The organism is Marinobacter sp. (genome assembly GCF_041686475.1).
Classification (GTDB): domain Bacteria; phylum Pseudomonadota; class Gammaproteobacteria; order Pseudomonadales; family Oleiphilaceae; genus Marinobacter.
This window is the reverse complement of the sequence record NZ_JAWLDU010000015.1, coordinates 1-57,120: the sequence shown is the minus strand read 5'-3', so window position 1 is coordinate 57,120 and position 57,120 is coordinate 1. Positions and strand designations below refer to the sequence as shown.

At 57.1% G+C, this 57,120-nt stretch carries 50 protein-coding genes and 2 tRNA genes (1 of these 52 only partly in view); 35 read left to right on the top strand and 17 right to left on the bottom strand.

Features of this window, described 5'->3' with window-relative positions; genetic code table 11:
* Positions 1–436 carry the 3' portion of an S-methyl-5'-thioinosine phosphorylase gene (locus tag ACESMB_RS05600; protein ID WP_372925122.1) on the top strand. Its footprint begins 347 nt before the window's first position, so 436 of the gene's 783 nt are visible here — the last part of the coding sequence; the start codon falls outside the window, past its left edge; its stop codon occupies positions 434–436.
* Here the strand turns inward: ACESMB_RS05600 and ACESMB_RS05595 are convergent.
* Together ACESMB_RS05595 and mfd are read right to left on the bottom strand one after the other, a co-directional pair.
* Positions 417–1,256 (bottom strand): CsiV family protein, encoded by an 840-nt coding sequence (locus ACESMB_RS05595; protein WP_372925123.1) that lies wholly within the window; start codon positions 1,254–1,256, stop codon positions 417–419. The two genes, ACESMB_RS05600 and ACESMB_RS05595, sit on opposite strands and share 20 nt — an antisense overlap.
* Before the next feature lie 23 nt (positions 1,257–1,279).
* On the bottom strand, positions 1,280–4,789 hold the full coding sequence (mfd, locus tag ACESMB_RS05590; RefSeq protein ID WP_372971083.1) for a transcription-repair coupling factor: 3,510 nt from the start codon (positions 4,787–4,789) through the stop codon (positions 1,280–1,282).
* 208 nt (positions 4,790–4,997) lie between these two features.
* Here mfd and ACESMB_RS05585 point away from each other — a divergent pair, with 208 nt between their 5' ends.
* The 10 genes from ACESMB_RS05585 to sthA all read left to right on the top strand — a co-directional run bounded on the left by ACESMB_RS05585 (position 4,998) and on the right by sthA (position 15,524).
* Positions 4,998–6,452, top strand: a complete 1,455-nt coding sequence (locus ACESMB_RS05585; protein ID WP_372926870.1) for a glyceraldehyde-3-phosphate dehydrogenase — start codon at positions 4,998–5,000, stop codon at positions 6,450–6,452.
* 343 nt (positions 6,453–6,795) lie between these two features.
* Entirely contained in the window at positions 6,796–8,142 is a 1,347-nt protein-coding gene (locus ACESMB_RS05580) for a Na(+)-translocating NADH-quinone reductase subunit A (RefSeq protein WP_372971082.1), read from the top strand.
* A gap of 3 nt (positions 8,143–8,145) precedes the next feature.
* On the top strand, positions 8,146–9,351 hold the full coding sequence (locus tag ACESMB_RS05575; protein WP_372926854.1) for an NADH:ubiquinone reductase (Na(+)-transporting) subunit B: 1,206 nt from the start codon (positions 8,146–8,148) through the stop codon (positions 9,349–9,351).
* On the top strand, positions 9,344–10,147 hold the full coding sequence (locus ACESMB_RS05570) for a Na(+)-translocating NADH-quinone reductase subunit C (RefSeq protein WP_372926855.1): 804 nt from the start codon (positions 9,344–9,346) through the stop codon (positions 10,145–10,147). The genes ACESMB_RS05575 and ACESMB_RS05570 overlap by 8 nt, the downstream gene beginning before the upstream one ends.
* 2 nt (positions 10,148–10,149) lie before the next feature.
* The gene (locus ACESMB_RS05565) at positions 10,150–10,815 is read left to right on the top strand and encodes an NADH:ubiquinone reductase (Na(+)-transporting) subunit D (RefSeq protein WP_372926856.1); all 666 of its coding nucleotides are present in this window, start codon (positions 10,150–10,152) and stop codon (positions 10,813–10,815) included.
* A complete protein-coding gene (nqrE, locus tag ACESMB_RS05560; RefSeq protein ID WP_372926857.1) occupies positions 10,815–11,423 on the top strand; it encodes an NADH:ubiquinone reductase (Na(+)-transporting) subunit E in 609 nt (202 codons plus the stop codon). Before ACESMB_RS05565 ends, nqrE begins: the two co-directional genes overlap by 1 nt.
* Before the next feature lie 37 nt (positions 11,424–11,460).
* Positions 11,461–12,687, top strand: a complete 1,227-nt coding sequence (gene nqrF / locus ACESMB_RS05555; RefSeq protein ID WP_372971081.1) for an NADH:ubiquinone reductase (Na(+)-transporting) subunit F — start codon at positions 11,461–11,463, stop codon at positions 12,685–12,687.
* A gap of 9 nt (positions 12,688–12,696) precedes the next feature.
* The gene (locus ACESMB_RS05550; protein WP_372971080.1) at positions 12,697–13,746 is read left to right on the top strand and encodes an FAD:protein FMN transferase; all 1,050 of its coding nucleotides are present in this window, start codon (positions 12,697–12,699) and stop codon (positions 13,744–13,746) included.
* 14 nt (positions 13,747–13,760) lie between these two features.
* A complete protein-coding gene (gene nqrM / locus ACESMB_RS05545; protein ID WP_372926860.1) occupies positions 13,761–14,009 on the top strand; it encodes a (Na+)-NQR maturation NqrM in 249 nt (82 codons plus the stop codon).
* Between the two features lie 123 nt (positions 14,010–14,132).
* Positions 14,133–15,524 (top strand): Si-specific NAD(P)(+) transhydrogenase, encoded by a 1,392-nt coding sequence (gene sthA / locus ACESMB_RS05540; protein WP_372926861.1) that lies wholly within the window; start codon positions 14,133–14,135, stop codon positions 15,522–15,524.
* On the opposite strand, the gene ACESMB_RS05535 is transcribed toward sthA, so the two are convergent.
* From ACESMB_RS05535 to dusA, 5 genes are all read right to left on the bottom strand, one after another.
* On the bottom strand, positions 15,498–16,298 hold the full coding sequence (locus ACESMB_RS05535; RefSeq protein ID WP_372926862.1) for a glycerophosphodiester phosphodiesterase: 801 nt from the start codon (positions 16,296–16,298) through the stop codon (positions 15,498–15,500). The two genes, sthA and ACESMB_RS05535, sit on opposite strands and share 27 nt — an antisense overlap.
* Positions 16,295–17,422, bottom strand: coding sequence for a 3-deoxy-7-phosphoheptulonate synthase (locus ACESMB_RS05530; RefSeq protein ID WP_372971079.1), 1,128 nt, complete (start codon positions 17,420–17,422; stop codon positions 16,295–16,297). The genes ACESMB_RS05535 and ACESMB_RS05530 overlap by 4 nt, the downstream gene beginning before the upstream one ends.
* 16 nt (positions 17,423–17,438) lie before the next feature.
* Entirely contained in the window at positions 17,439–17,885 is a 447-nt protein-coding gene (locus ACESMB_RS05525; protein ID WP_372926864.1) for a TerB family tellurite resistance protein, read from the bottom strand.
* A 35-nt stretch (positions 17,886–17,920) separates the two neighbouring features.
* Complete coding sequence (tal, locus tag ACESMB_RS05520; protein ID WP_372926865.1) at positions 17,921–18,886, bottom strand: transaldolase; 966 nt, start codon at positions 18,884–18,886, stop codon at positions 17,921–17,923.
* A gap of 118 nt (positions 18,887–19,004) precedes the next feature.
* Positions 19,005–20,021 carry a tRNA dihydrouridine(20/20a) synthase DusA gene (gene dusA, locus ACESMB_RS05515; RefSeq protein WP_372971078.1) on the bottom strand — a complete coding sequence of 339 codons (1,017 nt, stop codon included), beginning with the start codon at positions 20,019–20,021 and terminating at the stop codon, positions 19,005–19,007.
* A 199-nt stretch (positions 20,022–20,220) separates the two neighbouring features.
* Here dusA and ACESMB_RS05510 point away from each other — a divergent pair, with 199 nt between their 5' ends.
* On the top strand, positions 20,221–21,135 hold the full coding sequence (locus tag ACESMB_RS05510) for an AEC family transporter (protein ID WP_372971077.1): 915 nt from the start codon (positions 20,221–20,223) through the stop codon (positions 21,133–21,135).
* Here ACESMB_RS05510 and ACESMB_RS05505 read toward each other — a convergent pair.
* Complete coding sequence (locus tag ACESMB_RS05505) at positions 21,115–22,074, bottom strand: zinc ABC transporter substrate-binding protein (RefSeq protein WP_372971076.1); 960 nt, start codon at positions 22,072–22,074, stop codon at positions 21,115–21,117. The two genes, ACESMB_RS05510 and ACESMB_RS05505, sit on opposite strands and share 21 nt — an antisense overlap.
* Positions 22,075–22,236: 162 nt before the next feature.
* Between ACESMB_RS05505 and gltX the strand changes: the two genes are divergently transcribed.
* The 3 genes from gltX to ACESMB_RS05490 all read left to right on the top strand — a co-directional run bounded on the left by gltX (position 22,237) and on the right by ACESMB_RS05490 (position 23,992).
* Positions 22,237–23,721 carry a glutamate--tRNA ligase gene (gene gltX, locus ACESMB_RS05500; protein ID WP_372971075.1) on the top strand — a complete coding sequence of 495 codons (1,485 nt, stop codon included), beginning with the start codon at positions 22,237–22,239 and terminating at the stop codon, positions 23,719–23,721.
* A gap of 112 nt (positions 23,722–23,833) precedes the next feature.
* Positions 23,834–23,909 (top strand) — tRNA-Ala (locus ACESMB_RS05495).
* Positions 23,910–23,916: 7 nt separating this feature from the next.
* Positions 23,917–23,992, top strand: a tRNA-Glu gene (locus tag ACESMB_RS05490).
* Positions 23,993–24,242: 250 nt separating this feature from the next.
* On the opposite strand, the gene ACESMB_RS05485 is transcribed toward ACESMB_RS05490, so the two are convergent.
* Together ACESMB_RS05485 and ACESMB_RS05480 are read right to left on the bottom strand one after the other, a co-directional pair.
* Positions 24,243–25,112: a 6-pyruvoyl trahydropterin synthase family protein gene (locus ACESMB_RS05485; RefSeq protein ID WP_372971074.1), complete on the bottom strand. Its 870-nt coding sequence runs from the start codon at positions 25,110–25,112 to the stop codon at positions 24,243–24,245.
* A 183-nt stretch (positions 25,113–25,295) separates the two neighbouring features.
* Positions 25,296–25,817, bottom strand: coding sequence for a hypothetical protein (locus ACESMB_RS05480; protein ID WP_372971073.1), 522 nt, complete (start codon positions 25,815–25,817; stop codon positions 25,296–25,298).
* A 97-nt stretch (positions 25,818–25,914) separates the two neighbouring features.
* Between ACESMB_RS05480 and ACESMB_RS05475 the strand changes: the two genes are divergently transcribed.
* Positions 25,915–28,839, top strand: coding sequence for an insulinase family protein (locus tag ACESMB_RS05475; RefSeq protein ID WP_372927302.1), 2,925 nt, complete (start codon positions 25,915–25,917; stop codon positions 28,837–28,839).
* 76 nt (positions 28,840–28,915) lie between these two features.
* On the opposite strand, the gene ACESMB_RS05470 is transcribed toward ACESMB_RS05475, so the two are convergent.
* Positions 28,916–29,731: a pyruvate, water dikinase regulatory protein gene (locus ACESMB_RS05470; RefSeq protein ID WP_372927303.1), complete on the bottom strand. Its 816-nt coding sequence runs from the start codon at positions 29,729–29,731 to the stop codon at positions 28,916–28,918.
* 185 nt (positions 29,732–29,916) lie between these two features.
* Here ACESMB_RS05470 and ppsA point away from each other — a divergent pair, with 185 nt between their 5' ends.
* Both ppsA and rraA read left to right on the top strand, forming a co-directional pair.
* A complete protein-coding gene (gene ppsA / locus ACESMB_RS05465; RefSeq protein ID WP_372927304.1) occupies positions 29,917–32,289 on the top strand; it encodes a phosphoenolpyruvate synthase in 2,373 nt (790 codons plus the stop codon).
* Between the two features lie 27 nt (positions 32,290–32,316).
* A complete protein-coding gene (gene rraA / locus ACESMB_RS05460) occupies positions 32,317–32,799 on the top strand; it encodes a ribonuclease E activity regulator RraA (RefSeq protein ID WP_372971072.1) in 483 nt (160 codons plus the stop codon).
* Between the two features lie 65 nt (positions 32,800–32,864).
* On the opposite strand, the gene ACESMB_RS05455 is transcribed toward rraA, so the two are convergent.
* The 3 genes from ACESMB_RS05455 to ACESMB_RS05445 form a co-directional block, all read right to left on the bottom strand.
* Positions 32,865–33,155 carry a PilZ domain-containing protein gene (locus ACESMB_RS05455; protein ID WP_372971071.1) on the bottom strand — a complete coding sequence of 97 codons (291 nt, stop codon included), beginning with the start codon at positions 33,153–33,155 and terminating at the stop codon, positions 32,865–32,867.
* Positions 33,156–33,253: 98 nt separating this feature from the next.
* A complete protein-coding gene (locus tag ACESMB_RS05450) occupies positions 33,254–33,925 on the bottom strand; it encodes a TIGR04211 family SH3 domain-containing protein (RefSeq protein WP_372927307.1) in 672 nt (223 codons plus the stop codon).
* A 118-nt stretch (positions 33,926–34,043) separates the two neighbouring features.
* On the bottom strand, positions 34,044–34,343 hold the full coding sequence (locus ACESMB_RS05445; RefSeq protein ID WP_372971070.1) for a YciI family protein: 300 nt from the start codon (positions 34,341–34,343) through the stop codon (positions 34,044–34,046).
* A gap of 85 nt (positions 34,344–34,428) precedes the next feature.
* Between ACESMB_RS05445 and ACESMB_RS05440 the strand changes: the two genes are divergently transcribed.
* On the top strand, positions 34,429–35,307 hold the full coding sequence (locus ACESMB_RS05440; protein WP_372971069.1) for a PHP domain-containing protein: 879 nt from the start codon (positions 34,429–34,431) through the stop codon (positions 35,305–35,307).
* Here the strand turns inward: ACESMB_RS05440 and ACESMB_RS05435 are convergent.
* Together ACESMB_RS05435 and rne are read right to left on the bottom strand one after the other, a co-directional pair.
* The gene (locus ACESMB_RS05435) at positions 35,304–35,843 is read right to left on the bottom strand and encodes a YecA family protein (protein WP_372926909.1); all 540 of its coding nucleotides are present in this window, start codon (positions 35,841–35,843) and stop codon (positions 35,304–35,306) included. The genes ACESMB_RS05440 and ACESMB_RS05435 overlap by 4 nt on opposite strands.
* 3 nt (positions 35,844–35,846) lie before the next feature.
* Complete coding sequence (rne, locus tag ACESMB_RS05430; protein ID WP_372971068.1) at positions 35,847–39,011, bottom strand: ribonuclease E; 3,165 nt, start codon at positions 39,009–39,011, stop codon at positions 35,847–35,849.
* 595 nt (positions 39,012–39,606) lie between these two features.
* On the opposite strand from rne, the gene rluC reads away from it, so the two are divergent.
* From rluC to ACESMB_RS05415, 3 genes are read left to right on the top strand one after another with little or no spacing between them, the layout of a single operon-like run.
* Entirely contained in the window at positions 39,607–40,656 is a 1,050-nt protein-coding gene (rluC, locus tag ACESMB_RS05425) for a 23S rRNA pseudouridine(955/2504/2580) synthase RluC (protein WP_372926907.1), read from the top strand.
* A gap of 50 nt (positions 40,657–40,706) precedes the next feature.
* Positions 40,707–41,354 (top strand): HAD family hydrolase, encoded by a 648-nt coding sequence (locus ACESMB_RS05420; RefSeq protein WP_372926906.1) that lies wholly within the window; start codon positions 40,707–40,709, stop codon positions 41,352–41,354.
* 25 nt (positions 41,355–41,379) lie between these two features.
* Positions 41,380–42,420: a S49 family peptidase gene (locus ACESMB_RS05415; RefSeq protein ID WP_372971067.1), complete on the top strand. Its 1,041-nt coding sequence runs from the start codon at positions 41,380–41,382 to the stop codon at positions 42,418–42,420.
* Here ACESMB_RS05415 and ACESMB_RS05410 read toward each other — a convergent pair.
* A complete protein-coding gene (locus ACESMB_RS05410; RefSeq protein ID WP_372971066.1) occupies positions 42,400–43,023 on the bottom strand; it encodes a Maf family protein in 624 nt (207 codons plus the stop codon). The genes ACESMB_RS05415 and ACESMB_RS05410 overlap by 21 nt on opposite strands.
* A gap of 150 nt (positions 43,024–43,173) precedes the next feature.
* On the opposite strand from ACESMB_RS05410, the gene ACESMB_RS05405 reads away from it, so the two are divergent.
* The 13 genes from ACESMB_RS05405 (at position 43,174) to putP (ending at position 57,048) form a co-directional block, all read left to right on the top strand.
* A complete protein-coding gene (locus ACESMB_RS05405) occupies positions 43,174–43,728 on the top strand; it encodes a YceD family protein (RefSeq protein WP_372926903.1) in 555 nt (184 codons plus the stop codon).
* 71 nt (positions 43,729–43,799) lie between these two features.
* The gene (gene rpmF / locus ACESMB_RS05400) at positions 43,800–43,979 is read left to right on the top strand and encodes a 50S ribosomal protein L32 (RefSeq protein ID WP_041333767.1); all 180 of its coding nucleotides are present in this window, start codon (positions 43,800–43,802) and stop codon (positions 43,977–43,979) included.
* A 43-nt stretch (positions 43,980–44,022) separates the two neighbouring features.
* Entirely contained in the window at positions 44,023–45,024 is a 1,002-nt protein-coding gene (gene plsX, locus ACESMB_RS05395; protein ID WP_372926902.1) for a phosphate acyltransferase PlsX, read from the top strand.
* Between the two features lie 130 nt (positions 45,025–45,154).
* Positions 45,155–46,096, top strand: a complete 942-nt coding sequence (gene fabD, locus ACESMB_RS05390; protein ID WP_372971065.1) for an ACP S-malonyltransferase — start codon at positions 45,155–45,157, stop codon at positions 46,094–46,096.
* Between the two features lie 9 nt (positions 46,097–46,105).
* Positions 46,106–46,849 (top strand): 3-oxoacyl-ACP reductase FabG, encoded by a 744-nt coding sequence (gene fabG, locus ACESMB_RS05385; protein ID WP_372926900.1) that lies wholly within the window; start codon positions 46,106–46,108, stop codon positions 46,847–46,849.
* 133 nt (positions 46,850–46,982) lie between these two features.
* A complete protein-coding gene (gene acpP / locus ACESMB_RS05380; RefSeq protein WP_007154069.1) occupies positions 46,983–47,216 on the top strand; it encodes an acyl carrier protein in 234 nt (77 codons plus the stop codon).
* Between the two features lie 120 nt (positions 47,217–47,336).
* On the top strand, positions 47,337–48,584 hold the full coding sequence (gene fabF / locus ACESMB_RS05375) for a beta-ketoacyl-ACP synthase II (protein ID WP_372971064.1): 1,248 nt from the start codon (positions 47,337–47,339) through the stop codon (positions 48,582–48,584).
* An 8-nt stretch (positions 48,585–48,592) separates the two neighbouring features.
* Complete coding sequence (pabC, locus tag ACESMB_RS05370) at positions 48,593–49,411, top strand: aminodeoxychorismate lyase (protein WP_372926897.1); 819 nt, start codon at positions 48,593–48,595, stop codon at positions 49,409–49,411.
* Positions 49,412–49,416: 5 nt separating this feature from the next.
* On the top strand, positions 49,417–50,484 hold the full coding sequence (gene mltG, locus ACESMB_RS05365) for an endolytic transglycosylase MltG (protein WP_372926896.1): 1,068 nt from the start codon (positions 49,417–49,419) through the stop codon (positions 50,482–50,484).
* The gene (gene tmk / locus ACESMB_RS05360; RefSeq protein WP_372926895.1) at positions 50,481–51,113 is read left to right on the top strand and encodes a dTMP kinase; all 633 of its coding nucleotides are present in this window, start codon (positions 50,481–50,483) and stop codon (positions 51,111–51,113) included. The genes mltG and tmk overlap by 4 nt, the downstream gene beginning before the upstream one ends.
* A gap of 67 nt (positions 51,114–51,180) precedes the next feature.
* Positions 51,181–51,960 carry an AraC family transcriptional regulator gene (locus ACESMB_RS05355; protein ID WP_372926894.1) on the top strand — a complete coding sequence of 260 codons (780 nt, stop codon included), beginning with the start codon at positions 51,181–51,183 and terminating at the stop codon, positions 51,958–51,960.
* 203 nt (positions 51,961–52,163) lie between these two features.
* Positions 52,164–55,343, top strand: coding sequence for a bifunctional proline dehydrogenase/L-glutamate gamma-semialdehyde dehydrogenase PutA (gene putA, locus ACESMB_RS05350; protein ID WP_372971063.1), 3,180 nt, complete (start codon positions 52,164–52,166; stop codon positions 55,341–55,343).
* Between the two features lie 214 nt (positions 55,344–55,557).
* Positions 55,558–57,048, top strand: a complete 1,491-nt coding sequence (gene putP / locus ACESMB_RS05345) for a sodium/proline symporter PutP (protein ID WP_372926092.1) — start codon at positions 55,558–55,560, stop codon at positions 57,046–57,048.
* The last annotated feature ends 72 nt before the right edge of the window (positions 57,049–57,120 follow it).

Here is a 57,120-nt window from a genome sequence, read left to right as displayed (position 1 = left end):
GGGCAGGGCGAGTACTTTTTTCGAGGGCGAGTTGGATGAAACCACCCATATCGACTTCACCTGGCCCTACACTGAAAAAGCCCGTGAGCTGCTGATCTCAGCTGCGCGTGAGCAGGCCCTGCCGTTTTCCGATTTCGGTGTGTACGCGGCTACTCAGGGGCCAAGGCTGGAAACAGCGGCTGAAGTACGGCGCCTGGAACGTGATGGCTGTGACCTGGTGGGCATGACGGGAATGCCAGAGGCTGCGCTGGCAGCAGAACTGCAGATGAACTACGTCTGCCTGGCGCTGGTGGTGAACCGGGCTGCCGGCAAGTCGGACCACATCATCACCATGGAAGAAATCGAAGCCGCTATCGACCAGGGGATGTCTGGCGTCAAGCGGATCCTGGAAGTTTCAATGAGTGATCTGGGCGCGCTTACTCCTCAATTTTCTTGAAGAAAATCATCACGCCAATGGTGGGTGAGTCGAGGAAGTGAACTTCCTCGCTGCGCATCCTGCGTGTTTCACGAATCCAGGTCACCAGCTCCGCCCGCGGCCAGTTCACACCGGAGATCAGAGCCTGATCGGGTTGCTCGAGGGTTTCGGGCGCCGGATCCGTGGTCAGTCCGCCTATCAACTGCCCCGGTCTCTCTCCCTCCGGCAAGGGCTGCCAGTGATTCAGGCGCACGCCGACATGGAGGTAACGTTGCCGGTCAATGGTGATTTGGCCATCAACTTCCCGGTGTCCGGCATCGGCCAGCCAGTCTCCAATGGCAACGCGCAGTGGTTCACCTTCGAAATCCGGTGGGAAGGACTGGTACCAGCCTGTAGCGAGAAGTACCCGATACTTGCCGCTGTTTTCCAGCCGGTTGGCGGCCGAGTTAAGGTGGAGTTCACTGCGGGGAACCAGTTCCAGTGTTGTTTCCGCTGCGCCACTCCTGTCCATTGCCCGGAGGATTTCGGTGACATCGGGATTGGGCGGCTCCGGTATGCGGCTCGCCATCCGTTCATTGATATCATCTGCTTCGACCCTGCGTTCCAGAATAACGAACTCGGCACGGTAATAGTCTTCCCGGGGGGCATCCCGCTCAGTCTCTTCACCGTTGCCGGGCTGTTGTTCCAGAGCGGGAATCTGTTCCGGTGGCTGCTCTGAAGACTCCTGCGCCGACACCAGCGGTGACAGGGTCAACGTGACCACAAAAATGAAAATGGACTTTCCAAGCAATAACTTACCGGGCGTTCGCAAGGGCTTTGCTCCAATGTTCCTGTTGTTCATCAGTGGCCTCTGGGCCGGGCGCATCATGAAACCAGCTGGCCCAGCATGTCGGAAATGCCGTCGAGTTTACCACTGGTTGAGGCGTCGTTCAGCCGGAAACGGAAACTGTTGGCTCCTTCCAGACGATACTGATCCGGGGAGGATTGCACTTTTTTAACCAGTACCAGCGGATCCACCGGCGTTGAGCTGCCAAACTCCAGTCTTGCCCATTCCTTGCCGGCGTCTACTTTCACGATGCCCAGGGCTTCGGCACGGATTCTGAGTTCCGACTGGCGGATCAGGTTCTTCGCCGGCTCCGGTAATAATCCGAATCGGTCGATCATCTCAACCTGAAGTTCTTTTAATCCCTCGTTGTCGCTCACGCTGGCAATCCGCTTGTACAGCATCAGCCGGTTGTGGACGTCCGGCAGGTAGTCGTCGGGGATCAGGGCCGGTATTCGCAGGTTCATTTCGGTGCCGTGGCTCAGGGGCAGTTCCGCGTTCGGGGTTCTGCCTTCGCGAATGGCCTGTACGGCTTCATCCAGAAGCTGCATGTACAGGGTAAAGCCGATGCTCTCTATCTGGCCACTCTGTTCTTCGCCCAGCAATTCGCCGGCACCGCGGATCTCAAGGTCATGGGTTGCCAGCATGAACCCGGCGCCGAGATCCTGTGCTTCCGATATGGCCTCGAGGCGCTTTTTGGCATCTGCGGTGATGGATCTGGGCGGTGGCGTCAGCAGGTAGGCATAGGCCTGATGGTGGGAGCGTCCCACGCGGCCCCGAAGCTGGTGCAGCTGGGCCAGGCCGAATTTGTCGGCACGCTCGATAACGATGGTGTTGGCGCTGGGGATGTCGATACCGGTTTCAATGATGGTGGTGCACACCAGGACGTTGAACCGCTTGTGGTAAAAATCCGACATGATCTGTTCCAGTTCCCGCTCGCGCATCTGGCCGTGGGCGACTCCCACGCGGGCTTCGGGAATCAGGCGCCGCAGGTCTTCGGCCGTCTTCTCTATGGTGGCGACATCGTTGTGCAGGAAATATACCTGGCCGCCACGAAGCACCTCCCGCAGGATGGCTTCCTTGACCATGGCCTCATCCCGCTGGCGGACAAAGGTTTTTACCGACAGTCGCCGGGCCGGCGGGGTGGCAATGATGGACAGGTCCCGCAGGTGTCCCATGGCCATGTTCAGTGTTCTCGGGATCGGTGTGGCGGTCAGGTTGAGCATGTCGACTTCGGCTCGCAGTGCTTTCAGGCGCTCTTTCTGCTGCACGCCGAAGCGGTGCTCCTCATCGATGATCACCAGCCCCAGGTTTTTGAACCTGATATCACCCTGCAACAGTTTATGGGTGCCAATCACAATATCCGCCTTGCCCGCTTCTATGGCGGCCATTGCCTTGGTGGTCTGGCTGCCGCTGCGGAACCGGCTCAGCAGTTCCACGTTGACTGCCGTTTCCGAGAACCGGTCCCGGAAAGATTCGTAATGCTGCTGCGCCAGCAGTGTGGTGGGTACCAGCACCGCTACCTGCTTGCCGGAGTAGGTGGCCATGAATGCCGCACGCATCGCCACCTCGGTCTTGCCGAAGCCGACATCGCCACAGACCAGCCGGTCCATTGGTTTTTCACTGATCATGTCTTCGAAAACCGCTTCGATGGCTGCCTGCTGATCCGGCGTTTCCTCAAACGGAAAGCCGGCAGCAAAGGCCCGGTAGGCTTCCTTCGGGTCTTCGAAGGAGAAGCCCTTGCGGGCTTCCCGGCGGGCGTAGACGTCCAGCAGCTCGGCGGCCGTGTCGCGGATTTTCTCCAGCGCTTTCTGTTTTGCATTGCTCCAGCGATCGGTGCCCAGCTTGTGCAGCGGCGCGTGATCGGTGTCAGAGCCGGTGTAGCGGGAAATCAGATGCAGGCTGGACACAGGCACGTAGAGTTTCGAGCCGCCGGCGTATTCCAGCATCAGGAATTCGCTGGCTTCCCCTTCTACGGTGATGGTTTCCAGGCCCTGGTAGCGGCCAACCCCGTGGTCAATATGCACAACCGGGGCACCGATACGAAGTTCCGAAAGGTCCCGATAGCCGGCGTCGTCAGCCTCGGTGGTTTTCTCCCGCCGCCGACGCTGCAGAACCCGTTCACCGAACAGGGCTGTTTCCGTGATCAGGGCAATGTGCTGCTCTGGCAGAACCAGGCCGTACTCCAGAGGCGCCACGGTAATGCCGAGGGTGCAGGCAGGGTCATCTATGAATGCGTACCAGCTATCGAGGGCGGTCACCCCGAGCCCATGGTCGGCCAGGCTCTCGATCAGCGCCTCTCGGCGCCCTGATGACTCGGCGCAGATCAGTATCCGGCCCTGGAAGTCTTTGATAAACCGCTTCAGTCGGGCAGCCGGGTCGGCAGCGCGGCCGTCCATTGCAACGTCAGGCAATATTTCGGTAGGGCAATTGCGGCCACCGGCGGAGTCGGTGGGTTCGGCGGTGAGCGTGACCCTCGGGAACTGTTTGAGCTGGCCGAACAGTTCGTCTTTCTGGAGGAACAGCTGTGCCGGAGGCAGAATCGGCCGCATCCGGTCATGACGGCGCTCCTCGTAGCGGGCACGGGTGTCAGCGTCGAAGTGTTCTGCGGCCTCGTGGAGGCCGGACGCGGTAAACACCAGGGTTTCCCCGGGCAGATAATCAAACAGCGTTGCCGTCTGCTCGAAAAACAGCGGCAGATAGTACTCAATCCCTGGCGGGGTGATTCCCTGGGTTACGTCCTGGTATATCGGTGAGTCCTTGTCAGCATGGGGGAACTGTTCGAACCAGCGATTGCGGAATCCGGATCGGGCTTCCTTGTGCCAGGGAAACTCGTTGGCCGGTAGCAGTTCGATTTTTTCTATCCGGTCTACAGAGCGCTGGGTTTCCGGATCAAAGGTACGCAGTGTTTCGATTTCATCGTCGAACAGGTCAATCCGGAAAGGCCGGGTGGCGCCCATGGGAAAGATGTCCAGAATGGCGCCGCGTACCGCGTATTCGCCATGCTCGTAGACGTTTTCGGCGTGCCGGTAACCGGCAGCTTCCAGTTGCAGCCGCCAGGTGTCGATATCCAGCGACTGCCCCACCTTCAGCAGCAGGGTATTGCCTTGCAGGTAGCTCACGGGGGGCAGGCGGTGCATCAGCGTCCGGGCCGGCACAACCAGAACGCCATGGCTGGTTGACGGCAGCCGGTGCAGGGCCCGGATTCGCCGGGATGTAATGTCCTGATGCGGTGAGAACAGATCGTAGGGCAGGGTTTCCCAGTCCGGCAGGGACAGTACTTCAAGCCCGTCAGCTGTAATGGCAGCCTGGTCCTCATCGGCTGGCAGGCCGAGGTAGAATCGCATGGCCTGTTCCAGCCGGATGGCTTCATCCGTGCTGCGGGTAATGACCAGAGTCAGCCCGGTGTGGGCCCGAGCGCTCTCGCAGATCGCCAGAGCGTCACTGCTGCCGTGTAACTGGCCCCAGGTTCGATGATCCGCTGCCTTGTGGGGAGCGGGGGGCGCCACCAGTACGGCGTGTCTGTCGGAATGGGAGGCACCTTGGCTCATGATGATTGTGGTTCTCCTGAAAGTGACGGGCCGGAAAATGGCGAGGCGCGTATTCTACCGGGCAGGGGTGGCGCTGTCATGACACCAGCGGCATACTGGCACAAGCGTCACGGTGGCCTGTATTTGCTGTCGGGGCCATAACATTGGATAATGTGCGCCCAATTTTCCAGGTTCCAACTGCAGAGGTTCAAGCGTGAGTCACGAACAGATCAACCAGCACCTGTCCAACTGGACGGAAAGAGAATCCACTGCGGAAGCCATGATTCCGCTGATTGGCCGCCTCTACCGCAAAAACAATGTGGTCACGTCCGTGTATGGCCGGTCCATCATCAATCAGTCGGTCATCGACATCATTCGTGCCCACCGTTTTGTGCGCCAGGTTGAAGACAGCGAACTGTCGGTTCACAACACCTTTCCCATTCTGCAGGCAATGGACAAGCTCGATCTGGGGCGCGGGCACGTTGATATCGGCAAGCTCGCCGTAAAGTTCAAGGAAGAGGGCGGCTCCCTCGAAGACTTCCTCAAGCGCGAAATCAGCCCGATTGTAGGCCAGTACCAGACGCAGTCGGAAGAAGACGCCGAAAACGACACCAAGGACGTTGTTCTCTATGGTTTCGGCCGTATCGGTCGCCTGCTGGCCCGTATCCTGATCGAAAAGGCCGGTGGCGGAAACAACCTTCGCCTGCGCGCCATCGTTGTTCGACAGGGCGGTGCGGACAACGATCTGGAAAAGCGGGCAAGCCTGTTGCGTCGGGATTCGGTTCACGGTCCCTTCAACGGTACCATTACCGTGGATGAAGAAAACTCCGCACTGATTGCCAATGGCAACTTTATCAAAGTGATCTATTCCCCGGGCCCCGATCAGGTGGATTACACCCAGTACGGCATCAACAATGCGATTGTGATTGATAATACCGGTATCTGGCGTGACGAGGCCGGCCTCGGCCTGCATCTGAAATCAAAGGGCGTCAGCCGGGTGTTGCTGACTGCGCCGGGCAAGGGCGATATCAAGAATATCGTTCATGGTATCAATAACGACTGGATAACCGATGAGGACCGCGTCCTTTCGGCAGCGTCCTGCACCACCAATGCCATCACGCCGGTGCTGAAGGCGATTGTGGACGAATATGGCATCGACGATGGCCACGTTGAGACGGTTCACTCCTATACCAACGACCAGAACCTGATCGATAACTACCACAAGGGCAGTCGCCGTGGCCGCAGCGCGCCCCTGAACATGGTAATTACCGAAACAGGTGCCGCCAAGGCTGTTGCCAAGGCGCTGCCAGAGCTCAAGGGCAAGTTGTCCGGAAACGCTATTCGTGTGCCGACACCGAACGTTTCCATGGCCATTCTCAACCTGAACCTTAATAAAGAGGTAACGGTTGACGGAGTGAATGAATATCTCCGCGATATGGCGCTGCACTCCGAGTTGCAGAAGCAGATCGATTTCGTCAACTCACCGGAAGTGGTTTCCACGGACTTTGTGGGCTCCCGTCATGCTGGCATCGTTGATGCCCAGGCGACCATTGCCAATGGTAAGCGCCTGATTCTCTACGTATGGTACGACAACGAAGCAGGCTACAGCGCCCAGGTCATCCGTGTGGTAAACCAGATGGCGGGCGTTACCTACCCGATCTTCCCGAAGCGCGCCAGAGACTGACCGGCGCCCGTTAGTCTCGTTGTTATAGGAAAACCCCGGCCATTTTTGTGGTCGGGGTTTCTTTTTGGGAGGCTATAAACCATTCTATGTTTACGTTCAGGCACAAACTCCGCAGGGTTTCTGGTGGAAATAGTATTCCTTAATCTCTATAATTGGCGCGATTTTGGGTACGTCTGACACCCGCTTTCCATTGCTTTCTGTAGCCGGATGCCTGGCCCGTAACTGACGCTGGTGTATCCGTCACTCTGGCACAGCCGTTCGGCATGGCCGGATTGCATGCCTGGGCCGCAGGCGTCGGGCGTTACAAATCCATCGAACAGTTTCTGATGATTGGATGAGGCTAATGATCAAGATCAAAAAAGGCCTGGATCTTCCCATCAGCGGCGGCCCTGAACAGACCATTACTGACGGCAAACCCGTTCGCCATGTGGCATTGATCGGTTTTGACTACATCGGCATGAAGCCGACGATGGTTGTGAAAGAAGGGGACCGTGTAAAGCGCGGCACGCTGCTGTTTACGGACAAGAAGACCGAGGGCGTTCGTTATACCTCACCGGCAGCCGGTGTGGTCAAGGAAATTAACCGCGGTGAGCGCCGTGTGTTCCAGTCCATTGTCATCGAAATTGATGGTGACGATGCTGAAACGTTTGCGCGCTATAACGCATCCGATATTGCCGGCCTTGAGCGTCAGCAGGTGGTTGATAACCTGGTTGAGTCAGGGTTGTGGGCGACCTTCAAGACCCGTCCCTACAGCAAAGTGCCCGCCATTGACTCGGCACCGCACTCGATCTTCGTGTCGGTGATGGATACCAACCCTCTGGCGGCAGACCCCACGGTAATCATCCGTGAAAACGGTGCTGCTTTTGAACAGGGCCTGAAGATTCTCGGCAAGCTGACAAACGGCAAGGTGTTCGTTACCGGAAAACCCGGTTCGGATGTGCCGGTGCCTTCTGACGACAAAGTGGAAGTGCAACAGTTTGACGGTGTGCACCCGGCGGGTAACGTCGGCACTCACATCCACTATCTTGATCCGATCGCCGGCGACAAGGTGGTCTGGACCATCGGCTACCAGGACGTTATCGATATCGCCAAGTTGTTCGAGAGCGGAGAGCTCCCGGTTGAGCGGATCGTTGCCGTAGGTGGCCCGAAGGCACTGAAGCCGCGCCTGCTTCGGACCCGTATTGGTGCCAGTCTCAAGGAACTTCTGGACGGTGAAACTGCCACAGACTGCGAGGTTCGCACGATTTCCGGCTCCGTGTTTGGTGGCCGTCGCGGCGAAGGGCCCTGTGCCTATCTCGGTCGCTTCGCCAATCAAATCTCGGTTCTGGAAGAAGGCTTCAAGCGGGAGTTCATGGGCTGGCTGTCTCCGGGGCCGAACAAATTCTCGGTTCTGAACATCTACCTGTCAAAACTGGCGGGCAGCAAACTGTTCAACTTCACCACCACAACCAACGGCAGTGAGCGAGCCATGGTGCCGGTGGGTGCGTACGAGCAGATAATGCCCCTGGATATTCTGCCAACGCAACTGCTGCGTTCGCTGATCGTCGGTGACACCGAGATGGCACAGAAACTGGGTGCGTTGGAACTGGATGAAGAAGATCTGGCACTGTGCACGTTCGTGTGCCCGGGTAAATACGAATACGGTCCGATTCTCCGTGAGAACCTGACCCGAATCGAGATCGAGGGCTAACAGATGGCAATTCGACAGTTTCTCGATGGCATAGAACACCACTTTGAAAAAGGTGGCAAGTACGAGCGCTGGTATGCGCTGTACGAGGCCGTCGATACCATTTTCTATACTCCCGGCTCGGTAACCTCCACTACCTCCCATGTGCGCGACGGTATCGACCTAAAACGCATCATGATTACGGTGTGGCTGTGTACCTTTCCGGCGATGTTCTTCGGTATGTGGAACATTGGCTTCCAGGCCAACAGCTATCTGGCTGAAAACCCTGATGCCCTGATGGGTGACGGTGGTCTGCGTACCGCTTTCATCAGTGCACTGGCAGGGAATAACGCTGCCAGTATCTGGGATAACTTCGTTTACGGTCTGGCGTATTTCGTGCCCATCTACTTCGTCACCTTCGTTGTTGGCGGGTTCTGGGAAGTGCTCTTTGCCACGGTTCGTCGTCACGAAGTGAACGAAGGGTTCTTTGTGACCTCCGTTCTGTTCGCGCTGATCTGCCCGCCCACCATTCCCCTTTGGCAGGTGGCCCTGGGTATTACCTTCGGTGTGGTTATCGGTAAGGAAATTTTCGGTGGTACCGGCAAGAACTTCCTGAACCCGGCCCTGACCGGTCGAGCCTTCCTGTACTTCGCCTACCCGGCCCAGATCTCCGGTGACACGGTCTGGACGGCAGTTGACGGATTCAGTGGCGCAACGGCGCTTAGCTGGGCAGCCAGCGGTGGCATGGAAGCACTGGAAACCCAGATTGGCTGGATGTCAGCGTTCATGGGCTCTATCCAGGGCTCCATGGGTGAGACCTCAACGCTTGCAGTGTTGATTGGCGGTATCATCCTGCTGGTTATGAAGATTGCCTCCTATCGTATCGTCGGGGGGGTATTGATCGGCATGATCGGTATGTCGGTGCTGCTGAACGTCATCGGCTCGGAGACGAACCCCATGTTTGCGGTACCAGCCCACTGGCACCTGGTAATGGGCGGCTTCGCGTTCGGCATGATGTTCATGGCCACGGATCCGGTGTCTGCTGCGATGACCAACACCGGGCGTTGGTGCTTCGGTATTCTGGTAGGTGTCATGACCGTGCTGATCCGGGTGATCAACCCGGCCTTCCCGGAAGGCATCATGCTGGCAATCCTGTTTGCCAACCTCTTTGCGCCGCTGATGGACCACTACGTGGTTCAGGCCAACATCAAACGGAGGCTCGCACGTGGCTAAAGCTAAAGAAACTGTCTCCAGAACGCTGATGGTTGCGCTGGTGCTTAGTATCGCCTTTTCCGTGGTGGTTTCTACCGCTGCGGTTATGCTTAGGCCGGCGCAGGTCAAGAACCAGAATCTGGATATCCGTTCAAACATGCTGGCTGCAGCAGGTATGCTGGAGCCGGGCGCCAGTGCCGATGAGATCGAAGAGGCGTTCTCCCGCTTTGATGTCCGCCTGGTGGATCTGGAAACCGGTGACTATGTCGAGCCTTCCTCGGTGAACGTTGAAGACCCGATGAAGTACGATATGTACAAAGCGGCTTCTGATCCTGAGCGTTCCACCAAGATTCCCGCAAAGGAAGACAAGGCGGGAATCAAGCGCCGCCCCGACGTCGCCAAGGTCTACATCCTTGAAGAAGACGGCGAACTGGTTCGTGTGGTTCTGCCCATTCACGGGTATGGTCTGTGGTCAACCCTCTACGGATTCGTGTCCCTGGAGGGAAATACCAATACCATTGAAGGGCTTGGTTTCTATGATCATGCAGAAACACCTGGCCTTGGTGGCGAAGTGGACAACCCACGCTGGAAGAGTCAGTGGGTGGGCAAGGAAGTCTACGGAGAAGAGCGGCAAGAGCCACAGATCCGTCTGGTCAAGGGCGGTGTAAGCTCTGATGCTTCCGAAAAGGAACACAAGGTGGACGCGCTCTCTGGTGCGACCCTGACGAGCCGTGGTGTGGAAGATCTGGTCAACTATTGGATGGGCGACCGGGGCTTTTCACCCTACCTGCAAAAACTTCGTGAAGGGGAGGTCTGATCATGGCAGACGCTTCAGCCAAACAGGTTCTCTTCGAACCGATTTTCAGTAACAACCCGATCGCGCTGCAGATACTGGGTATCTGTTCAGCGCTGGCAGTAACCACCAGCATGAACGTGACCCTGGTCATGTGTGCGGCGGTTATTGCGGTCACGGCTTTTTCCAACCTGGCGGTGTCCCTGGTTCGTACACAGATTCCCGGTAGTATCCGGATTATCGTGCAGATGACCATCATCGCCTCCCTGGTTATTGTTGTGGACCAGGTACTCAAGGCCTATGCCTATGAAATCAGCAAGCAGCTCTCGGTATTCGTTGGTCTGATCATCACCAACTGTATCGTTATGGGGCGCGCTGAAGGCTTCGCCATGAAGAACGGCCCCTGGCTGAGCTTCCTGGATGGCGTTGGCAATGGCCTCGGCTATTCGGTACTGCTCATCTTTGTCGCCTTCTTCCGTGAACTGCTGGGTGCCGGCTCGCTGTTTGGCGTGTCCCTGATGCCAGTCGTAAACGAGGGTGGCTGGTACATTCCCAATGGTCTGTTGCTTCTGCCGCCGAGTGCGTTCTTCATCATCGGCCTGGCCATCTGGGGTCTGCGTGTATGGAAGCCGGAGCAGGTGGAAGAAGCTGATTTCAAAATGTCCCGGCACACGGTTAAGGAGGCCTTCTGATGGAGCACTATATCAGTCTGATCCTCAAGGCCATTTTCGTTGAGAACATGGCGCTGGCCTTCTTCCTGGGGATGTGCACCTTCCTGGCAATCTCCAAGAAGATCGAAGCAGCTGCCGGTCTTGGTGTCGCCGTGGTTGTCGTGCTGACGATTACGGTTCCGGTGAATAACCTGCTCTACAACACCATCCTCAGGGAAGGTGCACTGGATTGGGCAGGTCTTCCGAACGTCGACCTGAGCTTTTTGGGCCTGCTTACGTATATCGGTGTGATAGCCGCACTTATCCAGATCATGGAAATGGTCATGGACAAGTACATTCCGGCGCTCTATGCGGCGCTTGGGGTGTTTCTGCCGCTGATCACAGTGAACTGCGCCATTCTCGGTGCATCGCTGTTCATGGTGGAGCGCGACTATACCTTTGGCGAAAGCGTGGTATACGGGTTTGGCGCAGGTGTTGGCTGGGCACTGGCCATCATAGCCCTGGCCGGAATCCGTGAAAAACTCAAGTACAGTGACGTTCCCGAAGGCCTTCGTGGCCTTGGCATCACCTTCATTACGGTTGGTCTGATGTCCCTGGGCTTCATGTCCTTCGCAGGTATTTCACTGTAACCAACCCGGTGATTCGGTTTAACGAAAAGGCGAGACCATGAATACAGAAATCATTCTCGGCGTGGTCATGTTCACCGTTATCGTACTGGCCCTGGTCGCGGTCATCCTCGCGGCAAGGTCCAGGCTGGTAAGCACCGGTGATGTGACCATCGAAATTAACGACGATCCCGAGCACACACTGAAAACCGAAGCAGGCGGAAAGCTGCTGGGAACGCTTGCCGGTAACGGCATTTTCCTGTCCTCCGCATGTGGCGGCGGCGGTACCTGCGCCCAGTGCAAGTGCAAAGTTCTGGAAGGCGGTGGCGCCATGCTGCCGACGGAAAAAACCCACTTCACCAACCGGGAAGAGAAAGAAGGCTGGCGCCTGTCATGCCAGGTTCCCGTGAAGCAGGATATGAAGGTGGAGGTTCCGGAAGAATTCTTCGGCGTCAAGAAGTGGGAATGCGAGGTTATTTCCAATCACAACGTTGCCACTTTCATCAAGGAACTGGTACTGAAACTTCCGGAAGGCGAGGAAGTAGATTTCCGGGCCGGTGGTTACGTGCAGCTTGAGTGCCCTACCTACGAAATCGATTTCAAGGATTTCGATGTCGAGGAAGAGTTCCACGAAGACTGGGACAAGCACGATATCTGGCGCTACAAGGCGGTGAACAAGGAAGAGACCATTCGGGCCTACTCCATGGCGAACTACCCGGAAGAGAAGGGTGTTCTCAAGTTCAATATCCGTATCGCGACGCCACCCCCGGGCACGGACCACCCGCCGGGCATCATGTCTACGTATGTGTTTGCTCTGAAGCCGGGTGACAAGATCACGGTTATGGGGCCATTCGGCGAGTTCTTCGCCAAGAAGACCGATGCTGAAATGGTATTCATCGGTGGCGGTGCCGGCATGGCGCCCATGCGTTCCCATATCTTCGACCAGTTGAAGCGCCTGAATTCTAATCGCAAGATCAGCTTCTGGTACGGCGCCCGTAGCGTGCGAGAAATGTTCTACGTGGAAGATTTCGACATGCTGGCGGATGAGAACGATAATTTCGAATGGCATGTGGCGTTGTCGGACCCACAGCCGAACGATAACTGGGAAGGTGAAACAGGCTTCATCCACAACGTATTGTATGAAAAGTACCTCAAGGACCACCCGGCTCCCGAGGACTGTGAATACTATATGTGTGGGCCTCCCATCATGAACGCTTCCTGCATCAAGATGCTCAAAGATCTGGGTGTGGAAGACGAGAACATCATGCTGGATGATTTCGGGGGTTAATCAGCTCACATGACATTCGGCATGTTACGACCCGCCAGGGTGGTTCTGGCCAGCGCCTTCTGGGTGCTGATCATTTCTGCGCTGGCGGGTTGCTCGTTTGAGGAAGAGGAAAAAGTATGGGAGATATCCGGGCCGGTGTTTGGTACCGGGTATAATATCAATGTGGTAATGAAAGACGATCCTGGTCGGCTTGAGAATCTGGCATCCGACATAGAGGAAGTGCTGGAAGAGGTGGATGCCTCCATGTCTACCTGGCGTGATGATTCGGAATTATCACGATTTAACAGCCAGGAAGACCAGAGCAGCTGGACCGGGATATCCCGACCGCTTCATGAGGTGCTGACAACGTCCCGGGAAGTGTCTCAGCTGACGGACGGTGCTTTCGATGTAACCATCGGGCCAGTGGTTAATCTGTGGGGGTTCGGGCCTGATGCCCGGCCCGAACAGGTGCCGGGGGACGATGTGCTGGCTTCACGTCTTGAAGCCATCGGTTATGACAAGCTTGAACTGCGGGAGGAGCCGCCAGCGCTGAGAGCGAATCCGAACCAGTATGTGGATCTGTCCGCCATTGCAAAGGGATATGGAGTAGACGCCGTTGCACGATATCTCGAATCCGAAGGATTGTCAGCTTTCCTGGTGGAAATCGGCGGTGAGGTTCGGGTTTCAGGCCGCAAACCGGACGGGACGGCCTGGCGCCTGGCCATTGAGGAGCCGGTTTCGGAGCAGCGGCAGGTTAACCGGGTGGTAGCCCTGGACAGTCAGGCAATGGCAACCTCCGGTGACTATCGTAACTATTACGAATCGGATGGACGACGGTTTTCGCATACAATAGACCCTAAGGATGGCAAGCCGATCGATCACAACCTCGCTTCGGTCACTGTCATCGCTGAAGATTGTATGACTGCAGACGCGTTGGCGACTGCTTTCAATGTGATGGGAGTGGAGCAGGCGAAAGAACTTGCGACACGTGAAAACATCGCTGCCTACTTTATTGTTCGGGGCGAAGACGGGTTTGAAACGGATTACACGCCGGCTTTCTCCTCGTTCCTGGCAAATTAACGGAGAGACCTCCTATGGGTACGTTTCTGCTGGTTCTGACAATTGTTGTTCTGCTGGTTGCCGCCATGTCGGTTGGCGTTATTTTCGGTCGCAAGCCGATCAGCGGCTCGTGCGGGGGTCTTGGTGCCATGGGTATCAGTAAATCCTGCGATATCTGTGGCGGCAATACCCAGAAGTGCGAGGAAGAAAATGAGCGCCTTGCCAATGATGGCAAATCAGCAGAGGCAATGACCTACGACGCCTCCAGTAAAAAGTCCCGCTGAGCCGGCGCTGGCAATAACCTATAAAAATTCCGGGAGCCTCTGAAAATCGCCTGCCTGGGCTTTGGGCACCTGCAGGGTCTTTTCAGGGGCTCCCTCACGACGTAGATAAGGAGTCACTGCAGAATGGCAGAACATCATTACGACGTCGTCGTTATCGGCGCGGGACCTTCGGGGGAAGGTGCCGCGATGAATGCGACGAAGCATGGTAAACGTGTCGCGATCATTGAGGACAAACCCACCGTGGGTGGTAACTGTACCCATTGGGGCACAATCCCTTCCAAAGCTTTGCGTCACTCGGTAAAGCAGATCATCACGTTCAATACCAATCAGATGTTCCGGGATATCGGTGAACCGCGCTGGTTCTCGTTTCCGCGCGTACTGCAGAATGCCCAGAAAGTGATCGGTAAGCAGGTAAAACTGAGAACCCAGTTCTACGCCCGTAACAGGGTGGACCTGATCAACGGTCGCGCCAGCTTCCTGGATGCCAACCGGATGGAAATCCGTGGCAACAAGTCCCACGAGATACTCCACTTCAAGCAGGCCATTATTGCCACCGGTTCACGCCCGTACCTGCCGCCCGATGTGGATTTCCGCCATCACCGGATTTATAACTCTGACACGATTCTCAACCTGTCTCACACGCCGCGCACACTGATCATTTATGGTGCCGGTGTTATCGGCTCCGAGTATGCGTCGATCTTTGCCGGGCTCGGTGTAAAGGTAGACCTGATCAACCCGGGCAGCCGCCTGCTCACCTTCCTGGACGATGAAATCTCCGACGCCCTGAGCTATCACCTGCGAAACAATGGTGTACTGGTCCGGCACAATGAAGAGTATGAGTCTGTTGATGGTGACGACCATGGCGTGGTGCTGTCCCTGAAATCCGGCAAGAAAATCCGTGCAGATGCCTTTCTCTGGTGTAATGGCCGAAGTGGTAATACCGAAAAGCTGGGGCTCGAGAGTATCGGCCTGACACCCAATGGCCGTGGCCAACTGGCAGTGGATGACCATTACCGCACCGAAGTCCAGAACATCTATGCAGCCGGTGATGTTATTGGCTGGCCCAGCCTTGCCAGCGCCGCTTACGATCAGGGCAGGTCGGCGTCCTCGGACATCGTGAAAGATGATTATTTCCGCCGAGTAACCGACGTTCCTACTGGCATCTACACCTTGCCCGAGATCAGTTCGGTTGGCCAGACGGAACGGGAATTGACGGAAGCCAAGGTGCCCTATGAAGTGGGCCAGGCCTTCTTCAAGGATCTGGCGCGAGCACAGATCACGGGGGATCCTGTCGGTATGCTGAAAATTCTTTTCCATCGTGAAACACGGGAAATCCTGGGGATCCACTGCTTTGGCGATCAGGCCGCAGAGATTGTTCACATCGGACAGGCGATCATGAACCAGGAAGGGGAAGCCAATTCCCTGAACTACTTCATCAATACCACCTTCAACTATCCCACCATGGCGGAAGCCTACCGGGTAGCAGCGCTAAACGGTCTGAACCGGATTTTCTGATCCCACGCTGTCGGCCCTGTTCTGCCCGGCGGGCAGATGCAGGGCCGCTCTTGACCGGTTATCGAAGTACATATGCGTGCTGGTTGGATAGTCAGTGATAATGCTGTCGACTCCCTTTGCTTCAAGCTGGAGCATGTCGTGGATACGGTTAACCGTCCAGGTGGATACGTGCATGCCACGCCGGTGAGCGTCCTCCACGATAGCCCGGGTGCAGATGCGCCAGCCAATGCACAGGAAATTACAGTGCAGGCGGGCGGCCACATTGACCGGTTTCGGGAATTTTCTGTCAGTTACCAGGCCAATGCGTACGCTCTTGTCCCTGCGACGGGCCTGCCGCAGGAACCATTGGTCCGAAGATGTGATGACAACACGTTGATACAGGTCCCGGCGCTGGATCACCTCGATCAGGCGGTTGCAGAGCACATTCAGTCGCTGGCGGGTATCCTTCTTGACCTCCAGTTGCAGGTGCTCGAAATCCGGATATTCGTTCAGCAACGTTTCCAGTGAGGGAATGCCAACGGCTTTGGGCCAGGGTTTACCGTTGCGCCGGGCATCCATTTCCGCAAGCTCCAGGGCAGTGTAGCTGCTGACACTGCCCTCCTGGCCGGTGGTGCGGTCAACCGTAAGATCATGAACAATAACCGGTTTGCCATCTTTTGACAGCACCAGGTCGAGCTCAAAGTGCCGGACGCCATGGCGGTAGGCATGGGTGAATCCGGCCAGGGTGTTTTCCGGGGCTTCTCCCTTTGCGCCCCTGTGCCCGTAAACGATCATTCTGTCGCCGATTCCTTCAGACGGTTGTAAATTTGCTGGCGCTTTTTCCAGGTGTCATGGCATAGCTGGATATCCTCCAGATAGGCCGGCAATTCGTCCATCAGCAGGGCCTGTGGGCCATCCACCAGCGCTTTTTCCGGCTTGGGGTGGAAGTCCACCAATACCATGTTGGCCCCTGCTATCACGCCCTGCGCGGTGGCGTGCATGACATCCAGAACACCGTCGGGCGCCCGCTCGCGGCTGCCCACGGAGTGAGAGGGGTCGACGCATACGGGCATGCGGGTAAGGCGTTTTACGGCGGGTACATGGGCAAAGTCCACCATATTGCGGTGCGGCTGACCGGCTTCTGTCTTCATGCCGCGCAGGCAGAAAATCACATTGGCATTGCCCTCACTAGCCAGGTATTCGGCCGCGTTCAGGGATTCGTTCAGGGTGATGCCAAATCCGCGCTTCAAGAGCACCGGATAAGTGGTCTGGCGGCCTATGGCTTTGAGCAGCTCGAAGTTCTGAGTGTTACGGGTACCCACCTGCAGCATGACGCCCGTTGGACGGCCAAGCTGTTCCAGACAGTGGTCGATTTCTTCGATATGGCTTTCATGGGTGATTTCCATGGCAATCACCTTGATGCCATGCTTTCCCGCCTTCTCGAAGACCCAGGGCAGGCAGCCTTTGCCATGCCCCTGGAAGGAATAGGGGTTGGTCCGTGGCTTGTAGGCGCCCATTCGGGTACAGACCTGGCCGTTTTCCTCCAGCGCCTTCATCATCTGCTCCACGTGCTCCGGCACGTCGACGGCGCACAGCCCGGCAAAGATATTCAGGTTGGACTGGTCAAAGGTAACGTCATTATAGGTGAAACCACTCTGGCGGCGGTCGTCCTTGTGGCGCCCCAGTATCCGGTAGTCGTCAGAGATGCGAATGGCCCGCTCCACCGCAGGGAGGGCTTCGATGTCTTCCTTGTTCAGAGACTTGGTTTCGCCCAGCAGGTAAACCTCGGTAAGGCGCTGTTTGGCGCCCTGGACCTGGTGGAGTCGGATCGATACCCCGGGCAGGTTCTCGAGAAAATGCATGGTCTGACGATAGGCTTCGCTGTCCAGCGCGGTATCCGGGTGGAGAATGGCTAACATACTTGCTCCTTAAGGTTCAGTCGGCGCGCTCGGCGCGATGGCGGGCCTGCATGAACTCCCGGTGGTTCAGGTGCAGCAGATCCGCCATGCGGCGGATCAGGTGTTCCTCGTACTTGTCGATATACCCGTCTGCGAACGCCACGCGCCAGATGCTTTCAAGCAGGATCTGCTTTTCTTCCTGGTCCAGCTGTTCATTGATCATGCCAGTGAATTCGTAGAGAGAGGTGGCGTCGTCAGCATGGCTGAGCGCGTCCTGAAGGATGTCTTCCGCTTCTTCCCGGGTAATCTCGTGGGCTTCAACGGCGCAGTCGACGATGGTCTTGAGTTCTTCGTCGTCCTGGTCATTGTCCACCCTGGACAACTGGACCATCAGCGCAGTGGCTGCAATCGCCAACTGGTGGTTGTCGGGTTGTGTTGGTTCGTCTTCAGGCGAGCCGAACAGGCTCTTAAGGCGCTCAATCATGGTTTTTGCGACCCTCCTCGCGGTTACTGCCGGCGTCAGGCGGCCTGCGAAAGCCGGCGGACGCGGTTTTCCAGTTCAATCTGATCGTTGGTGAATCGGCGGATACCATCGGCCAGCTTTTCTGTAGCCATGGCGTCCTCGTTGGACTCCCAACGGAACAGACGTTCATCGATTGATCCCGGTTTGTCAGCGCTCGTTGCATCCTCAGCTGACAGCCGCTGCGGCAGGTTGCCAGAGTCATTCTGCAGCTCCTGCAGGAGCGCCGGGCTTATGGTGAGACGGTCACAGCCGGCCAGCATCTCGATCTCGCCGGTATTGCGGAAGCTGGCGCCCATCACTACGGTGTTGTAGCCGTTGGCCTTGTAGTAGTTGTAGATGCGGGTAACGGACTGGACGCCCGGATCTTCCTCCGCCGGGAAGGCTTCCCGACCGGTGGCAGCCAGGTGCCAGTCCAGGATGCGGCCCACGAAGGGCGACACCAGGAAGGCGCCGGCATCGGCACAGGCGGCCGCCTGTATGAAAGAGAACAGCAGGGTCAGGTTGCAGTGAATGCCTTCTTTCTCGAGCTGCTCGGCCGCCCGGATGCCTTCCCAGGTAGAAGCAATCTTGATAAGCACCCGGCTGGTATCCATGCCCAGATGGTCGTACAGCTCAATCAGCCGGCGTGCCCGGGTGAGAGTGGCCCCGGTATCAAAGGAAAGCCTGGCATCTACTTCTGTTGAAACCACGCCCGGAACGAGGCCAAGAATCTGCTTTCCCGCCAGCACGGCCAGCATGTCGGTGGCGTAAGTCAGTTGCTCGGCATCGGAGCCGCCCTGTTTGCGGGCTGCAGCCACGGCTTCATCGAGCATGGGGCGATAGGCATCAGAGGCCGCGGCCTTGAGGAGTAATGAAGGGTTCGTGGTTGCATCTTCCGGTTTCCACTGGGCGATGGCGTCCAGATCCCCGGTGTCGGCAACCACGGTGGTCATGGCTTTGAGTTGTTCGAGCTTGCTGGTCATTCGTCCTGTCGTCCTGATAGGTTTGTTATTGATCGCCCGTATCGCGGGCGCTGAAGGTATGTCCCTACAATAACGGGCTGCCCTGACAGGAACAAGACACTAAAAGGTATCAGGACGTTCAGGCCGGCGCTGTTGCTACGTCCCCGGCTTCCGGAACCCTGGCCATGGCCTGTTCGATCACCTCTATGCCGGAACCCGCCTTGTGGGCGTTTTCACTGATGTAACGGCGGAACTGGCGGCCTCCGGGCTGGCCATGGAACAGGCCCATCAGGTGGCGGGACATGTGGCTGAGGTAAACGCCCCGGTCGAGTTCGCTCTGAATGAATGGTAATACCGCACGCAGGGCCTCGTGCCGGGATCGAGCCGGTCCGGGTTGTCCGAAAAATTCGGTATCCACACCGGCCAGCAGCCAGGGGTTGTGGTAAGCCTCGCGGCCGAGCATGACGCCATCGGTGTGTTCAAGGTGTTGCCGGCACTCGTCAAAGGTCTTGATGCCGCCGTTGATGATGATTTCAAGATGAGGATAACGGGCCTTGAGCTGGTAAACCCAGTCGTACTTCAGCGGCGGAACGTCACGGTTTTCCTTGGGGCTCAGCCCTTCCAGAACAGCAATGCGGGCATGGACAATAAACGTGCGGCAGCCTGCTTCCGAGACCTTTTCGACGAACTCGCACAGATCCTCCCAGGACTCGCGGCCATCTATTCCGATCCGGTGTTTGACCGTTACCGGCAGGCCGGTGGCATTGATCATCGCCCTCACGCCCTCGGCCACCTTGTCCGGGTAGGCCATCAGGCAGGCGCCAATCATGTTGTTCTGCACCCGGTCGCTGGGGCAGCCCACATTCAGGTTTACTTCATCAAAACCGTATTGCTCCGCCAGCGCAGCGCAATGGGCCAGTTCCTGCGGGTTGCTGCCGCCAAGTTGCAGTGCCAGCGGATATTCCGCAGGATCATGACGAAGGAATCGTGCGGTGTCGCCGTGGATCAGCGCGCCGGTGGTGACCATCTCGGTGTAGAGCAGGGCATGCCGGCTGAGCTGGCGGGCCAGATAGCGGTAGTGGGTGGTTGTCCAGTCCATCATCGGGGCCACGCAGAATCTTCGTGACGGCATGTCTGTGGTGCTGTTCGTAATCATTAACTGCCCAATCTGAATCTGTCTGTCACTTGTCGCTGAGGTCAACGGATCAAATGAATAGAGATGTTATTCTATCAGCAAAACCGGGCACATGGCCGTAGGGCTTTGGCGAAACACAGGACATTTTATAATGGAATATATGTTAAATGTTTAGGAGATCAGTGATGTCCTGCCCAATCTCACCAGAGAGTAAATTTCAATGCCGGTAATGGTACAGGCTCTTACGCCTGTGTTTGTGTTGATCCTGCTGGGTTATCTGTTCCGGCGCTGGCACTTTCCGGGAGACGACTTCTGGATCCAGGCGGAGCGTTTCACCTACTACGTGCTTTTCCCGGCCATGCTGATCTTCAAACTGGGCCAGGCAAGGGTGCCGGCGTCGGCCTATGGCGATATCCTGGTTCTGATTCTGGCCATGCTGGTAACGATGACGCTGTTACTGGCCTTTCTTCAGTGGGTCTGGCGATGGCCGGGTCCGGTGTTTTCATCCGTCTTCCAGGGCGGCATTCGCTTTAACTCCTACGTCGCCCTGGCAGCGGCGGGCATGTTACTTGGGGATGAGGGCCTCTCGCTGATCGCCATTGCGGTGGCGGTGAAAGTTCCCCTGCTCAACCTGCTGTGTATTCTGATGTTTTCGCTGGTTGCGGGAAATGGCACGGTCAAGCTGAAACCCGTTCTTAAAGCTATTGTTTCCAATCCGTTGATCATCGGCTCAGTGGTCGGAATGGCCTGGAGTTACTTTCAGGTCGGATTCCATCCACTGGTAGCGGGCATTCTCGAGCCACTGAGTGACCTGGCTCTGCCGCTGGGCCTGATGACCGTCGGCGCAGGCCTGCAACTGAAAGCGTTGCGGGGTGCCTCGATGCCGTTTCTGGTGTCTTCATCCGCAAAGCTGGTGGGCTTCCCGCTGCTGACGGCTGCGCTGGCGCTATTGCTGGGTCTGGAGGGATTGATGGTTCAGGTGGTTGTACTGCTGGCAGCCCTGCCAACAGCCACCTCGTCGTACATTCTGGCGCGTCAGCTCGGTGGCGACGCGCCATTGATGGCGGGCATCATCAGTGGCCAGACACTGCTGGCCATGGTGACCATTCCGCTGTTACTCGGTGTTCTCTGGTAGGCACTGGAGTACCGCGTCGGCCAGGCCCTGCTGGAAATTGATATATCCGTCACGGTCAGGCTCGACGTCTGTGGCCAGCGGGTCCCAGGTGCTGAAGGTGATGTCCAGGTCTTCGGTGATCGAGCGCCACCACTGGCGATCGAACTGGGGTTCCGTCATCAGGCAGGGCTGGTTTGCGGTGCGCAGTTTCTCCTGCACTTCGGCAACGTGCCCGGCCCCGGGAGAAAGCTCGGGGTTCAGGGTCAGAATACCTTCCAGCTTCAGGCCATAGTGTTCAACGAATCGTGTGAATGCATCGTGATAGGTGAACAGGTCAATGTCTGCTACTGGCTCCAGCCGGGTGGTGATGTCGCGTTCAGCGCCGGACAGATTCTTCTCGAACTGTTTCAGGTTGGCGTCGAGGGCTTCCACGTCTGCACCTTCCTGTCGGGACAGCACCTTGTGTATGTCCCTGGCCATATCCAGCGCCAGCGCCGGGTCCAGCCATATATGCGGGTCTTCACCGTCGCCGTGATCATGGGCATCATGACCTTCTTCTTGATGACCGTGCCCATGGTCTTCATGGCCATGGGCATCATGGTCGTTATCGGTATCAACCTCGGGCACATCCTCGCCGTGCATCAATGAGTAGGTACGGTCCCCGAATTCGTTACCGCCGAGCAGTCGCGCAAGAAAGGTTTCCATCTCCGGGCCTACCCAGAATATGGCATCGGCATTTTCCAGAGCGCGGCGCTGGGAGGGTTTCATGGTGTAGTTATGGGGGCTGGAACCGGGAGGCACCAGGGTCGTGATCTCCACATCATCGGCAGCCACGGCTTTTACCAGCAGCTCAATCGGCTTCAGGGAGGTGACAACCTGAGTGGCCGCCAGTGCACTGGCGGATCCCAGCAGGGTGGCGAGCCCCAGTGTGGCAGCGCCTGCGAAGCGTTTGGCGAACATAGTCGGTTAGTCCTCGAAAATTAATGATACGTTATAATATAACAATATTGCCTGGAGGTGAAGTGGATTGTCGCGCGACCATGCGAAATCCCTTTGTGGCCGGTATAATGCGTGGCTTTCAACGCACAGCCTTCATCAGGCAGTAACCTTCAGGATGCTTTCATGACCGTACGTACCCGAATCGCACCGTCTCCCACCGGTGATCCCCACGTTGGTACCGCCTACGTGGCGCTGTTTAACCTGTGCTTTGCCCGGCAACATGGCGGCCAGTTTATTCTGCGGATTGAAGATACGGATCAGGTTCGCAGCACCGAAGAATCCGAACAGGACATTCTGCAGGCCCTGCGGTGGCTCGGTCTCGAGTGGGATGAGGGGCCGGACGTGGGCGGTCCTCACGGCCCATACCGGCAGTCCGAGCGCAAGGACTCCTATCGCCAGTATGCGCTGGATCTGGTGACCAAAGGGCACGCGTTCTATTGTTTCCGCACCCCGGAAGAGCTGGATGCCATCCGCGAAGAGCGCAAGGCCCAGGGTCTGAATCCGGGTATCAAAGGGGATCTGGAGCTGCCCGAGGAAGAGGTCAAGCGCCGCCTGGATGCGGGCGACCCCTATGTGATTCGCATGAAAGTACCCGAAAATGGCATCTGCGAAATCGAGGATATGCTCCGTGGCACCATCGAGATCGACTGGTCCCAGGTGGACAGCCAGATCCTGCTGAAATCCGACGGTATGCCCACTTATCATCTGGCCAATGTGGTGGACGACCACCTGATGGAAATTACTCACGTTCTGCGTGGAGAGGAGTGGATCAACTCCGCCCCCAAGCACAAATTGCTGTACGAGTATTTTGGCTGGGATATGCCGGTGCTGTGTCACCTGCCGCTGCTGCGCAACCCGGACAAGAGCAAACTTTCCAAGCGCAAGAATCCCACCAGTATCAACTTCTACGAACGCATGGGTTTCCTGCCTGAGGCCGTGACCAACTATCTTGGTCGTATGGGTTGGTCCATGCCTGATGAGCGTGAAAAGTTCACTCTGGACGAAATGATCGAGCACTTCGATATCCAGCGGGTTTCCCTCGGTGGCCCGGTTTTCGATGTGGAAAAACTGCGCTGGCTCAACGGCCAGTGGATCCGCGACGAGCTCAGCGACGATCAGTTTATCGAGCGCATGCGCCAGTGGTGGTTTAACGAAGAAGCCCTGAGGGACCTGGTGCCACACATCAAGGGCAGGGCGGAAGTGTTCAGTGACGTGGCCCCGATGGCGGCCTTCATGTTTTCCGGCATGCTTGATCTCAAGCCGGAAGACTTCAGCCATAATAAGCTTGACGAAGCGCAGGTCAGGCGGGTACTCCAGTTCACCCTGTGGAAGCTGGAAGCCCAGCGACACTGGAGCAAGGACAATATCTTTGCTGATATAAAAACCCTGGCCAAAGCCATGGAACTGAAAATGGGCGATTTCATGTTCGCCATCTTCGTGGCTGTCGCGGGCACACCGAACTCCTGGTCTGTTATGGACTCCATGGCCATTCTGGGCCCCGATATGACCCGGTCCCGGCTGCGCCATGCGCTTGAGGTTATGGGTGGTTTTTCCAAAAAGGAAACCAAGCGAGTGGAGAAGGAATACGCTGTGCTGCTCGCTGAGTGAGCAGATTGGTGAAATAGTAAACGGCCGGGACAGGGATGTTCACGAAACTGAAAAAACGTTGGAAAAAAGGTTGACGCCCCAGGGGCCGATCCTTAATATACGCAGCCGTTGAGGGGCCATAGCTCAGCTGGGAGAGCGCAACACTGGCAGTGTTGAGGTCAGCGGTTCGATCCCGCTTGGCTCCACCAATTTCTAGTCCCCTTCGTCTAGTGGCCTAGGACTCCGCCCTTTCACGGCGGCAACAGGGGTTCGAACCCCCTAGGGGACGCCAATACGGCTTACTGGTTTAGTCCTCCGGTAAGCCATCAAAAAACCGCCTTCGGGCGGTTTTTTTGTTAAGGGGTCTTCCGGGGTCTTCCGGGGTCTGTCCCCGCGGGACTGACCCCATACCTATTGACCAGTTAAATCATATCTCCCATATTTCCGGCCAGGATTCGGGCCAGGATTCGGGCCAGGATTCGGGCCAGGATTCCGGCGTCAGGCCCTCGGTATACGCTGTAAGCTGGTCAGTGTTTGTGGGGTCAGTCCCGCGGGGACAGACCCCTAGAAGCAATAGCCCCCTTACCAACCCCCTCATAAGCTTTCACGCGAATCACATCGTCCGGAAACTCGGCTTTCAGTTGCTCGGCTATGTGCGCAGCAATCAGCTCCACGGTGGTGTCGGAATCCAGCATGTAAACGCGGCTCTCCGGGAGCGTCAGGGCAAATTCACCCTGATTGGCTTCGTACTCGAAGGTCACATAGGCGGTGCCGTCCTCTGCTACCCAACGCTGGGTCACATCTTCTTCGGAGCCCACATAGATATCCTGCCAGAGCTTCGCCCAGCGATTTTCAAGGTCTCTGTCCCGGAAGCCGTTGCGATCAATCCGGATCGGCGAGCGGTGGCCATGGGCGATTCGCTGGCAATTGCCCAGATGTTTCTTCAGGCCATGAACATAATGATAGTAGGCGCCTTCAATCACATCTTCCCGCAGGTAGATCTCCACGTCTGTTACGTTGGCGGGAAGTACAGTCCTTAGCTCGTGCTCCAGAAGGCGGGCAACTGCAGAGGGCACAACCCTGTCAGCCGAAAGCCAAACTACGGCCTCATCAGGAGAGCGATGCGTAATCTTGGTGCCGTCCACCAGGTGCCACAGGAAACTTTCCGGTTCGGTCTTGTGCCACTCGAACCCGCTGTAGCCCTGGGGAATCACCAGGCGGTGATCCACGCGCTCGTCAATGACCCGTTTGATGGTGCGTTTGACGTTACTGAAGTCAAACACCATGCCCTGATCATCAAGCTCTCCACCGAGAACCACATCCACAATCCAGCTTTCACCCACGAGCCCCCTGGTGGCGTCCAGGTATGCGAAGTCGATAACCGTGAGATTGTCTACGAAAAGGTGGTTCATCGGAGGAGCCTGGCAAGATGTGGTTGATTGATCGGCAGATTCTAACAAAAAACCACCAACGCTAGCAGCTTTGCGTATGCTGGATATTAAACGGGGATCAGGGGCTAGACATACACATCTCACCCAGTCGGGGCAATCTGGTGTAACACAAAGTCACGGAAGTCAACGAGAATGCAGGACAAATCACACTTTGTCAGGAAGCTGTTCATGGTTGAGCTGCTCCCAGGAGCGCATGTAAACATCTGCTTCATACTGATAGGGGGATTTGAACGGTGTCAGCACAAAATCGAACACCAGAAAGAAAAATCCGACAGATCCCCACGCGATGACCAGCGTACTAATGGTATTGGCCTGGACTTCAGGATTGGCGTCGACAAAACTCTCGAGGAGTGGGATCAGGTCCGAAGCCATGACCACAGGGTTGAAACTGGAAAGTACAAACGGTATCCAGAAAGCCAGGAACACCGGAAAGAACCCGAACGACCATAGCACCCTGCGAAGGAGGTATATGCCGATGGCGCGCCAGTAGCGTTGCCTGAGTTCAGGAACCCGGCGTATGCGGTCCAGGTAAAGACGTCGTTCGGCCCAATAGGCCGCAACTTCCGGAGCGTGTATTTTGTAGCGTTTTCCGGTCGCCTTGTGAGGGGCGCCGGATGTGCTGTCGGTGCTCTGCGGAGACGGGTTACCCTGAGTTTCAGTGGTCATGGAATCGGGTACTGCCTTGTGGCTTCGGGTTAGTGCATGATAATAGAAAGTACGTGTTACCCTACAATCCCCATTTGGTTAAAGACAGGATAGTTTAATGGCGGCAGTGATCGAGAACACAGTCCATCCGGCTTTCGAGCAGCTTCGCAGTCACCGGATCAGCACACTGAATGTTACGGTTGAGGAGTACCGTCACCGTAAAACCGGTGCCCGCCACCTGCATTTGGCGGCAGACAATGACGAGAATGTGTTTTTTGTGGCTCTGCGGACCTTCCCTATGGATTCCACCGGGGTGGCCCATATTCTGGAGCATACGGCACTCTGTGGCAGCGAGCGTTTCCCGGTTAGGGACCCGTTTTTCATGATGATTCACCGTTCGCTGAACACCTTCATGAATGCGTTTACCAGCAGCGACTGGACGGCGTACCCGTTCGCCAGCATGAACCGCAAGGATTTTGACAATCTGCTGACGGTGTACCTGGATTCCGTGTTCTTCTCCTCGCTGGATCCGCTGGATTTCGCCCAGGAAGGCCACCGCCTTGAATTCGATACACCAGATGATCCGTCCACGGATCTGGTTTACCGCGGCGTGGTATATAATGAGATGAAAGGCGCCATGAGCGCGCCAACATCCCAGCTGTGGCAGCACCTGTCCAGCCACCTGTTTCCCACTACCACTTACCATTACAACAGTGGCGGAGAGCCAGACCACATTGTGGACCTGAGCTACGACGATCTGCTGGGTTTCTATCGTCACCACTATCATCCCAGCAACGCAATTTTCGCCACCTACGGCGACATTCCGGCCCATGAACACCATGAACGCTTCGAGGAACTGGCCCTAAAGCGGTTTGATCGTCTGGACGTAGAACTACCTGTGCGCGACGAGAAGCGGATGTTTTCACCGGTGCGGGTTGACCAGAGTTACGCGGTCAGTGAGGGCGAAGAAACCGGCCACAAGACTCATATTGTTGTGGGCTGGCTGCTGGGCCACAGCTTTGATCTGCAGGAAAACCTGGAAGGCCAGCTGCTTGCCAGTGTACTTCTGGAAAACAGTGCCTCACCGTTGATGCGGGCGCTGGAAACCACGGACCTGGGGCATTCGCCTTCACCCATGTGCGGCCTCGAGGACTCCAACCGTGAAATGACATTCGTGTGCGGCATTGAGGGCAGTGAGCCTGACAAGCAGGGCGATCTGGAACAGCTGATTGAGCAGACGCTGGCAAAAGTGGTGGAAGAGGGTGTCAGCCAGGACCGCCTGGAAGCCATTCTGCACCAGCTGGAGCTGCATCAGCGTGAGATTGCCGGTGATAGCTTTCCATACGGCCTGCAACTGATCATGACCGCTATTTCCCCCATGGTTCACGGTGGAGACCCGGTCGAGCTCCTGGACCTGGAGCCGGTGCTGGCGGACATGCGTGAAAAGATTCAGGACCCGCAGTATGTGCCCGGCCTTATCCGCAGCAAGCTGCTGGAAAATCCGCACCGGGTGACTTTGACACTGCGCCCTGACGACAAGCTGGAAAGCCGTCGTCAGGCCGCAATCCGTGATGCCCTGGCCCGGCGCAAGGCGTCTTTGACGGATGAAGAGGTTCGCCAGATTATTGACCGGGCCCAGGCGCTTGAAGAACGGCAGACCCGCAAGGATGACGATTCCATTCTGCCCAAGGTGGACCTTTCTGACGTGCCGCTGCAACTGCCGGAGCCAGAAGCCCGGTTTGCCGGCGACATGGCCGCAACCATCTATGCCCGGGGCACCAATGGCCTGGTTTATGAGCAGGTGATTGTGCCGGTTCCGAATCTGTCCCGGGACGAGCTGTTTCTGTTGCCGTTTTACACCACCCTGATTCCGGAAGTGGGCTGTGGCGAGCTGAATTATCTGCAGATGCAGGACCGCATTTCCGCTGAGTCCGGGGGCATCAGCGCTTCCTTCTCCGCCAAAGGGCGGATCGATGATGTGCAGGATCTGTCCGGCTACATCGTGTTTAACGGCAAGGCACTGGCCCGAAACCGTGAATCGCTGACCCGTCTGCTCAAAGATGTGTTTGACGGCGCCCGTTTTGATGAAAAAGAGCGAGTTCGTGAACTGGTTGCCCAGATCCGCGCCCGCAGAGAGCAGGGCGTAACCGGCAGTGGTCATGCGCTGGCAATGGGTGCGGCGGCCCAGGGCATCAGCCCCGGAGCCTGGCTGTCATTCCGTCTTGGAGGCCTGGAGGCGATTCGTGGGGTCAAAGCCCTGGACCGGTCCCTCGATAACCCGGCAGAGCTTGATACCCTGTGTGAACGACTTGCGGCATTGCATGAGCGTATCCGGCAGCCCGCTCGTGAATTCCTGCTGATTGGCGAGGAAGAACAGCTTGATCCCATGCTGACCGAGCTGAAATCCGTCTGGGGCAATACCAGCGCCGAGGCCGGCGAGGCCTGGAAGGTGGAGCCAGTCAGCTACCAGACCCGTGAAGCCTGGCTGACCTCTACCCAGGTAAATTTCTGCGCCAAGGCCTACAGCACCGTTGCCGTGGATCATCCGGATGCGGCTCCGCTGACCGTGCTGGGCGGATTCCTGCGCAACGGTTACCTGCACAGGGCCATTCGCGAGAAAGGCGGGGCCTACGGTGGTGGTGCCGGGCAGGACAGTGTCAATGGCACCTTCCGTTTCTTTTCCTATCGTGATCCGCGTCTGGCTGAAACCCTGGGAGATTTTGACAGAGCCCTGGAGTGGTTGCAGGAAGAAGAGCACGATCCCCAGGAACTGGAGGAGTCCATTCTGGGGGTGATTGGCCAGCTTGACCGTCCGCGTTCTCCCGCCGGCGCGGCTCGCCATGCCTTCCACAATCGCCTGTTTGGTCGGTCACCGGAACAGCGCGCCCGCTTTCGGGAGCGGGTGCTGGCGGTGACACTGGAGGACATGAAGCGTGTGGCACGGGAGTGGCTGAAGCCGGAAAACGCCAGTGTGGCTGTCGTGACCAGCCTTGAAAACAGGGAGGCTGTGGAAGCGTTGGGGCTGGATATCCAGGAGCTCTGAGCAACCCCGGAAAATGAACCCCGAAAAGAGAGGGCCGGCTACCTGAGACGGTAGGCCGGCCCTTTTCATGCCTGGGCTAGCGGTTCCGCTTGAGCCCTGTGCTGACCATGATTCGCGTGGAAATTTCCTCCACTGAGTAGGCCGTGGTGTTGAGGTATGGGATGCGTTCCCGGCGATACATCAGTTCAATCTCTTCGATCTCGTGCATGCACTGCTTAAGTGACGAGTATCGGGAATTGGGACGGCGCTCGTTGCGAATGGTCGCCAGCCGCTCCGGTTCGATGGTCAGCCCGAAGATCTTTTCCTTGTAGCCCCGCAGAGCCGCGGGCATTTTCTGGTCTTCCAGGTCTTCTTCGGTAATGGGGTAGTTGGCCGCCTTGACCCCGTACTGAAGAGCCAGATACAGGCAGGTCGGGGTTTTTCCGCTACGGGAGGCGCCCACCAGAATCAGGTCGGCTTCGTCGTAGTGACGTGTACGTGCCCCGTCGTCGTTGTCCAGAGCAAAGTTGACGGCCTTGATCCGGCGCTCGTAGCTGCCCTCATTGTTAATGGCGTGGGATTTACCGACGGTGTAGGACGATGAGGACCGCAACTCCTGTTCCAGCGGGCTCAGGAAGGTGCCGAAGATATCCACCATGAATCCATCGCCGCCGGCAATGAGATCCCGGATGTCGCCGTTCACGATGGTGTCAAAGACCAGCGGCCGTGCACCGTCCACTTCCGCTGCCTTGTTGATGCGTTTGACCATGTCCCGCGCTTTGTCAGCGTCATCAATATATGGCACCGTTATGCGCTCGAATTCGATTTTCTCGAATTGCGCCAGCAGACTGTGCCCAAGGGCCTCGGCGGTCAGGCCAGTGCCATCGGAAATAAAGAAAGCGGTTCGTTTCATGGTGTTTGATCCGGCTCCGTATTTGGCGGGTTCCCTAGGTAATTCCCACAGGTTACAGTATCATACACGCCAAGTTCGAGAGCCCGCAGTGGAGAATGCAGAAATTGCAGGGTCAGGGCCATTTGAGGGCTACCTCCACCGCTCCGGTTTCGCTCTTCGCTTCAACGAATCAAGGGAGACACGCTTTGGAAGATTACATTATCTGGTTTGATCAGCTGGGAATGTCAGACGTTGACCGGGTCGGGGGAAAGAACGCCTCCCTCGGTGAAATGATCAGTAATCTCGCCAATGCAGGTGTTACCGTGCCCGGCGGCTTTGCCACCACGGCGCATGCCTACCGGGAATTCCTTGCCAAAGATGGCCTGCGCGAGAAGATTGACAATGCTCTCGATGCACTGGACATCAACGACGTAAACGAACTGGCACGGGTCGGATCACAGATCCGCCAGTGGATCCTCGACACACCATTCCCCGAGGCGCTGGAAAAACCCCTGGAAGAGGCATACGCGACCCTGCGTGGCGGTAACGACAGGATGGCGGTAGCGGTGCGTTCTTCTGCAACCGCCGAGGACCTGCCGGATGCCTCTTTTGCCGGCCAGCAGGAGACCTTTCTCAACGTGGTCGGGCTGGAACAGATTCGTACATCAGTCAAGGAAGTGTTCGCCTCGCTGTTTAACGACCGCGCCATTTCCTATCGCGTTCACCACGGTTTTGACCACAAGCAGGTAGCTCTCTCGGCGGGCATCCAAAAGATGGTCCGTAGCGAAACGGCGGCCAGTGGCGTGATGTTTACCCTGGACACCGAATCGGGTTTCCGGGACGTGGTGTTCATCACAGGCTCCTACGGCCTGGGTGAAACAGTCGTGCAGGGCGCAGTTAACCCGGATGAATTCTACGTTCACAAGCCCACTCTCGACGCCGGTCGGCCGGCGGTTCTGCGTCGGAATCTGGGCAGCAAGGCCATCAAGATGGTCCACCATACAGACCCTTCCTCCGAGCAGTTCGTGGAAACCGTCAAGGTGGAGCAGGATGATCGCAACCGCTTCTGTATTACCGATGTGGAAGTGGAGGAACTGGCCAAGCAGGCGATGATCATCGAAAAGCATTACCAGCGTCCGATGGATATCGAATGGGCAAAAGACGGCGACGATGGCCTTATCTACATCGTTCAGGCCCGTCCGGAGACCGTCAAGAGCCGCGCCTCCGCTAATGTGATGGAGCGTTACCTGCTCAATGAAACCGGCACGGTTCTGGTGGAAGGCCGCAGTATTGGCCACAAAATTGGCAGCGGGCCCGTCAAGATCATCACCAGCATCAAGGAAATGGACCGGGTGCAAGCGGGTGACGTGCTGGTCACTGACATGACCGACCCCGACTGGGAACCGGTCATGAAGCGGGCTTCGGCCATCGTTACCGATCGCGGAGGGCGAACATGCCATGCTGCGATCATTGCCAGGGAACTGGGTATACCGGCCGTGGTCGGTTGTGGTGATGCCACCGAAGTGCTGAAGGACGGTCAGGAAGTGACGGTTTCCTGCGCCGAGGGCGATACCGGCATGATCTATGAAGGCAGCCTGGATTTTGAGCTGAAAGAGAACACCGTCGACTCCATGCCCAATATCCCTTTCAAGATCATGATGAACGTCGGCAATCCGGACCGGGCCTTCGACTTCCAGTCACTGCCTAACGAAGGCGTCGGCCTGGCGCGCCTGGAGTTCATTATCAATCGTATGATCGGTGTGCATCCCAAGGCACTGCTGAACTTCGACGGCCTGCCGCGGGATATTCGACAGACTGTGGAGAAGCGGATTTCCGGCTACAGCTCTCCAGTGGATTTCTACGTTGACAAGCTGGTTGAGGGAATTTCCACTCTGGCGGCGGCGTTTGCCCCCAAGAAAGTGATTGTTCGCCTGTCGGATTTCAAGTCCAATGAATACGCCAACCTTATTGGTGGCACCTTGTACGAGCCTGACGAGGAAAACCCGATGCTGGGCTTCCGTGGCGCGTCCCGGTACATCTCGGAAACCTTCCGCGACTGTTTCGAGCTTGAGTGTCGTGCCCTCAAAAAGGTTCGCAATGACATGGGGCTCACCAACGTGGAAGTCATGGTGCCATTCGTTCGCACCGTGGGTGAGGCGGAACAGGTGGTTAACCTGCTGGCAGAAAATGGCCTCAAACGTGGTGACAATGGGCTGCGAGTCATCATGATGTGTGAGCTGCCTGCCAATGCCCTGCTGGCAGACCAGTTCCTGGAGCATTTCGACGGCTTTTCCATCGGCTCCAATGACCTGACCCAGCTGACCCTCGGGCTGGACAGGGACTCCGGTATTATCGCGCACCTCTTTGATGAGCGGAACGATGCCGTCAAGGCATTGCTGGCCAGCGCCATCCAGGCCTGCAAGAAGGCCAACAAATACATCGGTATCTGCGGGCAGGGGCCTTCTGACCATCCGGATCTGGCAAAGTGGCTGATGGATCAGGGTATCGACACCGTTTCCCTGAACCCGGATTCGGTCCTGGATACCTGGTTCTTCCTCGCCGATGAGAAAATCGACTGACCATTTCGACAAAAGGAGAGCGCAAGCGTGCCGATCGTAACCCCTGATCTGTGTGACGATTACCCCGAGGTCCTTGTGGTAGAACCGGGCTTCCGCAACTTTGGTGCCGTGGATGCATTCGGTGGCGAGATTGTCACGGTCAAGTGCTTTGAAGATAACTCCATCGTCAAAGAGCAGGTGGCTCTTCCCGGTAAAGGCCGGGTGATGGTTGTTGACGGTGGTGGCTCAAAGCGCGCCGCGCTGCTGGGCGATATGCTTGCGGAGAAAGCGGCGGATAATGGATGGGCCGGGCTGATCATTTACGGCTGCATCCGCGATGTGGACGTGATCGGCAAGACGTCGCTGGGTGTCCAGGCCCTGGGCTCGCATCCGCGCAAGACTGAAAAGCGTGGTGTAGGAGATCTGAATGTGCCAGTGACATTCGGTGGTGTGACCTTCCATCCAGGCCACTGTATCTATGCCGACAACAACGGCATTGTGGTATCCGAGAAGCCTCTCAACACTGATTGAGACTGCGCCGGCCCCGGTAGCTGTGGGAGTGCAGCTTCCGGGGTTCAGCCGCCCAATCGGGCAGGTCAGCGCTTGACCTTGACTATCTCCATCCCCAGAAGAAATCCGTCCCCCTCAGGCTCGCACCGCAGCACGCGGCACTCTGTCTCGAACGGAGGAAACTGCTCGCTGGTTGATGGCAGCAGGGTATGAATCCTGTCTCCCTCAGAGAATGCTTTTTCCACGAACAGTTGCATCCCTGTGCCGCTCAGGTTCTTGCAGATACCCGGAAAAGAGACACCGTTGCCATCCGTGAGCTCGATTTCCGAATTCATCTTCATGCGATGGAAGTCGCGTTTCTCTGAGTAGTCCTTCATGAATTCCGACATCCCGACACCTCACGGTTGTTATTTAACTCTTTATAATGGCTGTGTAAGTTAGCGTCAAAGTATTCGCCTGAGCGTGCCGGGTCTTCCTATGCCCAGTTGTCGGTTTTCCGTGTTGGCTTAAGGAGCGGAATGACCAGGGCGAGAATGATGCCAAGCAATACCAGAGCAGCGCCCAGCAGCATGAAGTCTGACTCCTTCTTTGCTTCAAGTCGTTCTTTCTCAGCGGTGAGCACTTCAAGTTCGTTGCGTAGTTTCTGGTTCTCCTCGCGAAGTTCACCGTTCCGACGATCAAGATTGATGGAATCCGAAGCTACTTCCTTGATATCCTTGAGCTCTTCACTGAGCCTTCCGGCCCGGGACTGAAGCGTTTCCTCGGACCTTTTGAGCTCGTCACGTTCACTGGTCACTTCTTCGAGCTGAGTCTTGATCTCGCCCAGCTCGTTGCGCGCCTGCTCAAGCTGACGATCGGCCTGTTCCAGGCGCTGCCTGGCAATGGGAGTCTCGGTGATATAGCGGGTTACCATCCAGCCTTCTATGCCATCGGGTGTTCGCACTCTGCTGTACCCGGAATCGGACGTTTCCAGGAGTTCAAGGGTGGTGCCGCTGCGAACTCCGGAGTGAAGGATCCGGTACTGTGTTCCCTCTCCACTCCGGATAGGAGCGTAAAGCGTATCGTCGACATAGACAGTTTTTGCATGGGTCGAGGCCGCTGCAACCATCAACACAATAAAACAGATAAACAGGCGTAAAGGCGTCACTGGTTTTGTTCCCTGATACAGCGATTTGAGGCGCAATTTTGTCACAGATACCCGGGCATACAAGCTGGCGTTCATTACAAAAAACTCATGGAGCGCATTGTATTTGCACGGTACGAGGTCATGGCAGAACGGCCTTGAACGGTTTGACGGTGACCTGTTTGTAAACACCGGCTTCCACATAGGGATCGCCATCAGCCCATGCCCGGGCAGATTCCAGAGAGTCAAACTCGGCAATGACAAGGCTGCCGGTAAACCCTGCGTCGCCGGGCTCCGGGGTATCCAGAGCCGGGTGGGGGCCGGCAACCAGCAAGCGGCCTTCATCTTTAAGTGCGTTGAGTCTTGCAAGGTGAGCGGGACGTGCCGAGGCTCTTGACGACAGGCTGTCTTCAACGTCTTCGCTGATTACGGCGTAATACATGGCATTCTCCGGATATTTTCTGACAAGGGACATTGCCTGGCTGATACACTGTCCCTACGGTAAACACTCTGAAATCGGAAACGATGTGACTATAACTCAAGAAGCCGGGTTCTGCATTGATCTGCACTGCCACAGCACTGCCTCAGATGGCGCCCTGTCACCGGAAGACCTGGTTCGCAGGGCCGGAGAGAGGGGGGTGACCCACCTCGCACTCACAGACCACGATACCATTGCGGGCCTGAAAGAGGCCGGCACAGCGGCGCAGGCAACAGGTATTTCCCTGGTCGCCGGTACCGAGCTTTCCTGTCTCTGGAGAAGCCATACCATTCATATTGTCGGCCTGGATTTTGATGTCGCCGACAAAGACCTGAATGCCGCCCTTGAGCGTCAGAATGATAACCGTTGGCGCCGCGCTCGTACGATCGCCGAAAAGTTGAGCAAGCTTCGGATTGACCACTTGGTGGAGAAGGCCACAGGTAAGGCCGGCGGTGATGTGCCTGGCCGGCCCCATTTCGCCAGGGTACTGGTTGAGGAAGGCGCGGTAAAGGACTCTGCGCAGGCGTTCAAGCGTTACCTGGGTTCGGGCAAGGCAGGTGATGTGAAAGGTTTCTGGCCTTCTCTTGAGGAAGTAGTGCAGTGGGTTACCCGTGCCGGCGGGATCGCGGTACTGGCACACCCGAGGAAGTACAAGCTGACTGCGACAAAACTGCGGGCACTCACCGGCGATTTTCGCCAGGCCGGCGGGCGGGCGATAGAGGTGTCCACTTCGGGCCAGTCAAGCGGTGATCTGGGCTTCCTGGCCGAGCTGTGCCGCCGTGAAAACCTGTTGGCTTCACAGGGCAGCGATTTCCACTTTCCCGGAGCGCCCTGGTGTGAACTGGGGTCTATAATGAAAATGCCAGACGGGCTTGAGCCTGTCTGGCATCATTTCAGACAACCGGTGGGTATTCACCCAGCGGTCTAGTCCGGGGCGTGAAACAGCAGGTACAGATCCGTCAGCGAGTCTGGAATGGCGTCCGCCATGTCCCGTGACAGCTTGGGGCTGTTGCGGACATTCTGGAAATCCTCGTCCTCGAAAAGGCCGGACAAAGTCAGCATGGGCACCAGCAGGTCTGCGGTCTCTTCTTCTCCTGCTTCCAGCCAGGCATCTTCGTTTTCGAGGAAGGTATCCACAAAGCCTGCGCACCAGTTTTCCAGCGCATTCATCGGGTCGCCATCTTCGGGTTCCGGCAATTCCAGCGGCTGGCCCATGTCCAGAGAGTGGGCCATATCCCTGCCGAGCTGCTCCACTGCGTTGCGGAACGTATCCGGGATTCCGCCTGCAGGCGCCTGCTCGGCGCCCGTAGCAAGCCTGAAGATATCTTCAGTGCTCAGTGATGCCGGGCCTACCACGCTGGCGCAGACAACCCCGTGCAGACCGAAGAAATCCAGGGCTTCGTCGCCCCAGGGTTCTGCGAACAGGATGTCTTCCAGCGCTTCGATGTCCGAATCTGATAGCATTCGTCAGTTACTCCCGGCCTTTTTGGCCTCTTCGGCTGCCCGCTGACGTTTACGGACTTCCCTCGGATCATTGTAGGCTCTGCCCGGGGTTACCGGGACATCCACCTGATTTTTTGGTTTCTCTGGCTCCGCAGCTGGCTCTTCAGCCTTTTCAATGGGCTTGTCTTCCTGCACAGGTTTTTCCGCATCGGGCTCGGCAGCAGGCTTCTCTGTGGCTTCGGGCTTGACGTCAGGTTTGCCGGCATCTTCCTTTGGCTCGGTTTTCGGTGTTGGAGCAGGTTCTGCCGGATCTTTCGGCTGTTCGCTTTTCTCCGGTTCCGGTGCAGTGGGTGCAGCTTCAGCCGTTTTTTCAGGCTTGCTTTCGGTAGCCGTTTCAGATGCTGCTTCAGCCTGCTGCTCGGGTTTTGCCGGGACTTCGGGCTCCAATTTCGCGGTGGCTGGCGCCTGAGCTGGCTCTTCAGCCGGCTTTTCAGGTGCTGGCTGGGCCGCTTCCCCGGGGGCTGCGTCAGGAGTGGCTTCCGCCTTCTTTGCCGCTGGTTTCCTGGCGGAGGAGCGACGCGACCGGGCAGGGCGCTTTGGCTTCTCTCCGTTCCTGGTGTCTTCGGTCTCAGTGGTCTTCGCTTCTGGCGCCGGTGGCTCAACAGGGGTTTCCGTCTGATCAGCTTTCACTGCGTCCGGGGTTTCTGTCCGCGACTGCTCCGGGTGTTTCTCCGGAGCCACTGCAGTTTCAGCTGGTTTTTCACCCTGAGTCTCTGTCGATTTTTCCACCGGTTTTTCGACGGCCTTGTCTTCAGCTGCGTTGGCCGCCGCTACGTCCGGTTTACCTGCGGGTTGAGCCGTGGGCTGCTTTTCCACCGGCTCTTCCGGCTGGGTATCTTTCTGATGCTTCTCGCTACGGGCAGTCTTTCGATCTGCCGGAGTGGAGGCCGGTGTTTCCGCGGGTGAACCGTCACGATTACGGTTGCGCCTGGGCTTGCGGCGCTTTTCATCGGAGCCGGGCTTGTCGGCAGCCGGCGCTTTCGGGACGGTGCTGTCCTGTTGCTCCTGTGGTTCTTTCTGCTCACGGGGCTCTTTCTGGTCGCGAGCCTGGGGCTTGTTTCTACCCTGGCCACGGCCCTGAGGCTGTCCATCTTTGCGGTTGTTGTCTCTGCGGCTATCCGTTGATTTGTCGGCCGCGCCCTGTTGGGACTGGGCGCCTTTGGCCTGGTCTTCACCGCGGTTGCGGTTAGCGCCACGATTACGACCACGATTGTCATCGCTGCGACCGCTTTCGTTGCGATTGCCGCCGCCCTGGCGACGATCGCCGCCACTGCGGTTGCTCGGCCGATTGTCGTCACGGGCTACCCTGGATTTGCGACGGTCCTGGCGGTCCTGGGTACGGCGTTCGTCACGGTCTGCGCGATTGGGTTGTTCGCGTTTGATCGGAGGCTCACCGATAACCTCTTCGCCACTGAAGAAATCAGCAATCTTGCGGCCGAGTTTACTGAACAGGCCCTCGGTCTGTTCTGTCGGCGTTGTTTCCTCTGCTTTCTCCGGGGCCGGCTTCGTCGGTGCCGGGGCAACAGGGCGGATGGCTTTTACTGCGGCCTGTTCACGAGCCGGCGGCTGGGCTGCCGGCGCCTCGAAAATCTCTTCCTCACGCTCGCTGTATTCCTGGGCTACCTGGTAGCTGGATACCTGCTCGACACCGGCTTCATCGTCCCGCATGCGAAGGATTTCAAAGTGCGGCGTTTCCATGTGCGGTGCCGGTACCACGACAACCTCCACTTCCTGGCGGGCTTCGATATCAGCCAGCTGCTTGCGTTTCTCGTTCAGCAGGAAGGTGGCTACTGCAACAGGTACAACGGCACGGACCTGGCCGGTCTTCTCCTTGGAAGACTCTTCGAAGATCAGGCGCATGATGCTCAGTGCCAGGGATTCGATGCCGCGAATGGTGCCCTGGCCTTCACAGCGAGGACAGACTTCACTGCGGGTTTCGCCCAGTGACGGACGCAGGCGCTGGCGCGACATTTCCAGCAGGCCAAAGCGGGAGATCTTGCCCACCTGAACCCGGGCGCGGTCGATTTCCAGCGCTTCGCGCATCTTCTGTTCAACTTCCCGCTGGTGCTTGGCGGGTGTCATGTCGATGAAGTCGATAACAATCAGCCCGCCCATGTCACGCAGGCGTAGCTGCCGGGCAATCTCTTCGGCTGCTTCCAGGTTGGTCTGGAAAGCTGTTTCCTCAATGTCATGGCCTTTGGTGGCGCGTGAGGAGTTGATGTCGATGGACACCAGTGCTTCGGTCGGGTCGATGACAATCGAGCCGCCGGACGGCAGCTTCACTTCCCGCTGGAAGGCGGTTTCGATCTGGCCTTCAATTTGGTAGCGGCTGAACAGGGGAATTTCGTCCTTGTACAGCTTGATCTTGTTTTCGAACGACGGCATCACTGCACGAACAAAATTCAGCACGTCCTCGTACACCGTGCTGGCGTCGATCAGGACCTCGCCAATGTCCTGGCGAAGATAGTCACGCACCGCGCGGATAATGACGTTGCTTTCCTGATGGATCAGGAAGGGCGCCTTGCGTTCGCCGGCGGCCTGGGTGATGGCTTCCCAGAACTGGACAAGATAGTCGAGATCCCACTGGAGTTCTTCCGTGGTACGGCCTATGCCGGCAGTACGAACGATGATGCCCATGGACTTGGGAACCTGGACATCGTTCATGGCATCTTTCAGCTGCGCACGCTCATCGCCTTCGATGCGGCGGGAGATGCCGCCGGCACGGGGGTTGTTGGGCATCAGCACCAGATAACGGCCGGCCAGGGAGATAAACGTGGTCAGGGCTGCGCCCTTGTTGCCACGCTCTTCCTTGTCGACCTGGATGATGACTTCCTGACCCTCAGAGACAACATCCTTGATGTTGATCTTGCCTTCGATCTGGCCGGGAGACTTCTTGAAGTACTCCTTGGAAATTTCCTTTAAGGGAAGGAATCCGTGTCGGTCGGCGCCGAAATCCACGAATGCGGCTTCCAGGCTGGGTTCTACGCGGGTAATGCGGCCTTTATAGATGTTGGCTTTTTTCTGCTCGCGGGAGCTGGACTCGATATCCAGATCGAACAGACGCTGGCCGTCAACCAGGGCTACGCGCAACTCTTCAGGGTGAGTTGCATTGATCAGCATTCTTTTCATGGAAAGAAGTGGTTCCTGTCGTTTGGTTTGGACAGAAAACCCGGGGAATGGCATCAGCGAAGCAGAACTTGCGTGCCGCGGGTCCCGTATTTCGGGAGCAAGCCGGCGGCCAGACTAATCAGATCCCTGCGGGAAGTCTTCCCGGGGTTCCGAGGCCACCGCCGACAGTTCGACTGCCCGAAGGCAGGGAGGTGTCGTGTAGGGTTAATGTCTGTTGACGCATGTTATCCGTTTTCAGGTTCACGCGGGTGCCTGGGTCTCACGTCGTATTCGTATGCTGGACGGCCCGGCCCTGCGTGCTGGTAAAGATTCTTCGCGATGTCGCCCGACGGTTTTCCGTACGGTTTCTTGTTCTCCCGGTGTCCGGTCGGTTGCCTTTCTCGGCTTCTTCCGTTTCAACCCGGGAGGATTCGGTCGCCGTGCCCGGTAATGATTGGGCTTTCGGCGTTCAAACTCTCAAATAGTGTCGGTATACTTCAGCCGCTCCGGCTTCTGACATACTGGTCAGGCCGTAGACAAACGGTAAAGCACGCAGGAATATAACAGTATTCGCCCGTCCCTTCAATCCCGCAGGCTTTTCAGCGGTAAGGTAACCATGTCCAGATCTCCCAGGCAGAAGCGCTCCCACTCCACCCCCGGGCCGGCCGGGGCGGCGCGCAGCGGTCCGGGGCCCGGCGCCCGGAGTTCAGAGGTAAAGCAGGGCGTCCGGAAAGTGGTGGTGGATGAGGATAATGCCGGGCAGCGGGTGGACAACTACCTGATGTCGCAGATCCGCGATGTGCCTCGCAGCATTATCTATCGCATCATTCGCAAGGGTGAAGTGCGGGTGAACAAGGGTCGGGTCAAGCCGGATACCCGCCTCAATGCCGGTGACGAAGTGCGCATTCCACCGGTCACCCGGAAAGAAAAGCCAGAGCAGGTGGTGCCGGGTTCCCGTGTTCAGGGTGTGATGCAGGATGCGGTGATGTTCGAAAACGACGAGATGCTGGTCGTCAACAAGCCGTCCGGCATCGCCGTCCATGGCGGCAGTGGTCTCGATTTTGGCCTGATTGAAGTGCTGCGGGCGGCAAGGCCGGGGGCAAAATTCCTGGAGTTGGTGCATCGTCTGGATCGGGACACCTCGGGGCTGGTGATGATCGCCAAGAAGCGCTCGGCGTTGCGGTACCTTCAGGATGAACTACGCCACAAGCGCATCCGTAAGAGGTACCATGCTCTGGTGGCCGGAGACTGGCCGCAGTCGGTCAGGCGGGTCAGCGAACCGCTGTTGCGGTTTGAACTGGTATCTGGCGAACGTCGCGTGCGGGTAGACAGTGCCGGCAAGGAGTCACTCACCCTGTTCCGGTGTCTGGAATCCTACAATGGCTACAGTCTGGTGGAGGCGTCGCCGGTGACGGGGCGGACCCACCAGATCCGGGTTCACAGCGCCTGGGCCGGTCATCCGATTGCCGGGGATGACAAGTATATGGATGATGTAAGCCTTCGCGCTTTCCGCTCCGCTGGTGGCCAGCGCCTGATGCTGCATGCCCGGGCACTGGACTTTACACTGCCAGTAACGGGTGAAGCCGTTCATCTTGAAGCGCCCTATGACGAGGCTTTTGGCAATACCATAGCCAGATTGGCGGCACGTCGTAAGGCATCCGAATAACCGGGGGTGCTGCAGAACGCATGCAGTATGACCACAGCAGGGCAGTATGAATGGACGTAAAAGTCGTTATTTTTGATTGGGACGGAACTCTGGTGGATTCTGTCGAACATATCGCAGACAGCCTTCATCAGGCGGCCACCGAACTGGGCTACCCGGAATTGGAGCGCGAGGCCTACCGCGACATCATCGGGCTGGGGATGATTGAAGCGCTGGATAAACTGTACCCGGGGATCAGCCGTGAGGAAATGAACACCATCCGCGAGGGTTATGCCCGGTATTTCTTTGCCAAGGTGACCACGCCGCAGAATGTCTTTGAGGGAATGGCTGATGTGCTGGCCGACCTGCGGGGCGGAGGGCGCGGGTGCTCGGTTGCAACCGGCAAGAGTCGTCGTGGCCTTGAAGGCGCACTGGTTTCAAGCGGTTTGGGGGCGCATTTTGATATCACCCGTTGTGCAGATGAAACCCGTTCCAAGCCAGACCCGGCCATGCTTGGCGAAATCATTCGATTTTATGGCATCGATCCGTCCCAGGCAGTGATGATCGGTGATACCCGCTACGATCTCGAAATGGCGCAGCGCATAGGTATGCCTTCCATCGGCGTGGAGTGGGGTGTGCACAAGCGGGATGTGCTGGGGCATTATGCACCGCACGCTATCGTCGATTCCGTGAAGGATCTGCGCGACGTGCTTGGTCTGTGAACCTTAACTTCAACAGGATGCAGTAATGAGCGATTGGGAATCGGATAAAAGCCCGGGCTGGGGAAGTGAGCCTGAGAGCACGGCAGGCAGGTCGTCGGGCAGTCGCAGGTCACCCGCCATACCGCCTGAATCAGCCCGCGACTGGAAGCTGATCGAAAAACTGGTGATGTCGCTTCAGTCGGAGCAGAGGAAGAGCCGGCGCTGGGGTATTTTTTTCAAGCTGTTAACTTTCGGATACCTGTTTGCGCTGTTGTTCATGATCCAGTTTCCCTTCGGGGATTCCCTTGATTCTGCCACCAAAGGCGAACATACCGCACTGGTGGAAGTGAACGGCACTATTGCGGCAGACGAACTGGCCAGTGCCGACAACATCGTCGGGGCCCTGCGCAAGGCGTTTGAGGCAGAAGACTCTGTGGGTGTCATCATGAGGATCAACAGCCCGGGTGGCAGCCCGGTGCAGTCGGGTTACATCTACGATGAAATTGTCCGACTGCGGGACGAATACCCGGATAAAAAGCTGTATGCCGTTATTTCTGATATCGGTGCATCCGGGGCCTATTATATTGCGGCAGCGGCGGATGAAATCTATGCCGACAAGGCCAGTCTGGTCGGCTCTATCGGTGTGGTCGCCGGTGGCTTCGGGTTTACCGACGTAATGGAAAAGATCGGGGTTGATCGCCGGCTCTATACCGCCGGCGAGAACAAGGCATTCCTTGATCCGTTCTCGCCTGAGGAAGAGGAAGAGGTGCAGTTCTGGGAGAGCGTGCTGGAAACCACCCACGGCCAGTTCATAGAAAGCGTTCGCGAAGGCCGTGGTGACCGCCTGGCCGATGATGAGCGCCTGTTCTCGGGGCTTGTCTGGAGTGGTGAGCAGGCGTTGGAACTGGGCCTGATTGACGGCCTTGGCAGCTCGTCCCATGTGGCCAGGCAGGTGATCGGCCAGGAAGATCTTGTGGACTACAGCCGCCGGAAATCGCCATTCCAGGATATTGTCGATCAGTTCGGCGTCTCGATAGGCAGCGGAATCGCCCGTTATGTCACTGAGTCAAGGTTGGAGCTGCGTTGATGCGCCCGGGGGCTGAAGTAACGGGTTCAGTCCCCAGTTCCGTAGCATGTCGGTGAGTGTGATCAGTGGCAGCCCCACCAGGCTGTTGGGATCCCGGCCCTCAAGCTGGGAGAAGAGGGTGATGCCCAGTCCTTCCATTTTAAAGCTGCCGGCGCATTCGTAGGGCTTTTCCGTGCACAGGTAATTTTCGATTTCGTCCAGAGTCAGTTGCCGGAAGTGAGCATGAAAAAGTTCGCAGTGGGTCTGGGTCTTCCCGGTGTCTGAGTCCATCAGTACCAGGCCGGTCATGAAAGAGACCCGCTGACCACTGCTTCGGCTGAGTTGCTGTACTGCGCGGTCATGATTTCCGGGCTTGTTGAGCAGGGTTCCATCCTGCAGGCAGGCTACCTGGTCCGAGCCGATGATCCAGTGCCCGGGCCAGGCTGGTGCCAGCTCCCGGGCCTTGCTGGTGGCAAGCCGGGTGGCCAGCTCCTGTGCAGATTCCTGCGCGGAGGGGGTCTCGTCGATATCCGGCGATGCGGTCTCGAAGGGCAGGCCCAGTCGTTTCAGCAGTTCGCGCCGGTAGGGTGACGAGGAGGCGAGCAGGATTGGTTGCGGAGTCATTGGTTTCCCTGATGGTTCTGGCATTTGGCCCGGTCTGGCCCCGGATAACATGCTATCATCGTAGAATACACCTATCTCCTGTCTACCCCTTGGCTAAAAGCGCATGAAGTCTTTGACAGCAGCGTGCCGGGCCCCTAAAATTGCGCGCCTATGTCAAATGCCTCAAGCACCGAGCTGCCCAAAACTGTCGATCCTTATCGTTTGGCAGAGCAAAACATTGTGTTGGAGGGAGAGATTCCTCTGAAGGCATTGTCTCGGTTTGGTGATTCCGTGTACGGATTTGAGGATGGCGCAGTTTGCCGCGTGAAACTGTCATTTTCCATGGACAGTGAGCGCAGGCGCATGGTCGAGGGCGAACTGGAAGCGCCGGTAACCCTGGAGTGTCAGCGTTGCATGGGCCCCATGCAGAAAACGCTGGTATCCAGTTTTACGCTGGGGTTGGTAACCAGTGACGAACAGGCGCAGCAGTTGCCCAGGGAACTTGAACCGTTTCTGACTGACGATTTTAGCGCGAATCTGTGGTCCATGACCGAAGACGAGCTGCTGCTGGTTCTGCCTCCGTTCCCGCTTCATGAGCGCGACGAATGTCCCGCCAGGGAAGAACTGGAAGCATTTGAGCCGGACAGATCCGGCGAAGAACCGGAAAAAAAGTCTGAAGACAATCCGTTCAGCGTGCTGGCGGACCTCAAGACAAAGAAACATTAATCAGGCGTCGTTTTCCCGGAAAGCCGGCGCAAATTTCACGAACACACGTTTATCAGGTCAGGAGCATAATCATGGCTGTACAGAAAAACCGAAAGACCCGCTCAAAGCGCGGTATGCGCCGCTCACACGACGCACTGAGCACTGCAGCTTTGTCCACTGACACCACCACTGGTGAAGTGCATCGTCGTCACCACGTGTCGCCCGACGGTTTTTACCGTGGCAAGCAGGTAATTGAGGCCAGCGACGAGTAAATCGTCGCTAGCATCCTACCTGCCAGTGCAAGATGGAGGAACGGTGAAGCCGGTCACCATCGCTATTGACGCCATGAGTGGTGATCGCGGAGCCGATGTAGTGGTATCCGCTGCCCTGGATGCTGTAGAGGAAAACGAAGCCTTGAGTCTTGTTCTGGTGGGAATCCGGAGCGAGCTCGAGGCTTTGTTGCATGGAGAGCACCCCCGAATCCGCATTGTCGAGGCGGCCGATGTGGTGCGCATGAATGAGCGCCCGTCCCATGCCCTCAGGCATAAACGAAATTCCTCCATGGCGGTCGCCCTCGGTCTCGTTCGTGACGGAGTTGCCCAGGGCTGTGTCAGTGCTGGTAATACCGGGGCGCTGATGGCATTTGGCAGATCCCTCATCCGCATGTATCCGGGAATCGAGCGGCCCGCAATTGCCAAGCTGATTCCCTCTCTCCGAGGCCGCTGCCATGTGCTTGACCTGGGTGCGAATGTGGACTCCACGGCAGAAAATCTCTATCAGTATGCGCTGATGGGATCACTGATGGCTTCGGCCATCTGTAGCCAGCCTGAACCCCGTGTGGCGTTGCTCAACGTCGGCGAGGAAGAAATCAAGGGCAACGAGCAGGTGCGGCTTGCCTCTCACATGCTTGCCCAGTGCGATACCATCAATTATATCGGATATATCGAGGGCAGCGATCTGTTCAGGGATGTGGCGGATGTGGTGGTCTGTGACGGTTTCGTCGGCAATATTGCCCTGAAGACCGGCGAAGGCGTTGCCGGACTGCTGATTGAACTGTTGGAGCAGGCGTTCACCAGAACGCTGTATGGCAAGTTTGTCGGCCTACTGGCCAAGCCCATGATCGGGCGACTGCTCAGGTTGATGGATCCTTCGCGCCACAATGGCGCCAGCCTTCTCGGGCTCCAGGGAGTGGTCATCAAAAGCCACGGCAATGCGAACGAGCGCGCCATGCTGGCAGCCATTCGTCAGGCGGTGCTTGAGGTGGAGCTTGAAGTGCCCAGCCGTATCAATGAACGCCTTGATGATCTGATGTTCTGATTATCCCGCCCCGGGAACTCTTCTGAGACTATAGTCTCTCTTCATTATTTGCCAGATTGGCCGTTCCGGCCCCCGGGTTGTACTATTGGCTAATCACCCGTCACCCCTCATTAACGGTAAGATTCCGACCATGAAATCAGCTTTTATTTTTCCCGGACAAGGATCACAGTCTGTAGGCATGCTGGCAACAGCGGCTGAGAGTTGGCCGATCATAGAAAAGACCTTCTCGGAAGCCTCGGAGCTGCTCGGGTATGATCTCTGGCACCTTTGCCAGCATGGCCCTGCAGAGGAGCTCAACCAGACGACGGTAACGCAGCCTGCGCTGCTCACCGCCAGCGTCGCGCTATGGCGTCAGTGGTGTATGGCTGGTGGCAAGGCACCGGATTTTCTGGCCGGGCATAGCCTTGGTGAATACAGCGCCCTCGTGGCTGCCGAGAGCCTCAACTTCTTCGATGCCATCAAACTGGTGCGTCTGCGTGGTGAGCTCATGCAGACCGCTGTACCGGCTGGCGAAGGCAGGATGGCAGCCATCCTTGGTCTTGAGGATGCCGATGTCACCGCTGCCTGTTCAGAAGCCGCTGACAGTGATGTGGTTGCCGCAGTGAACTTCAACGCACCGGGCCAGGTGGTGATTGCCGGTTCGGCAGCCGCGGTGGAGCGAGCCATTGAGGCTTGCAAGGCTCGTGGCGCACGCAAGGCAATGCCCCTTCCGGTGAGTGTCCCGTCCCATTGCGCACTGATGAAGGGCGCCGCTGAAGAACTGGCGTCAGCACTTGACGAAGTCAGTTTTAACGACGCTGTCATTCCCGTGGTTCAGAATGTCACGGCGTCGATCGCACAGGATAGTGACATTCTCAAGAGTAACCTGGTCAAGCAGCTATACTCTCCAGTGTTGTGGACAGACACAATCCGCGAACTGGTGGCGAATGATGTCGGGATCGCGGTAGAGTGCGGCGCCGGTAAGGTACTTGCCGGCCTGGCAAAGCGGATCGATCGTGACCTGACGGTCTACGGAATTGAAGAGCCGGATGCCCTGGCAAAGGCGTCCGAAGCATTCGGACAGAAAGGATAGGAGCATTACATGTCTCTTGAAGGCAAAACTGCACTGGTAACTGGTGCAACCCGTGGCATCGGAAAAGCCATCGCCAGGGCGCTGGCTGATCAGGGCGCAACGGTCGTTGGTACCGCAACAAGCGAAGCCGGTGCGGAGTCTATTTCGGCCGATTTGAAAGCCGCAGGTGCAACGGGTTTCGGTATCGTAATGAACGTCGCCGACCCGGCCAGCATCGACGCCGGACTGAAAGAGGTGAATGAAAAAGCCGGCACACCGGTGATTCTCGTCAACAACGCGGGGATTACCCGTGATAACCTCCTGATGCGCCTGAAGGATGACGACTGGTCGTCAGTTATCGAGACCAACCTGTCGAGCGTTTACCGCACCAGTAAGGCCGTGTTGCGCGGTATGGCGAAGGCAAGGTGGGGCCGGGTGATCAACATTAGTTCTGTGGTCTCAGGTATGGGTAATCCGGGGCAGGCCAACTACTGTGCTGCCAAGGCCGGTGTTGAGGGCTTTACCCGTAGTCTGGCGAAAGAAATGTCGAACCGGGGAATCACTGCCAACTGTGTTGCTCCTGGATTTATTGACACGGATATGACTCGAAAACTGGACGACAAGCAACGCGAGGCTATGATGGAAGTCATACCTGCCGGTCGTCTGGGTGAGCCGGAAGAAGTGGCAGCAGTAGTTGCCTTCCTGGCCTCAGAGGCCGCCGGTTACGTGACGGGTGAAACGATTCACGTCAACGGCGGAATGTACATGGGATAGTCCCTGCGGGGATCTGTGCGCAAACCCTTGTTGCACAACATGTTTGAATGGAACCCCTGCTTGTTTGCAGGTATGGTTTAAACTAAACTGGCAGCACTGAAGTTGCTTGGTTGACACAAAAAGTGAGGACATTATGAGTACAGTTGAAGAGCGCGTTAAGAAGATCGTTTGTGAGCAGTTGGGCGTTAAAGAGTCCGAAGTTCAGAACACATCTTCTTTTGTAGAGGACCTTGGCGCTGACTCACTGGACACTGTTGAGCTGGTCATGGCACTCGAGGAAGAGTTCGAGACCGAAATTCCGGACGAGGAAGCGGAAAAGCTGGCGAGTGTCCAGGACGCGATCGACTACATCGTCGCGCACACCTGATACTCAGCACGTTTTTTTACGCCAGGCAAGAAGCCGTCCATGTGATACTGCAATGGGCGGCTTTTTTATTGGCCGGCGTACACGGAACCATTACTGGAAAAGACTTCAGGTGAAGGGGATATGGCTAAACGACGTGTTGTGATAACAGGCATGGGAATGCTGTCGCCGCTTGGTAACGATGTGGATTCGACCTGGGAGGGTATCCTGGCCGGGCGTAGTGGCATAACCGAAATTGACCGGTTCGATACCACGGGATACAACACACGGATCGGCGGCGGTATCAAAAATCTGGATCTGGAGTCCTACCTTTCAACCAAAGACGCCAGAAAGCTGGATGCGTTTATCCATTATGGACTTATCGCAGCCCAGCAGGCGGTCGATGCCAGTGGCCTGGAAGGCTACGGCGAACTCGACAGGGAAAGGGTAGGGGTAGCCATCGGCTCGGGTATCGGCGGTCTTGAGTACATTGAAAAGAATGTGATTGCCATGGAGAAGTCGGGCCCGAGGAAGGTCTCGCCTTTCTTCGTACCGGCGTCGGTGATCAATATGATTTCCGGTAACGTTGCCATTCGCTTTGGATATCAGGGGCCCAATATTGCCATCGTAACGGCTTGTACAACGGGTACCCATAACATCGGTTATGCAGCCCGGACCATCGCCTATGGTGATGCCGATGTGATGCTGGCCGGTGGTTCGGAAATGGCCACTACTCGCAGTTCCATCGCCGCTTTTTCGGCGGCCAGGGCGTTATCCACCCGTAATGATGAGCCCGAAAAGGCAAGCCGGCCGTGGGATTCCGGCAGGGATGGTTTTGTGCTCAGTGATGGCGCCGGGGTTGTGGTACTCGAGGAGCTTGAGCATGCCAAACGCAGGGGGGCGACCATTCATGGGGAAGTCATCGGGTTTGGTATGAGCGACGATGCTTTTCACATCACCTCCCCTCCGGGAAATGGCGACGGGGCGGCCCGTTCGATGAAAAATGCGATCCGCGACGCCGGGCTTGATCCCGAAGCGATCGACTACATCAATGCTCACGGTACCTCCACGCAGGTGGGGGACGTTGCCGAGGTTGCCGCTGTAAAGACGGTTTTTGCCGATCATGCCTATAAACTTTCGGTCAGCAGCACCAAGTCCATGACCGGGCACCTGCTTGGCGCGGCCGGTGCCGTTGAGGCCATTTTCTCGGTGCTGTCAATCCGCGACGGTGTGCTACCACCGACCATTAACCTCGATGATCCTGATGAGGGCTGCGATCTCGACTTCGTGGCCGGCAAGAGCCGCAAGGCCGACGTCCGGGTTGCCCTGTCGAATTCCTTCGGATTTGGCGGTACCAACGGCACCCTGATTTTCCGGCGCTACGAGGACTGAGCAGCGTTGTGCTGAACGTTATCCGAAGTGGTCGCAGTGAGGTTTCCACGGCTGATCGCGGGTTGGCGTATGGTGACGGTCTGTTTGAAACCATCCGTATGTCCGGTCAAAGGGCGGTTCTACGTGAATTGCACCTGGACCGGATGGTGTCAGATGCAGCACGGCTGGATATTCCGGTCCGGCGAAGTGACCTGGACGCAGCGGTAACGCAGGCCGGGATCGATCATGAACCCGGCTACAACGGTAATGACTGGGTACTCAAGCTCATACTGACCCGCGGCCAGGGAGGGCGCGGGTACCGGTTGCCGGAGAACTGCGAACCCAACCTGATTGTTTCCGCATCGCAAATGCCGCCGCTTCCAGACGGCTCCGGCGTGATCGCGGATGTTTCCCGGTTCCCGCTTACCGTGAACCCATGGTTGGCCGGAATCAAAACCCTCAACCGGCTTGAGCAGGTGATGGCAAGCCGCGAATTCACAGGGAAGGAATTCGAGCTGATCATGAGGGACGCGGCAGGGAACCTCGTTGAGGGTACCCGGACAAACCTGTTTGTAAGGCTCGGAAATCATTGGGTGACCCCGCCCGACGGCAGCCTTGCGGTATCCGGCGTGATGCGAAGGTACCTGATCAATTGTCTTCGCGCAGGCGGGCATGAGGTTTCTGAGCATAACGTGCCGCCATCGATGCTATCTTCGTCCGGCTTCCGGGGATTGTTTCTGGCCAACAGCGTTATCGGTATCGTTCCTGTTCGCAAAATGGGAGACGTAGATTTGCCAGTGGATAGCGGGCCTGAGACAATCTGCGACCTTCTGAAAACTTTGGAATAAAGCGCTTGTTCAAGAAGTTATTAATCAGTCTGTTTTGCGTCGCTGTTCTGGCTGTTGCCGGTGCTGGCCTCTGGGTATGGCAGGGACTCCAGACCCTTGAACAGCCAGTGGCACTCGATGAACCCGTTCTGTTTACTGTTCCTTCCGGGAGTGGTTACGGTCAGGTTGCCCGCAAACTGGAGGCCGAGGGCCTCGCGGGGGACAGTCTGTGGCTGAGGGTTCACGGCCGGCTCTTCCCGGAGCAGGCCCGCCTCAAGGCCGGTGAGTACGAGTTTACGCCCGGGATGAGTACTCTGGACATGACCACCATGATGGTCGCTGGCGCCACCAAGCACTGGCAGATTCAGTTCATAGAGGGCTGGACCTTCCGGGATATTCGCCGGGCTCTGGCAGCCAGCGAACGTCTTGAAAAGAAAACCACGGACTGGACCGACGAGGAGGTCATGGAAGCGATGGGCGCGGAAGGTGAGCATCCGGAAGGACGCTTCTTCCCGGATACCTATCGGTTTACCAGCACTGACTCTGATCTGGATCTTTTACGCCGCGCCTTTGAGCGCATGGAAAGGGTGCTTGCGAATGAATGGGAGACCAGAGCTGAAAACCTGCCCTACAACTCGCCCTACGAAGCCTTGATCATGGCCTCCATCGTGGAGCGTGAAACCGGCGCAGTCCATGAGAGGGAAGAAGTCGCCGGCGTGTTTGTGCGCCGCCTTGAGAAAGGGATGAGACTGCAGACCGACCCCACGGTTATTTATGGCATGGGGGATACGTACCAGGGCCGGATTACCCGTCGCGATCTGCAAACCCACACGGACTACAACACCTACAGGATTGATGGCTTGCCACCAACCCCCATCGCACTGCCCGGGAAAGAGGCCATTCACGCGGCTCTGCACCCTGCGGATGGTGATGCGCTGTATTTTGTTGCGCGCGGTGACGGCACCCACAAGTTTTCCCGGACACTGCAGGAGCATCAGAAGGCCGTACGGGAATTCCAGCTTAACCGTCGTTCTGACTACCGCTCCTCGCCAGCCCCCGTCCTCACGCCTGAAGCCGCGGAAGGCGAACAATGACCAGTCGCGGGCATTTCATTACCTTTGAGGGTACAGAAGGCGTCGGTAAGTCTACCCAGCTGGCAAATGCAGCAGATACTCTGAAAGCGCTGGGTGTCGATTATGTTGTAACCCGGGAGCCCGGTGGTACGCCGATGGCAGAATCCATTCGCGAGCTTCTGCTGGCTCCCAGGGAAGAGCCGGTCAACGATATGACCGAATTGCTGTTGATGTTTGCGGCTCGCGCGCAGCATCTTCACACCCGAATCCTGCCGGAACTGGAGTCAGGGCGATGGGTATTGTGTGACCGCTTTACCGATGCCACTTTCGCCTACCAGGGAGGAGGGCGTGGCGTTCCTGCTGACCGTATCGAGCAACTGGAAAACCTTGTTCAGGGCACATTTCGCCCGGACCACGTTGTTCTGCTGGATGCGCCCGTCGAGACCGGCATGACCCGCGCTCGTCATCGGGGCGAGCTGGACCGCTTCGAGCAGGAAGCCGTGGCCTTTTTTGAACGCATACGCCAGACCTACCTCAACCGGGCAGCAGCAGACCCTGCCCGATACCATATTGTCGATGCGGCCCAGCCCCTGGAAGCGGTAAGTCAGGATGTTATCAGCCTGGTCCGTGGATTGGTTAACCGGCCCTGATCGTGCATATTGCGCGATGTTCTGCTTTAATTGAGTAACATTCTCAATCAAACTCCGGGCCCCGGGCATGTTGAACGCACGTTTGCTGAAGCTTCCAACGGCTTCTCATCACCACCGCCACGAACACCATCAGATTGTTGTGGGCGTTCGCGGCGAGGCTGACCTAAACGTGGACGGTACCGGTTCCCATCTGGATACCTGGCGAGCATGCCTGGTGCCCACCGAAGCCCGGCACGATTATTGTGGCGACCTCCAGAATCACGTGTTGGTCATCAATCTTGACCCCTATGTGCCGGCCCTCAATAGCCCCGCGCACAGTGAATACGAAACCCTTGCGCCAATGTTTGAAAAACCACGCACCCTGGTTCTGGACAGCAAGTTGCAGGGGCTGGTGCAGTTTGTTGCCGGTGAATTTGATCGCTCGCCGGATAACGAGGGCATGAAGCACCATATGGGGGCGAGTATCCTGCACTGCATGGCGGAGCGTCTTAATGAAGGGCGGGAAGTGTACCAGAACCGCCATGCCATAAGCCCGGATACTATTCGTCGCTATATAATGGAAAACATCCAGCGCAAGATTACCGTCAACGACCTTGCCGGCGTCGCCTGTCTCAGTGTCAGTCGTTTTCATGAGATGTTCCGCGAAGTGGTTGGTGTCACCCCCCATCAATTCCTGCTGCAGACCCGCCTTGAACAGGCGGTTCAGTTATTGACCATGACCCCCCTGTCGGTATCGGAAGTCAGTTACCGAACCGGATTTTCCTCCCAGAGCGCTCTTACCAATGCCCTGAGAAAACACAAGGGCACTACCCCTTCCAGATTGCGAAGCAATGGCAAAGTCGCCTGATTTTCTAAAAACCTCCCATTTCCGGACGAATTTACAAAAAAATCGTAGGAATTTGTAAGCTTGTCATCCGTAGTAATACTAACTTATGGAGGTAGCTGGTCATCGTCAGGGCGCTGGACCGATTTGTGCGTGTTGTCTGACCCAAACGGAATAACGAATAACGGTATACGGTTGATCGCCGGTGCCATCGACGAGGCGCTGACATGTTCAATGCAAGCAAGGTATTAGAGCCTGCATTTCAGGAACAGCCAAGATCGTTCTTCTGGCAGGGCGTTATCGCCAACTATGCCGTCGATGAAGCCCGCTACCTCAGCGAATTGATTCCACTGGCCCAGAGCGATACTTCAGAACATCGTGCTGTGACGGAGATGGCAACCAGCCTGATCAAGAAGGTCAGGGAGCAGGACGACTCCGTCCACATGATTGATGCTCTGCTTCAGGAGTACAGCCTGGACACCCAGGAAGGCATCCTGCTGATGTGTCTGGCCGAAGCCTTGATGCGGATTCCCGATAAATACACCGCAGATGCCCTGATTCAGGACAAGCTGTCCGATGCCGACTGGAAAAAACACGTTGGACGCAGTGAGTCCACCCTTGTCAATGCATCTACCTGGGGACTTCTGCTGACCGGGCGTGTCGTCAAAATGGACAAACGCCTGGACGGCTCGCCAACCAGTATCTGGAGTCGTCTGGTCAAGCGCAGTGGCGAGCCGGTGATTCGCGGCGCCATCTACCAGGCCATGGCCATCATGGGCAAACAGTTCGTTCTCGGTCGTGATATCGAGGAAGCCCTCAGGAATGCCCGTGAGTCCCGGGACATGGGGTACACCTATTCCTTCGATATGTTGGGCGAAGCGGCAATGAGCAAAGAAGACGCCGCCCGTTACCTGAAGGATTATATGGATGCCATCGAATCCGTTGGCAACGATACCTACCCCGAGGGCAAGTCCCCGGCCCCCTCGATTTCCATCAAGCTGTCGGCGCTCCATCCCCGCTACGAGGTCCCCCAGCAGGAAAGGGTTCTGCGGGAACTGGGTAGTACTCTGATTGATCTGCTGGCGCTTGCCCGTGAAAAGAATGTGTCCATCACCATAGATGCCGAAGAGATGGATCGGCTGGAAATTTCCCTCAAACTGTTCGAGAAGGTTTTCACCTCTCCGGTCGTCAGAGGATGGGGCGGGTTCGGCATGGTTATCCAGGCCTATTCCAAGAGGGCGTTGCCGGTTTTGTGCTGGCTTTCCAAGCTGGCGAAGGAGCAGGGGGATGAAATCCCTATCCGCCTGGTAAAAGGCGCCTACTGGGACACTGAAATCAAGATCTGCCAGCAGCTGGGGCTGGATAGTTATCCGGTATTCACCCGCAAGGAAGCCACCGACACGTCCTATCTTGCGTGCCTCAGGTTCCTGCTAAGCGACTATACCGATGGAGCGCTCTATCCGCAGCTGGCCAGCCATAACGCCCACACCGTTGCTTCGGTCCTGGCCATGGCGAAGAACAAACGCCGCCGTATCGAGTTTCAGCGTCTTCATGGTATGGGTGACGCGCTTTACAATAGCATCCTCGAAGAGAGCGATATCCCCGTGCGTATATACGCTCCGGTGGGTGCCCACAAGGATCTGTTGCCTTACCTTGTCCGCCGCCTGCTGGAAAACGGCGCCAACTCCTCATTTGTGCATCGCCTGGTCGATGCCGCAACCCCTGTTGAAGACCTGGTCCAGAACCCGGTTGACGAGCTTCAGACATACGATTCGCTCGCCAATGACCGGATTCCGGCGCCCACTCATATCTATGGCGAAGAGCGTCGTAATTCCAGGGGTTTGAATATTCACGCTGCCGCTCATCTCGACCCGCTGCTGAACCACCTTTCCCGATGGTGGGAGTCCAACTGGGAAGCGGCTCCGGTTATTGGTGGCGAGAAGAAGCGAAAGGGACGCCCGAAGGAAATAACCGCCCCGTATGACACGACCCAGCCCGTTGGCCATGTCTTCTGGAGCAGCGAAGCCCAGGCGGCTGAAGCTCTTGAGGTGGCAGCGGCAGGCTTCCCCGCATGGCGGGATCGCCCGGTACAGGATCGTGCCCTCTGCCTTGAACGTTATGCAGACCTGATGGAAGCCCACATGGAAGAGCTCATGGCGATCTGTTGCCGTGAGGCCGGGAAAACCATGCAGGATGGCATTGACGAGGTTCGCGAGGCCGTTGATTTCTGCCGCTATTATGCCATCCAGGGCAGGGCCAGATTTGGTGACGCCATGGCGTTACCGGGGCCGACAGGCGAAAGCAATGAACTTTATATGGAAGGGCGTGGTGTGTTTCTTTGCATCAGCCCGTGGAATTTCCCGCTGGCGATATTCACAGGCCAGATCATGGCGGCTCTGGTTGCCGGTAATACGGTGATCGCCAAGCCAGCGGAGCAGACAAGCCTCGTGGCGGGCCGGGCCTTTGAGCTGATGCTCGAAGCTGGATTCCCGCCCGACGTGGTTCAACTTTTACCCGGTGATGGTGCAACAATAGGCGGCAAACTGACCCCGGACCCCAGGATTGCCGGCGTGGCCTTCACCGGTTCTACACAGGTGGCGCATACCCTTAATCGTGCACTGGCCCAGCGTGAGGGAGCGATCGTACCCCTGATCGCGGAGACCGGTGGTCAGAATGCCATGCTTGTGGACAGCAGTGCGTTGCCGGAACAGGTAGTCAGGGACGTTATCCAGTCTGCTTTTGCCAGTGCCGGGCAGCGTTGCTCTGCCTTGCGTGTACTCTATATCCAGAAAGAAGTGGCTGAGCGAACAGAAAGCCTGCTGGCAGGGGCCATGCAGGAGCTATCTGTCGGTAATCCGGCGCTGCACAGTACGGATGTCGGGCCGGTGATCGACGACGAGGCCCGGTCCGGCCTTCAGGCCCACCTGACCGAACTGGACAAGGACGCGAGATTCATCGCCAGGGCACCCATACCCGCATCATGTCAGACAGGGTACTTCGTTCCCCCGTCAGCCTATGGCATTTCCAGCATAAATGACCTGAAATCCGAGCATTTCGGGCCGATTCTTCATGTTGTGCACTACACTGCAGAGAATCTGGATGCTGTGATCGACGAAATCAACGCAGCGGGTTACGGCCTGACGCTCGGTATTCACAGCCGAAGTGAATCCACGGCGGCCTACATTGAGCGCCGGGTGAAGGTTGGCAACACCTATGTTAACCGCAACCAGATCGGTGCCGTGGTGGGAGTTCAACCGTTTGGTGGCCGTGGGCTGTCCGGTACTGGCCCAAAAGCTGGCGGGCCCCACTATCTGTTGAGGTTTGCCACCGAAAGAACATGCACCATCAACACCACCGCAGTCGGTGGGAATGCATCATTATTGTCGTTGGGCATCGAAAAGGTTTGAAGAGCGCTATGCTCTTAGAGCATTAGGGAATGAAAACCAAACAATAGGGAGGTAGTAACCATTGTGATGTGGAGGTTGGCGTTATAGGCAGTAGCGCTTTATCAGGTGAGAAAAAGGGAGTTAAAACAACAAGGGGTGCGACTACTCGAACATAAAGGGTAAATGCGCCAAACGGTCGGAGTTGATTCCGTCCTATTTGAACTGGAGGAGTTTCATGGCTATTGGTGTTTGGATAAGTCTATTTCTTTATTTTGCGCTCATGATCGCCATAGGCGTTTATGCAATGCGCAGAGCTACGTCTTCATCCGAGGATTACATGTTGGGTGGGCGGGCACTCAGTCCAAAGGTGGCGGCGCTTTCAGCCGGTGCCTCGGACATGAGTGGCTGGTTGCTTCTGGGCTTGCCCGGGGCGCTGTTTGCATCGGGCCTGGGTTCGGCCTGGATCGGTATCGGCCTGCTTGTGGGTGCCTTCTTTAACTGGACGCTGGTAGCGCCACGGCTTCGTGAACAGACTGTTCACTACGGCAATGCGATTACCATCCCGTCCTTCCTTGCGAACCGGTTCCCGACTCAGGCGCTGTCTCTGCGCACGGTGTCGGCCATCGTTATCGTTATCTTCTTCGCGGTCTACACAGCGTCTGGCCTGGTTGCAGGCGGCAAGCTGTTCGAAAGCGCATTTTCCGGGATCTTCAACTTCGGTGGCATGAGTGATTATGCAGCGGGTATTACCATCACCCTGGGTGTGGTTCTGGCTTACACCGTTGTAGGGGGTTTCCTGGCGGTGAGCATGACGGACTTTGTTCAGGGCTGCATCATGATGTTTGCCCTGATTATCATGCCTGCCGTTGTACTCTTTGGTGAAGGTGGCGGCGGCTTCGCCCAGGCGTCACAAACCCTGAATGAAGTCGACCCGACGCTATTGTCGTGGACTGAGGGGCTGACCTTTATAGGCTGGCTGTCTGCGGTTACCTGGGGTCTGGGTTATTTCGGCCAACCCCATATCATCGTGCGTTTCATGGCGATCCGCACTCTGAAAGACGTACCTATCGCCCGGAACATAGGCATGTCATGGATGCTTATTTCTCTGATCGGTGCGGTTTCTCTGGGTGTGTTTGGCCGGGCCTACGCCATTCGCAATGGTATGGATGTTGCGGATCCGGAAACCATCTTCATCGTCCTGTCGGACATGCTGTTCCACCCGCTGATCACCGGCTTCCTCTATGCCGCTCTGCTTGCTGCGGTCATGAGCACCATCTCCAGTCAGCTGCTGGTGTCGTCTTCTTCACTGACCGAAGACTTCTACCGTCTGTTCCTGCGCAAGGAAGCCACCGACAAAGAATGCGTCAATGTCGGCCGGATCTGCGTGGTACTGGTTGGTCTGGTTGCTGCGGTTATCGCCTCTGACCCGGATTCCCAGGTTCTGGCACTGGTTGCTAACGCCTGGGCAGGTTTCGGTGCGGCCTTTGGCCCGCTGATCATCCTGTCGCTGATGTGGCCCCGCACCAACGGTGCTGGCGCTATAGCCGGTATGGTTGTAGGCGCGGCAACGGTCATATTCTGGATCTCGATGGGCTGGAACGGAGAGTTCATGGGTGGCCCGGGTGTGTACGAAATCATTCCTGGCTTTATCCTGTCCATGATCGCCATCCTGGTGGTCAGCAACGTGACCGCCGATGCTGGCGAGTATCAGCACATCACGCGGTAATAAACGGCGCGAACATTGCGCTGAGTAATGAAAGGGGCTCCTTCGGGGGCCCTTTTTTTGCTTGGCCGGTTT

What these genes read in the sequence shown, in the direction of transcription:
- tal (WP_372926865.1), bottom strand. Translation starts at nt 18,886, where the DNA reads ATGACCAGCAAGCTCGAACAACTCAAAGCCATGACCACCGTGGTTGCC.
- acpP (WP_007154069.1), top strand. Translation starts at nt 46,983, where the DNA reads ATGAGTACAGTTGAAGAGCGCGTTAAGAAGATCGTTTGTGAGCAGTTG.
- ACESMB_RS05420 (WP_372926906.1), top strand. Translation starts at nt 40,707, where the DNA reads ATGGACGTAAAAGTCGTTATTTTTGATTGGGACGGAACTCTGGTGGAT.
- sthA (WP_372926861.1), top strand. Translation starts at nt 14,133, where the DNA reads ATGGCAGAACATCATTACGACGTCGTCGTTATCGGCGCGGGACCTTCG.
- ACESMB_RS05410 (WP_372971066.1), bottom strand. Translation starts at nt 43,023, where the DNA reads ATGACTCCGCAACCAATCCTGCTCGCCTCCTCGTCACCCTACCGGCGC.
- ACESMB_RS05435 (WP_372926909.1), bottom strand. Translation starts at nt 35,843, where the DNA reads ATGCTATCAGATTCGGACATCGAAGCGCTGGAAGACATCCTGTTCGCA.
- mfd (WP_372971083.1), bottom strand. Translation starts at nt 4,789, where the DNA reads ATGAGCCAAGGTGCCTCCCATTCCGACAGACACGCCGTACTGGTGGCG.
- ACESMB_RS05415 (WP_372971067.1), top strand. Translation starts at nt 41,380, where the DNA reads ATGAGCGATTGGGAATCGGATAAAAGCCCGGGCTGGGGAAGTGAGCCT.
- ACESMB_RS05455 (WP_372971071.1), bottom strand. Translation starts at nt 33,155, where the DNA reads ATGAAGGACTACTCAGAGAAACGCGACTTCCATCGCATGAAGATGAAT.
- nqrF (WP_372971081.1), top strand. Translation starts at nt 11,461, where the DNA reads ATGAATACAGAAATCATTCTCGGCGTGGTCATGTTCACCGTTATCGTA.
- fabG (WP_372926900.1), top strand. Translation starts at nt 46,106, where the DNA reads ATGTCTCTTGAAGGCAAAACTGCACTGGTAACTGGTGCAACCCGTGGC.
- ACESMB_RS05510 (WP_372971077.1), top strand. Translation starts at nt 20,221, where the DNA reads ATGCCGGTAATGGTACAGGCTCTTACGCCTGTGTTTGTGTTGATCCTG.
- ACESMB_RS05550 (WP_372971080.1), top strand. Translation starts at nt 12,697, where the DNA reads ATGACATTCGGCATGTTACGACCCGCCAGGGTGGTTCTGGCCAGCGCC.
- ACESMB_RS05595 (WP_372925123.1), bottom strand. Translation starts at nt 1,256, where the DNA reads ATGAACAACAGGAACATTGGAGCAAAGCCCTTGCGAACGCCCGGTAAG.
- ACESMB_RS05530 (WP_372971079.1), bottom strand. Translation starts at nt 17,422, where the DNA reads ATGTTAGCCATTCTCCACCCGGATACCGCGCTGGACAGCGAAGCCTAT.
- tmk (WP_372926895.1), top strand. Translation starts at nt 50,481, where the DNA reads ATGACCAGTCGCGGGCATTTCATTACCTTTGAGGGTACAGAAGGCGTC.
- putA (WP_372971063.1), top strand. Translation starts at nt 52,164, where the DNA reads ATGTTCAATGCAAGCAAGGTATTAGAGCCTGCATTTCAGGAACAGCCA.
- dusA (WP_372971078.1), bottom strand. Translation starts at nt 20,021, where the DNA reads ATGATTACGAACAGCACCACAGACATGCCGTCACGAAGATTCTGCGTG.
- ACESMB_RS05405 (WP_372926903.1), top strand. Translation starts at nt 43,174, where the DNA reads ATGTCAAATGCCTCAAGCACCGAGCTGCCCAAAACTGTCGATCCTTAT.
- ACESMB_RS05485 (WP_372971074.1), bottom strand. Translation starts at nt 25,112, where the DNA reads ATGAACCACCTTTTCGTAGACAATCTCACGGTTATCGACTTCGCATAC.
- rpmF (WP_041333767.1), top strand. Translation starts at nt 43,800, where the DNA reads ATGGCTGTACAGAAAAACCGAAAGACCCGCTCAAAGCGCGGTATGCGC.
- gltX (WP_372971075.1), top strand. Translation starts at nt 22,237, where the DNA reads ATGACCGTACGTACCCGAATCGCACCGTCTCCCACCGGTGATCCCCAC.
- ACESMB_RS05580 (WP_372971082.1), top strand. Translation starts at nt 6,796, where the DNA reads ATGATCAAGATCAAAAAAGGCCTGGATCTTCCCATCAGCGGCGGCCCT.
- putP (WP_372926092.1), top strand. Translation starts at nt 55,558, where the DNA reads ATGGCTATTGGTGTTTGGATAAGTCTATTTCTTTATTTTGCGCTCATG.
- fabF (WP_372971064.1), top strand. Translation starts at nt 47,337, where the DNA reads ATGGCTAAACGACGTGTTGTGATAACAGGCATGGGAATGCTGTCGCCG.
- ACESMB_RS05525 (WP_372926864.1), bottom strand. Translation starts at nt 17,885, where the DNA reads ATGATTGAGCGCCTTAAGAGCCTGTTCGGCTCGCCTGAAGACGAACCA.
- ACESMB_RS05480 (WP_372971073.1), bottom strand. Translation starts at nt 25,817, where the DNA reads ATGACCACTGAAACTCAGGGTAACCCGTCTCCGCAGAGCACCGACAGC.
- ACESMB_RS05470 (WP_372927303.1), bottom strand. Translation starts at nt 29,731, where the DNA reads ATGAAACGAACCGCTTTCTTTATTTCCGATGGCACTGGCCTGACCGCC.
- nqrM (WP_372926860.1), top strand. Translation starts at nt 13,761, where the DNA reads ATGGGTACGTTTCTGCTGGTTCTGACAATTGTTGTTCTGCTGGTTGCC.
- ACESMB_RS05445 (WP_372971070.1), bottom strand. Translation starts at nt 34,343, where the DNA reads ATGTATTACGCCGTAATCAGCGAAGACGTTGAAGACAGCCTGTCGTCA.
- fabD (WP_372971065.1), top strand. Translation starts at nt 45,155, where the DNA reads ATGAAATCAGCTTTTATTTTTCCCGGACAAGGATCACAGTCTGTAGGC.
- ACESMB_RS05565 (WP_372926856.1), top strand. Translation starts at nt 10,150, where the DNA reads ATGGCAGACGCTTCAGCCAAACAGGTTCTCTTCGAACCGATTTTCAGT.
- ACESMB_RS05475 (WP_372927302.1), top strand. Translation starts at nt 25,915, where the DNA reads ATGGCGGCAGTGATCGAGAACACAGTCCATCCGGCTTTCGAGCAGCTT.
- rluC (WP_372926907.1), top strand. Translation starts at nt 39,607, where the DNA reads ATGTCCAGATCTCCCAGGCAGAAGCGCTCCCACTCCACCCCCGGGCCG.
- ACESMB_RS05505 (WP_372971076.1), bottom strand. Translation starts at nt 22,074, where the DNA reads ATGTTCGCCAAACGCTTCGCAGGCGCTGCCACACTGGGGCTCGCCACC.
- ACESMB_RS05535 (WP_372926862.1), bottom strand. Translation starts at nt 16,298, where the DNA reads ATGATCGTTTACGGGCACAGGGGCGCAAAGGGAGAAGCCCCGGAAAAC.
- ACESMB_RS05355 (WP_372926894.1), top strand. Translation starts at nt 51,181, where the DNA reads ATGTTGAACGCACGTTTGCTGAAGCTTCCAACGGCTTCTCATCACCAC.
- nqrE (WP_372926857.1), top strand. Translation starts at nt 10,815, where the DNA reads ATGGAGCACTATATCAGTCTGATCCTCAAGGCCATTTTCGTTGAGAAC.
- ACESMB_RS05575 (WP_372926854.1), top strand. Translation starts at nt 8,146, where the DNA reads ATGGCAATTCGACAGTTTCTCGATGGCATAGAACACCACTTTGAAAAA.
- rne (WP_372971068.1), bottom strand. Translation starts at nt 39,011, where the DNA reads ATGAAAAGAATGCTGATCAATGCAACTCACCCTGAAGAGTTGCGCGTA.